The sequence below is a fragment of the Natronorubrum halophilum genome, from assembly GCF_003670115.1.
Taxonomy (GTDB): domain Archaea; phylum Halobacteriota; class Halobacteria; order Halobacteriales; family Natrialbaceae; genus Natronorubrum; species Natronorubrum halophilum.
In genome coordinates, this window is the sequence record NZ_QQTY01000004.1 from 54,538 (window position 1) to 109,463 (window position 54,926).

Consider the following 54,926-nt stretch of genomic DNA (forward strand, 5'->3'; position numbering starts at 1 on the left):
TAGCGACGATCGCGCGGAGGTGATCCATCACCGTATCCCACTCGTCAATGTGGGGGAGTTCCCCACCGTTCACACCAGCGTAAGACGCTTCGAGCTTCGGGTGGTGGAACGGATCGTTTTTGGGCTTTTTGTGCCAGCCGTTCGCCTGGTACAGCTTCAGTTCCGTACTGTAGCGCTGCTCGTCGAACCCGAGCAAATACCATCGATCGGTTTCGACCTTCGCCTCGAGCCAGCCTTCTTGCTGGCGCCGCTGGTGAGCGTCGATCTCCGACTCGCCACCCCAGGCGACGAACTGCTTTGATTGTTCCATCGTCTCGACGACGGCGTTTTTCTTCGCGATCAAGAAGCGAATGTGCGCTTCGGCTCTCGCGAGTTTTCGCGCGTCGTCGACGCGATCGCGAAGGTCGAGCGCGTCGTTTCCGTACACCGCGAGAATCGCGTCATACATTCGGCGTTCGATCTCGTAGGGATCTTCTGCCCAGGTCGTCCACGCGAGCAACCGCGTTCCTTCTCCGTGTGGACACTCGAGCGGATCGCCGGACTTGTAGACCATATCACGGAACTGGGGCATGATCTCGACGTGTAACGCCAGCGGTGGCTTTCGAAGCGACCGCTCGCCGTTATCGTCTTCTGGTCCCCACTCGCGGAGCTTCAGGTGCTGTTCGTAATACGCGCGGTAGTCGTCACCGCGGCCGGTGCCTGCTTTCCAGCGCGACGACGTGAGCACAGCGCGTAGTCGCCTCCAGGTAACCACTCGGCGTCGAAATCTTCGACGGCAATATGCGGCTCGAGGTCGCGATCGCCGACGTTCGGTATCGAAGTCTGATCAGTGGATCCGCTGAGTACGGAATATCAATACGACACCGATTGGTCTTCTGCCGATGTGCCAACGGAATGCCTGGCGCGCTCACATGTATGCGACTGGGCTACCATCGGACAGGTCACTGAACCGATAAGGCGACTGCCACGCGAGAAGCGGCCTGAAACCTGGCTTCACAGCCAATAGGCTGGGTGGGATGAGAGGAAGAAGTCAGACGTGAGGGATTCTCTATAGCTAACGCAATGCTGGATACGCGTGCGTGTTGATCGAAAAGTCGGTACCAATATCTGGTGGATTGGGAGTACCGCCAAGTTGTGCTGAACACACGGCGCGAGTCGGTCGAAAGACGCTGTCAACGCGACAGTCACGGCGACCGTTCCGGTCTATAGTGGATATGACCGTACTATGATTTGACACTGCTAGCTTATGCTGCATCCAGCCCTCTCTACTCACCATGACTCATGGCGCCGTCGATAACGTAACTGAGAGCGTTGCGAAACCGGCCGTCAGCGATTTGACGGGGGCGACTACGCAGCGAGCCACTGACGAGTCCCGACGAGACGACGGACGGATGCGGGCGGTCGTCCACACCCGCTACGGGCCCCCGGACGTGCTCGAACTGCGGGACGTCGAACGTCCGACGCCTGACGCAGATCAAGTGCTTGTCCGCGTGCGGGCGGCGTCGGTCAACGCCGCTGACGGACACCTCATGCGCGGGACGCCGTTCCTCGTGCGCCTCATGGGATACGGGATCCTGGGACCCAAGCGCCCCCAGTTTGGGGCCGACGTGGCTGGCGTGGTCGAAGCAGTCGGGAGCAGGGTGACGTCGTTCCAGCCCGGAGACGGCGTGATCGGCGACCTCTCGGGGTCGGGTAGGGGCAGTTTCGCGGAGTTCGTCTGTGCCGACGAGGCTATGTTGGCATCCCTTCCGGACGGCGTCGACTTCGAGGCGGCCGCGGCCGCACCGATGGCGGCGGTCACCGCGCTCCAGGCTCTACGAGACCACGGGCGGATCCAGGAGGGTGACCGTGTACTGATCAACGGCGCTTCCGGTGGCGTCGGGTCGTTCGCGGTGCAGATAGCGAAGGCGTACGGCGCAACGGTGACCGGCGTCTGTCGCACGGAGAAGGTCGAAGCGGTCAGGTCGATCGGCGCCGAGGACGTCATCGACTACACCGAGGTGAACTACGCCGAGACCGGCGAGCGTTATGACCTGATCCTCGACGCCGGCGCACACCAGTCGGTGTTCGCGTCACGCCGCGCTCTCGCGTCCGGTGGTCGGTACGTCCTGGTCGGCGGAGCCCTGGGGCCGATGATGCAGGCGATGGTACTCGGTCCGCTCCTTTCGCGACTCGGGTCCAAACACACAACCGGCTTTATCGCATCGCCAAATCGAGCGGACTTAGACGTCGTGGCCGAACTCATCGCATCCGGTGACGTCGTCCCCCTCGTCGACCGACAATTCACCCTCGAGGAAGTACCCGAGGCGATCGCCTACCTCGAAGCGGGTCGGGCGACCGGGAAAGTCGTCGTCACCGTCGAGTGACCTTCTCGCCGTCGTCAACAGACCCGGAGAAGCGCTTCCTCGACGGCTACGAGTAAAATCGTTGATTCATATACAGTGCCCGAACTTCGTTCCCACGTGTGAACCTAAACCGCTTTGCTGAATAGAACCTCTGTATTCAGCGCGCGATTCTCGACAGCCAGCAGATAGATCGACGGCTCTGCTGGTAACGCTCTCACCTGTACGTAACGCGGAATCTTCTTGATGTGATTTACTACAGTTAGTTCGAATTCTTCCGCATCCATATCAAGGACAGTAGCAGTGAGAGCACTAGTACCATCACAATGTATTCGAGGCTGTCAACGGGGGTTCGAACAGCAATGATCCACACTGGAAATATTGTCTCAATGACACGGGCGATGACCCAGAACACGAGAAGGCCAGCGTTGAATAGAACTCCCAGTCTGAACGTCCACCGACCAGGGTCGAATAACAGATTGACAGCCAATAGTCCCTGACCAATAGCAAGCGCCGCAAAGAACGCCCCGTGTACTGGCCAGAATAACAGTGCCTCCGCCGCTACCCAGAGATAGAGCAGTTCTACCACGAATGCAAGACCAGCTGTGAGATATTGCGGCCGAGTAACCGACTCACCGACGAGAGAGCCAAACAGTGATCTCTCCGAGTTCGACTGGGGATCCAGACTCACGTCAGACCACCTCAAAGTTTGCCATCATCATCATATCTTCGTGCTCAAGGTTGTGACAATGGAAGACGTATTTCCCACGGTATGGTCCAAATCGAGCGACGACCTCGATAGTGTCACCGTCTAAAAAGACCGTATCTTTCCACCCCGCATCGTACGGACCTGGAGGGCCGCCATTTCGGGAGAGGACTTTGAAGTGAACCAGATGCAGATGAGCAGGATGGGCAGGGTCGCTATCGAGCTCCCAGATTTCTACCGTGTCAAGTTTCGGGTTAGCGTCGATTCGCTCCGGGTCGAACGATTGGAGGTTGATCGTTGACATTCCTCCTTCCATCCCCGCGAGGAAGTTGAACCGCCGAGTTTCAACAGCATCGTCAGGATCAGGGAACTCTAGTGGAGGGGAAAGTGTCGATGTAATCTCACTTTCATCGGATTCTTCGCGGGTCACCTCAAACTGCATGATGTCGGCCGTCTTTCCTGATCCACGCCGGTTCGTGAGGGTCACTTCTGTCCCGATCGAATAGTTCGAGAAATCAATGATGACGTCGAATCGCTCCGCCGGTGAAATACGAAGTCGATCGTGTGAGAGTGGTGTTTCAAGCAGTCCACCATCGCTTCCGATCTGTACGAATGCACTTCCATCAGATGGTACCGGGTCGAGTTCGAGATCGTACACCCGCGCGTTTGACCCGTTAAGCATTCGAAAGCGGTACTTCGTATTCGAGACATCCAATTTGGGCCACGGTGCCCCGTTTACGAGTATCGTATCGCCGTACCAGCCGTCGCTCGCAACCGGCAGGACCCCGTGTTCGCCGAGGAGCGACGGATCGAGTGACGGGTAATACAGTTCGCCGTCCTCTCGGAAGGTCCGATCGCAGATCAAGAGTGGAATCTCTTTCTCGCCTGATGGGAGCAGAAGGTCATCTTCGATCTCATCGCGGATGATGTAGAAACCCGCTAGTCCCTTGTAGACCTGTGGGCCGGTGAAATCCATCCGGTGATCGTGGTACCAGAGCGTCGCCGCCCGCTGTTCGTTCGGGTACGTGTACTCTTTGGTGCCGTGAGAAAACCCATCAACGGTGCCAGCAGTGTGATGACTGGGGATTGCATCGTGATCGAAGTCCGGTGGAAAGAGGAGATCCGTAGGGTATCCATCGCTCTCCGGAGGAGTGACGCCGCCGTGGAGGTGTACGGAGACTGGAACGGGTAACTCGTTTTGCTGTTCGATCACAACGCTCCGTCCGCTTTGCGCTTCAATCGTTGGACCGGGAAAGAGCCCGTCGTACCCCCAGATCGTCGTTTCGTATCCGGGGAGAATTTCTGCCGTTTCCTCCTGCTGTGTGATTTCATAATAGTCGGTCGTTTCATCGGTACGGACCGGTTCCGCCGTCGGTGGCACGGGGAGTGACGTCTCAAACCGTTCAACTTCGGGGCTCGCAACCCGACTCGCATCAAGGAGGCGCGCAACGGGGCGCGAGAGCGCACCGACGGGGAGGGCGACTCCGACCCCGGCCGTCAATCCGAGCTTCGTCAGCTGTCTGCGGGTAAATTCCATGCGATACTCGGATCTGGAGTCAGATTCCGTTCAAGATGCTGGTGAACATGTTGTTCTCGACCAAATAACGGGACCCAGTGGAGATTCGCGGGGTTTGGATCTGGAGTGAGAACCAACTATTGTTCGACGACGGACGGAATTCCGTTCGTTATCGACGGTTCGAGGTAGGTGTAGTAATTGAACATATCTGTGTAAGATGGCCGATCGATTTCGACCAATGTGTCCTCGTAACTCGCGTCTAGCGCGCTTTTCGCGTCGTCAAGCGAGGTTCCCTCCGAGAGGAATCCGCGAACTTCGTCGCCTCGGCGGAACGCGCGCCTGCCGACGAGTAGCGCGTCCGGTGGGACGCCGCCACGAACCCGAAGCACGGGTGGAAGCGTTTCGAGTAGCGCTTCCGGCGCGCTACTTGTGTTGATGCGTCCGTGCTGACCGAAAGCGATACGATCGGCGATCTGCGCATCGAGCGGTGTGTGACTTGTGATGAGGAACGTGGCTCCGGTTTCTCTACGTTCGAGGATCATATCGTGTAGCACCCGAATCATCGATAGATCGAGTTCCGCGACGGGTTCGTCGAGGAGATACAATGGGACATCCATCGACAGCGCGATTGCGACCTCGATCTTCCGTTTCATCCCGCCGGAGTACGTCCGGACGAGGCGATCGGCGTCGTCTTCCATCGTGTATAGAGACTATGTGTACTCTCCAATATCTCCTCACAAAATCGATGATAAGTGTAGGAACCAGAGGGTGGTAAAGTGAACATGTGGCCGTCAAATCTCAACCGTCTCTGCGGCCATCATCTACCTGATGGCAGAGTTAACAAACGTGCAATGGAAACGGATCCTCGCCGGTGGCATCGCTCCCCACGCGCTCTCGATCGGCCTACTAATCGTAGCGATCGTCGCGTATACATTCCTCATCGCGTTCGGAACTGGTGGCGAACCCGACCAGGGATCACTGGACCAATTCAACACGGTAGTCGGGACGCAGCTGTTTCCCATCGTGACGATTCTGCTCACAATCCCGGCCGCAGCATGGGCTGCCAACAAGGCCGATCCGAAGGTGGCTACGATGCACGGGTTCGCTGTCGGATTTCTCGTCGCTGTAATCGGACTCGCCTTCGGTGCACTTGATCTACTGATGGGAGTTCAGTTTGTGATCACCATCATCGCCGGGATTCTCGGTGCGAAACTGGAACCGGCGATTTTCAGCCGGTAGCAGAATCCAGGATTGAAGATCGTAAGACTCTATTTTGCATTTTATGCGCCGTTACGGGTGAGGGACTGTCTCGGAGTCTCGTGGATCTCCGATAGCATCTTTGATGATCTCCCCTTCTGCCCGATGGAGGACACCGCTGATGACCGATTTATTGACGTTGAGTTCGTCGGCAAGATCAGTGAGTGAACACCTGCGCGGGTTATCGTAATACCCTCGCTCGATAGCAACAGTCAATATTTCGCGCTGGCGGGCTGTGAGCGAATCGACGACGTCGTACCCTTCCGTGATAGATAACACGTCATAATTGACGTCTCGCTCATCCAGAGACTGCCACAAGTCACCCATCTTTGATTCTGGCATAACGAACTCGATGAACAGGTAGCCGTCACGAGCGACGACGGGAGATGTTGGATGGTATCCGATGTCTTCAGAAACGAAATACCCCTCGGGTGGTTCCCCTTCTAACATGACGACCACCGTCTCGTCGTCACTGTGCAATATCTCTACAGTCTCCGTGTCCCAGTACTTCATCGTTTCTTTGAACCGTTCTGTTTCATCCGTTCGAACTTCCAGTACGCTACAAACGTCCTCATCTTTCGGATAGTTCGCTAAAAATCGGAGAGAAATATCTGGAAATTCCTCGGCTAATGTCATCATATCCGGCATTGGTCCAACTTTCAGACGGACTCGTGGCATACGCACTCTTGGAGGTCTGACCTATTGGGGGCGCGGGTGAACATGTTGGCGTTCTTGCGGCGGAACGTTTCAAACTTATTTTACTAGTTCAATCGGTTCGTCCCACCCGACTCGATATGAGTAGATCTGCTCGAAGCGTTCGACTCCCCGCTTGAGGAAAAACGGAAGGACGAGATCACGGAATTTTCGAGTTATCACGTTCGATGGTGCCTTCTGATTTCCCGTCTCCCGAGACATCTCGACGATCGCTTCCACTCGTTCTCTCCGAAGTTCTTCGAACACTGCGAAGGCATCAGACACTCCCTCCACGTCTCGGAGACACTTTGCCAGTACAATTGCATCTTCCATCGCCAGTGACGCTCCTTGGCCAACATGTGGAGACGTCGCGTGAGCAGCGTCACCGATCAGACAGACCGTATCTTGGTGCCACACCGGGAGCGACGGCAGGTCGTATACTGGCCACTTGCCGATGTCTCCTTCAGTCGAGCGAATGATGTCGGTAATTGGCTCGGAATCAGGTTCGTGTAGTGTAAGCAGTTTGTCTTTCCACTGGCTCTGAGAGATTTCGTCCAGCTCTCCGCGACTAGGTGCGTGCGACTGCTCGTGGTTTTCGAACCAATAGATCTCCCCGGCCGGGACCTTCTGGTAGCCGAAAAACCCGTTCACGCCGAACGTCATCCGCATGATCCCATCGGACGGAGGGACCGACTCATTTCGCGTGAACGCACCGGAATCAATTATCCCGGTGTACTCCGGTTCAGGTGCGTCTGGGAAGATTGAGTTCCGGGTCTGTGAGTGGATGCCGTCGCAACCAACAAGGAAATTCCCGTGGGCTTCTGTTCCATCGTCAAAGTATGCGATGGCCATGTCTTCGTGCGGGATCTCGACGTCAGTGAGTCGCTTTCCGAACTCGATGGTGATTCCACGTTCGAGCGCTTCTTCTCGGAGCGCCTTCGTAAGGTGCCCGCGCTTGATGAGTACGGTTTCCTGCTGATTTTCACCAAGTCGTTTGTTTACGTGATTCTGAAAAACCAGTTTCTCCGATCGGTGGCCATGTTCGAGAACATGCTCTTCGATTCCAAGCGTTTCGAGTACGTCGGTCCCGTTCGCCGCCAGATTGAGGAAGAAACCCGCATCGTCTCGCGGTTCGGGTTTCCCTTCGAAAATAACCGGTTTGACTCCAATCCGTTGGAGAAACATCGCAAGGACTGGTCCTGCGACCCCACACCCGATGAGTAGTGCTTTTTGATCTGAGACCTCTGATTGATTGCTAGCCGTTTGTTTAGCGCTACGGTTATTTTGTCGGTTCATCAATAGGTGATAGCATTTAATCCAGATTCAAGATTCAGATGAACATGTAGACCAAAACTCTGGACCCGTCATTCCTTCGAATATTGATGGCTCAGAACCCCGCAAATTTTTGATGATTCCCTCGCCCGAAAATGAGTGAAATGCCAAATTTAGCCGCTTCAGTGCCTCAAAGACGATTTTACGGGTGCCATGGGCCCTGACGGGACTGGACCCTCGGGTCGTCGCAGTCGTCTGATTTTCGTGGATCATGATCATAGGTCTGGAAGGTAGTCGCGTCGCTGTTCTGCCTTTTCTCGGGAGTTACGGCGGTCATAGTGGCGATCGAGAATATCGTCACTCGCGTCGAGACGATCGCCAACGACTCGACGCGGGACGTCCTCACGGCGGTAGGCCGTCACCCGGCCACTTCGAACGTCGTGGGGCGACCTCGAGGACGGACACGTGCTCGCCTTCGCGTAGTATGTCGCGTCACACTCGGCAGGGTCACGGTCGTGTGGACACTCAGCGTCGCGCCAACAGGGACGGGTGAGTCCGTACATCGTGTCTCGAAGCGTCGAAATAGATGGCCTACCCGCCCTCGTCGTCAGTAACGGTGATCGGTCGTGGTCGTCAGTCACTTCCTCTCGAGGGCCGTCGACGTAGTCCAGAAGGACGCCAGCGACGTGACCGCTGATACTGTTCCACCGCTCGCCCTTCTCACCCTTCTTGAGCGGCGTTTCCGTCTCCGGTCGGTGGACGAATTGGAATCCGGGCGAGTCGCCCTCGAGGTCACAGTCACGGAGATCAAGCGCTCGAATACCTCCCGCACGCGCGCCTGTATGCCAGAGCAAGAGGAGCGTGACGTGCTTCCGGGATGCGTAGTGATACCGCGCCAGGTAATCGAGAATCTCGACAACGCGGTCCGGCTCGAGTGTGCTATCACTCACGCCTTCGCTCGCTGAAACCGTCGGGAGCGGCACCTTTGCGAACAGGTCCTCCGGCACGGCGTCGATGTCCGCACAGAATCGAAGGAACGCGCGCAGCGTGGCCAACTGACCACGGAGAGTTATCGTCGTTACTTCCTCGCGGCCCTCGCCATTGCCTTCTCGACGCCAGACTCGGTAGGCGTACAAATCGCGTCCCGTGAGTTCGTTCAGGTTCTCGATTTCTTCCTCGGCGCACCACTGGGTGAACGCCTCGAGGCGGTAGACGTGCGATGGAAGCGTCTGGGCGCTCAACTCGTCTCGACGGCCCTCAATGTACATCTCGACAGCCTGTTCAGGAGAAAGCGGATCAAGGCCGCTCATCGATACCCCTCAAATATCTCGGCGTCAGCACTACCTCCGGTACGTTTACTGTGGTTGCGTGTAATTTCGATCATGGTCTCACTGTTGTGGGACCGCGGACTCACCGCGTGCGCCGCTTGTTGGACCAGGAGGCGCGCGCGGCTGCTGTCCGTCGGTGCGTTGTAACGACTGTATGTGACCCTCTTAGTTGTCAGAAGGCGATTTCCGATAGTTCCGAAAATAGTCGGATTCTGTGACTGACACGCTCTCGTTAATGTTGAGCGGCGGTTCTCCATGATTCCGATAGTTTCGATATCGGAACTCGAGGCGGCCGTAGGCTGTGGGCCGCGGTCCGTACTATGCGATCGATCGGGGGCTTTATCCCCCGTTGCATCGGGTGAATACATGCTTCCGTATCTACGGTACGGAGGCCAGCGGGCCGGTGCTACTACACCGGGTCCGCGTTTCTGACGAGGACCCGACCGAGTAGCGGCGGGTCCGTTGGCTTCCGTTGCGCTCACGGAGGAACGGTGGGTACTTGAAACTAGTGCATCAAACAATGCACTACAGAAATGGAAACAGCGCTACAATACCATCAAATCGAGCATTCTAACAGGGTGTTCCGTGTGTTGACGAACGAATGCGACGCCCTCGGGTGGACTGGATGACACGAGCGGACGATGCGATTCTCGAGTTCCTTCTCAACGAGGGTAACAGGCCACTCATCGCGAATCCGTCCACTGTCGAGGCCAACATCGATTACAAGATTTCGCACGTCCGGCGGCGGCTCCGTGCGCTACAGGACGGCGGACTCGTCGAATACTACGACGAAGACCGCGGTCTCTATCAAATCAGCGAGCGAGGGAAGGCGTACCTCCAGGGCGAACTCGAGGCTGTGGATCTAGAGTCGGACGAGTAGTTTCCGATACCGAGTCAGTCCGTCGGTTCGGCCGGCGTGCGATACCGCGGCTGCAGTCCGAGCGAGCGCGCGGCCGCTGCCGAGATCGTCACCATTCGATCGCCGGAGGTCACCGGTTCTTCCGCGACGTCTTCGATGAGCGCGGCCAACTCGTCGCGGTAGGATTTGGAACGTTCCTCTTGAATCTGGACGGTATCCTTCGTCCGCTGGTGAATCGCCCGGTTCGCGAGGTAGGCGAGCACGAACATTTCTCGGACCTCAGGTGGTGCCTCGTCGAGATACCACGGGAGCGAGAAGTCTTCGAGTTGGGCTTTCGGACCGACTGGCGCACCGAGGACGGCGAGCGTTCGTCCGAGAACCGTTCCACCGCTCGTTGGCCGGACCTCCGTCGCCCTGGAGTCGTCACCCTCGTGGAAGAAATCGTACTCGACGCCGGTAGCCTCGAGCGCGTCGATCACGTGGGACCGGTGATCGTGGTGGTTCAACGCGAAGGACGGGACGAACGTCTCGGTCGCGATCGAACCGCCGGAAAAGACGTTCGCCACGAGGGTGTTCAGTGCGGTGAACTTCGGGTCGAGATACGTCGCATCCAGCCAGCCGTGCTCGCGGGCGGTTTCGAGCCCGCGGACGGCATCCGGCTTCCTGTTATCGTCGGTCCACCCCCGAACGCGTCCGCGCGGGATTTCGAGTGCGGTCGCGATCGCGTGCGAACCCTTGTTCGGGTGCTGGCTCGCGTAGCGAAGCACCGCCTGGTAGTCGAGAACCGCGGCCCACGGGTCGCTGTACGCACCACCGTCGTAGGTGCGCGCGAGGTCGCGTTCGTCGATCAACGGCTCATCCAACTCCATAGACGAAGATTCCACCGAGATGGCAAAATGGTACCGTCTACGGTCTCACATTTGATATCGCATGACTGCGTAGCTTCAAGACCCTACTGTAGCTCTTCTATACCCACCTAATTATCAGCATTGAAACCGTATCGCTTATTTTATTTGTCAAGAACCTTCTCACTATCAACTAATTATATATACCTCGAATTCTCTCGGTGAGATTAACCCGAAGACGACGAGAAGGCGACGCCGAGGTGGTGCGGATTCCAATTCCCCTCGAGCGTCACCGGGGCGCTACCACACTCCCCGGATACGCGTTCTCACCGTTGAAGGGTGCGTGGTAAACAGAAATCCAACTATGGATCTAAGCAAATACCGAAACAAGCTGATCGGAAGCGAAGAGGAACGGGCAGTATCACCAGTTATTGGCGTGATCTTGATGGTTGCGATAACCGTCATTCTCGCGGCCGTGATCGCGGCATTCGTGCTGGATATGGGCGATAGTATGGGTGATACACAAGTGAACGCTGTCGTTGAATCTGAAGCGAACTCTGCTGGTGACACAGTGTCCGTGTCTGTCACAGATATGGGTAATGCAGATGGAGTTGTTCTCGTTGATAATAGTGGTCAACCGGTCTCTTCTGACGTGATTACCGCAACAGGCGGGTCGGAAGACTACACTACAACTAGTGGAAATGACTACACTATTCAGGCATTCCAGGGCGATACAAGCTTGTCTACAGGAGACAATATTGACGATCAAGTAGATGCGACGACAGTTGCCGGAGAAATAACTCCTTAAGGCAATATTCTGGCAACTTTAGCAGATTTTATTCATAGATGGTATAAATGCGTTTAGTGCCGAAGACACTGTAATACTTGGAATGGCTAGCTTTGAGGGTTAAATTATTTGATTATAGATAGTGAATTGTTATTGTGAGAATTAATTTGACTGGCATGGTTCCGTGTTATCGATTCCCTCAACAAGTTCGAGTGTCCATTCTCCCTCATTGACGTGCCGAACGTGGAAATGATATTCATCGTCAACGCACCCATTCTCGTCGAGCAGCCCCTCAATTCGGAGATCGTCTTTCGGCAGCGTAATGCCAGCAGAGTTCTGGTCTAACTGTCTGAGTTTGTTCAGCGCCATACTCGGCGGGCAACCCGCCTTGGTATAAAGGTTGGTGAACCTTGGTTTTCCTGACCTTTTCGATGGGGCGGGGAAACGGGGCGTTCGTATGGCACTTAGCCTACCGCAGAAGTACGTTCCTGACTCGATTCGTCAGGAAGACGGTATTGACCTCACAGACAGTATTCTCGCGCCATTGTTCGTGCTCGCGTCGATCTCGGTCGGCGCGGTCGGCACGCTCCAGTTCAGCGCGCCGCTGAATATGTCGCTCGCAGACTCGCTGTACAGCGCCCACGGAACCGAGGTCACGTACGGGTTCATCCTCTCGATGGGAATTCTGCTCATCGGCTGGCTCACCAACGAGGGGACGCCAGAGGACTGGACTGACGTGGAAACGGTCGTCGTGTTGCTGGCGATCATCATGAACATTCTCGCGGCGCTCGTGCCCGCTGTGGCGGTCACGATGGCGAGCATGTGGTACGTCGGCTGGTTCACCGTCTTCCTCAACGCCGCCGCGTTCTACGTGATCGCCTACAAGTAACCCGGAGATTCAGACAATGCATTCCAACGTTTTCAGCGGTCAGACGGAACAGTGGTACAGTTCGGTGATCACCGGCTACGTTGTGACGGCCTCGAGCGTGTCAATCGGCCTGGCGGCGCTGATGGCTGTGGGGGTGGTCTGAATGTCGGCCCAAAGCCCACGGCCCACAGATTCGGACGGGGCCGGCTCGAGGATGACTCGGCGCGAGTTGTTCCGTCGCTCCGCGATTGCGGGCGGGACGATGGTTGTGGCTCCGGCGACCGTGAATCGGATCGCTCCGCGTCACTCGCCGGTCGGTCGTGCACAGGCGGCGGTGCCGCTTGCTCCGGTCCTGATCGCGGGCTATGCGATCACTCACTACGTGTTGAACAACTACAGCGGCGATGATGTCTCGAAAGAGTACAACGCGATCGCGTTCGAGAACCATCTGAATATCTACAATGACGCGATAGAGATCCACGACATATCGGACGAGAATTTACTCGCCTCGCTGGAGACGAACGCGAATAGCCTCCAGAACACTGCACGAGAGGAGGCGATTATGCAGATCTATGAGACGGTCTCGACCGGCGGCACAAGGTCCGAGGCGCAGACAGCGGCCGAGGACGCGATCGCGGAAGTGTTCATTGAGCCTGAGAAGTCCCTTGCGACTCGTGTCTCGTCGCTCGTGAATGGTATCATCACTAAAGCGGCTGATATGGACGTTCTGGCTCTGCGGAATTCTGACGGTGGCTCGAAGAGCAGTAGTCAGGTCAGTAGTGTTGGCGTTGATTTCTACGAGAACGAGAAGGATTTCGTTGATGGGACGTCTCAGTCGATGTCTTACCCCAGTATTAGCGACACATCGTGGACTGGCGGCTTCAATCCGATGTCTCCTGACACCTCGTTTGAATATAAGATTTTGACGATAGACCCGCCAGACCCGTCCAATTATGATGGCGTGTCTGCGGACGATTACGACCTGTCACATGTGGATGGACAACAAGATCTGGTCGATTCGGACGAGTATCGGTCGGTCCGCTCGGCGATCACGTCGTCTTACAATGCAGTCTTGGATGAGGTTGAATCGTTGCTATCGACCCACTACGACGGCATGAGCGCTGGCGACCTGTCGCTATCAGATATGCTCTCGACCGGGGCGATGCTGGATACTGTTGAAGGTGCCACGTCGTGGCAAGAGGCGGCGCTGTACTTCCGAACGGTTGGACTTCCTGAGGCCCTTGAACCCGGCCGAATCTCGTTCGATCCGAACGACCTTGAATCGGTGTCGGATGATGACGGAAACACCACGGACGGGAACACCACGGACGGCGGCGATCTCCCCGACGAACCCGTCAAGTTCGATGGAAAACTCGGCTGGTCGCTCTCGACGGAGGTCGAAGGCAACGAGTTGCCGGTTGGCTCGCGGATCGATCCGTCGAACTACCCCGGACAGATCTACGCCGCGATAGAGTGGGAAGACGACAACGGCGATATGCAAGCTGACGTCTTCCACCTAACCGGTCCATTCACGATCGAATCGGTCAACAGCGGGAGTGGGACGCTAAAATTCGAGGCTCGCGATGTTGTGACCGCGGATACCTCGGCGGAAGAGGCCCGGGATATCTTCCGTCAGAATCGACAATCTGAGGAAACAGCGAAAGACCAGACGATCGAGGTCGTTGTTGACGATGGTGGTGGTGGTGTGACGATTCCCGGTGTTGATGAGCTATTCAGCTCTGGCGGTGGCTCACTCCTTGGACTCGGCATCATCGGTGTCATCGTGCTCGCTGTCGTCGGATACGTGACCGACCTCATTCCGGGACTCGGAGGGAACTGAGGATGCGACGGATTTTTTTCGTGCTCGTCATCGTAGCGGTGGCGCTCGCGATGGGCATGGGCCTTGGGCCAGTCGCCGCACAGGACGGAAACGAAACGGAGAACGCGACGACCGAACCCGCGTTTGAAGCCGAGTTCGGTGACGATCTCCGAATCACTGAGTACGAACTCGAGAACGGCACGGCGAGCATCACCTTCGACGCCGATCGGCCGCGAACGGTAACCGTCTCGGACGCACTCGCGGGCGTCGGCGAAGAAGGAGCAGTCCAGGTGCCGAGCGAAGACTACGACCTCGAGCGTGGCGAGACGACGATCTCGATGGATGTCCGCGAGATGCGCGGCGCATCGACGGTCGGTGTCAGCGTCGGCGGAACCACGGTCCGACTCTCGAGCGAGATGGAAGAACCGAGCGAAGCCGACGAGAACCCGTTCCGGCACTTCGGCGGTGAATCGGGGCTGTTCTCGGGGATTCTCATGACCGTCGGGCTGGCCGGCGTCGGGACGTGGCACGTCCTCCGCTCCGAAGAAAGCGGGGTGATGGAGGCGTGAGCGAACAGACGAGCGGAACGTTCGGCTCCTGGGCGGATCGACTGACGTACATCGCTGCCGAGGGCCAGCTGATCGTGCTCGGTGTCGTGGTGTCGCTCGGGGCGGCACTCGTCTTGATTCGTCCCAGTGTACCCGGAATCCCGCCGATCGCGGTCGGCTGGTTCGCCGCGCTCCTGTTGCTCGGCCCGCCGCTGCTCGCGTTGTTCGTCACCGGCGCTCGAGCACTCCGAAACCGGCGGATGACCGAGGTGTACCACGTTAACGGCGTCGAAGACGTGCGAAAGAAGTTCTACGTTGAACCAGAGGTGTGGTCGAACAAGACCGTCGAAGGCCCGTCACCATACCGCGTAAACGATAACGAATCGTTCGAGGTGCGAGAATTCGACTGGCACCCGGACCAGGGCGAGAACGGGACGCTCATCGTCACCGGCTGCTACTTCAGCCAACTCTCGGATTCGAAACTCGTCACGGTCAAAGCCATGCTCGAGGACGTCCACGGCGAACTCGTCGAGACGGCGATCGCCTACAACAAGCTACGCGGTCGAATCTCGAGAATGGGTATTGAGATCGAACGCGACACGATCAATGCGCACGCCGAAGCGGACGAACGCGGATTGATGACACAGAAAACCAGCGTGAAGGAACGCTTCGAGGCAGCCGAAGACGACGCTGAAGAGTGGTCGAGCGACGAAATTAGCGACCTCGGCGAATACGAACAGGAGTTCGACGCGACCGACCCGATGGAAACGGCACCCGTCACGATCAACACGGGCGGCGAGCAGACGGCAGCAACCGACGGAGGAAGCGATGACTGACGACAACGACCTACATGTTACGGCGGAGGCTCGAGAGCACCAGGAAGGCTACGGACAGCGAGAGAACCGGGAGATCGCCGACCACGGTGGCATCGTTCGCGACGAGCAGATTAGCCGGGCGATGGCCGTTCGATCGATCCACTACGATCCGACGTCGGCCGATCGGCCCGACAAAATGCCCGGCCAATCGAAAGACCTCACGAAACACGAGGAAATTCGGATGGTCGAAGGGACCGAGAACTTCCGCAGAGCGATGGATAACGGCGATATGGCGACTATCAAGCACATGGTTGGGGACACGTCACAGCGAGCGGACGTGAGCGGTCTGAAGGCCATCGGCAAGGTGGACGAACTCATCAACGGCCCGGCACCGGTAATCGTCGTCTTGGGCGAGATGGGCGCGGGAAAGACGGACTTCGCCTGCTTGCTCGCACAGCGGTGGCGTGCGCTCCATCAGGAGAACTCGCTGCTTGGCACGAACATCCAGTCGCTCGAGGAAAAGAACCGCTGGGTAGACGACGACGGCGATGTACAGGACGGCTGGATCGGCGACTACGGCACCCTCATGGAGTGGGTCGAGCAGGACGGCGACCCGCTCGAGCACAGCCAGCGAGACAAACTGTTCATCGGCGACGAGTTCTCGAGCGCCGCCAGTGGGACCGGCAAGCAGGGCCACGAAACCCGGAAGAAAATGGCACCACTGGTGTACAAGATTCGGAAGTACGGCGGCGCTCTCATCTACATCGCACACGGTGAACGATCGATTCATCCGATGCTCTGGCGCGTCGGCACGATCGTCAAGAAGGTAAGCCAGAAAAAGGCGGTCATCGCCGACTCGATTCGGAACGCGCAACTCGCCGATATTGAAGGCGAGATCGAAGGCGTACCCCCGACGGATCTCCGATACAACACGAAAGAGGCGTCAGATTGGAGTTGGTCGCAGTACGGCGACGAGACCGATGAGATGGAGGCGGGCGAAGCAGCCCGTCAGACGGCCATTTGGACGGCTATCAGGTGCAAAGAGGAAGGCATGACAAACCGCGAGACGGCGACGTACGTACCCTACAGCCGCGAATGGGTCGGAACTCGCTGGCGAGAGTACCGCGACGAAGGCGAGCACGTCGATACGCTTGCCAAAGTCGAAGAGGTAATCGCATGACGGCGCGGCGCTGGCAGGCTGGCAACGGCAACCGTGCCCCCTTTACTATGGGCGTGGCCCGACAGGGCCACGTACCGCGGCCCATCGCCTGCATTTCCTGTAGTATGGGGAGAGGAGAAATAAATAAAGACGCGCGACGAGCGCGTACGTGATGAATCGAAAATGACTCGGAGTCGATCGAAGCGAGCGAATCACTTCGGCACAGCCTGCGAGAAACGGATGGCGAAGAAACGACGGTTTGAACTCGAGCGCGCCAGCTGGCACGATGCCAGGTTCGGAAACGGAACACCCGTCGAGATCAAGAGCACCATGCTCGAGCACAGCGACGGCCAACCGGGGAACTTCAAGATCTACAGAGCCTATCACGAAAAGCTTCGGCGAGCGGACGGCTGGTACTGTTTCGTCGTCTACCGGCCACACGGTCGCTCCGGCTGCACGGTCGTCAAAGACAAGATGGGCAAAGCGTCGAATCTCCCGCTGCTTCGGTGGCACGGGGGCGGCGATCACCGTGGAACCGAGCAAGCAAAAATCTCGATCGGCGATATTTTCTAATCCGACTCTGTTGAAACTCTCAGCAAGGAATTCGGTTTTTCATCCTTAGCGGCAAGTACAGTCTGCTAATGTAGCGAGTCTTTTTACAGTTCTCTGTAGGATGCCATCGCATGGTAGCGACAAATCAAATCCTGTCCGTGTTCATCATCTTTGCGCTCGCGCTACTTGTGGTTCGGATCGGAGCGATTGCGCTTCGAATGACTGGTCTCTCACCGGACGTGGCCGCGTTTCAGGCAGCATCGGCATTTTCGGGAGCGGGATACACGACCGAAGAGGCAGAGTTTACGGTCTCGGAACCAAGCAGACGGACCATTGTCATCTGGCTTATCCGACTCGGAAGCATCGGGGTTGTGAGTGCGTTTGCCTCACTCCTTCTGTCGTTCATCAACGCTGAGGGCGAGAACGTTCTCACACTCATCTACGTTATCGGTGGTGTTATCGGGATTGTTCTTCTCGCTCGTAGCCAGCTGTTGAATCGAGCGCTGACGCCAATTCTCGAGCAGGCGCTTGACTATACGACGGATCTTACCATCCAAGATTACACGCAGGTACTCGGTCTTCAGAGTGAATATCGCGTCGCCGAAGTCGAGATCAACGAAGACGAATGGCTGGCAAATGATACGGCCAGAGAGTTGAATCTCTCTGACGAGGGGGTGATCCTGCTCGGGGTTGAGCGAGACGAGGACTATATCGGTGCCCCCGGTCCCGATACAGAGATTCAACCGGGAGATACCGTTACCCTCTACGGGAAAGAAGACCGATTACAGGAACTCGCAGATCGAGACGAAGGGGACGTTGAGGCGCACAACGAGGCGCGTGATGAGCACGAAGACATCCTCTCTGAACAAGAACGAGTTATTAATCAGTAAGCAGCTGTAGTGTGCAGCTCTGTCACCGAGACAACTATCTTAGGACTCAAACAGGGCTGCTACTCCTTTTCGACAACTACGGACTGGCCAACATCGAAGGTCGTGACTCGAGTACTCAGCGTCTCGGCGATCTCCCGGCGTTGCTCGTGCGTGAGGTCGTCGCGCTCGAGGACCTGGCGGGCAGCTGCAACCAGTCGGGGCACGTCGTCACACGCTGAGACGACGGCTTTCGTCTTGTTACAGTTGTAGAAGCGTGCTGCACGGTCAATCGCGTCGTTTCGGTAGGCATAGTCCCCGTCAGTTCGGATTCGCATACTCGTACACACGAGCCCCCGAATCCTAGTTTTTTCGACTCACTCAACGCCGCCCATAGCCCATAATCGGTGTGTTTCTGTCACCCAATCAGAGTTGTTCCGAGGTTCGTCGCGGCGATCGTCACTCGATATGCACACGGCCTTTCCGATCTCGTGTGCATATTCGGGAAACCAGATCTGTCGGCGTGCAACCCCACGGGGCCGACAGGGGACGTCGATAGCAAGAAGGTAGTCCGTTGATTATAGTCTAAGAGAAATCACCGATGTTGTTGCCCATCCGATTGCTAATATAGTTATTAGGAAATGTGATTTTCTCCTAAGCGCGTCTTTCACCCATATCTCCAACTCATGGAGAGATAGAGTGAGCGATGGACTCTCGGGATAATAAATTATCAATTCCCTTTGTGGGAGCAAGCCGCTATCATAGTCAACAAACAAAGCTGCATTCGGCCCTATTGGAGTTTTTGCCCCCCGTGGCATACTATCGTTCCAGTCTAATACCTCAAAGAGTTCAGCTCTCCCATAAATCATGCCTATAGTAGTGACATCTAAATCCTTTAGAGAACGATTTTGTGAGATAGCATCTAATAATATGCCAAATCCAGGATCGCCCTTCTGAACGTAACCCATCTCTATCTCTTGAAGTACGTTTTCTTCATCTAACTCATCACGAAGGTTATTGAGATCTATATCCAACTCTTCTGCTATAATCTTTAAAAGCTCCTCCTCGGTAGTACCTGACTGTTCTGAAATGGCACTAATGTCAATTAGATCGAACGGTTCGTCATTCCTTTGTCTTAGGCGATCAATCGCATTTCTTGCCCGTCTTTGGAAAGGATTTAATTTGTGTTCGGTAAATACTGGAATGACAATAATTGCGATTGTAGTGAGAATTTGGACACCGGCTATGAAACTAGTAGTACTTATCATATTGGCCAAGTGAAGTTTAGTCTGAATATGAATAAGTCCCTCCTATTTCAGACTGCAAGCATATCCATAATTTTCGCGTGTATCTCGAGAGTGCGACTGCTTGGACTGGAACTGCGGAGGCGGGATGGTTGATTTTATGACCTTGATTTTAGCCATTGGATCTCATTCGAGTTGCCGAATTGCTTCACTGACTGAAAGCCCATGTTGATCTGCGATCTCAGCTGCAATGTTCAAGGCTCGGTTTTCTTCCTCCATTCCTTTGTACTCCTGTGCAAGCAGTGCTAACGCATGAACAACCAGTAGATCGTCTTGTGGATGTCGCATGACGCTAATGTCTGGTCACGGCTTCACTGATAAACCCTCGTAGGCAGATCCGACAATCATGGTTAGCGAGGTTCCAATATAGTCTATGAGTCAAGGAACGTCGCTATGACGCCCAATATCGGCCGGTCGAATTTTTCGATAGCGCGGCGCGCAATTATCCTGCTCTCTTAGGGGGCATACTCGGTAAATGCATTCGCTTGACATACGATCACAGGAGGAGGGAGAGAGTGGAACAGATAAAAGAATACAATTTTTTCGCTAAATTTAGTCTGCTACAGGTACTGACTGGGATTCATTGTTTATAGCATCATAAATCCGTCTTTTACCTACTACAAATTCATCCTCGCGCTCAATGATATTTGCCTCCTCTAATTTTCTCAGCTTATCATCTAACACTAATGGGTCGACAGTATCTCCCCATTCATACTTTAGAGTCTCTCTTAGTGCATCTGTATCGAGATATAGATCAGACTTTTGTCTTTGAATAGCAGAATAGTAGTAGGAGTTTGCGTACTTTGGGAAGTGGTTCAGCATTCGTAGTCCAAGCTGATCACGGAGAATATGATATCCCTCACTGATGATATTGCCCACGACAACTTTCTCGTAATCATCTAAGGATACATCTTCGGAATCATCGAACTCTCTCATGTCTGCAGCCTGCATTTTCCTACCAGCTCGAACTGTTCCTTCTTCGATGATAACGAAATCTAAGTCAGCTAGAACTTTAAGATAATTCTGCGTGTTCTGTGTTCTTTGAATGTCATCTATTCTAGAAACTTCCAGTTCAGATTCCTTTTTAAGCCATCGAACAATCTGAATTAGTGAATTGAGTTGATTTCGGACAGGGTCTAATTGATAAACATCATTATAGATCGTCTTAGCCATAGACCAATCTAACTTATTGACGATATCCTGTTTACGTCCGTATGCCTTTTCCTTCAGTTCGGTTCGATCAGGTAACTCAATCGTGAAATAACCTTCACCTGTTGGGACCGCATACAGAGTTTCCACATCGCCAATATTGATATATTTCATCACATTATCTTGCTCTCGGCGATCACTCACATCTTTAGGATAGGATGTGCCCAAACGAATTACTATCTCGTTATTGGAAACTTCAAAAGTTTCTTGGACAAAGACACCTCTCCCGTATCGTCTTTTCAGTCTGTTCTCAACTTCGTTCTCTATCTTGGCAGACTCCTGGAACACCAAGCGATCGTTCCGAATCTGAACATTCTCTGTCATTTTTATCAGGCCTGATTGAGTGTCTGTTGTTCTTGTTGGTCAATCCAGAGAGTCCATCGGGGTGCAGATTCCCCGCTCCACCACTCATAAAATAGTGGTTGGGGAACCTCTTTCGGTGGTGTATCATTTGGTTCCGGAGGTAAATAAAAATCCTCAAATGGATCAAATATCAGGACAGTTTCGTCGTTAAATGCAAATGGAACAATAATATGGGGTTGAGCGTCACCATACATTCCGGTTTGTACGTCGTAGCCATCTACCCAATCAAAATACCGGGTATCAAACTCAACAAGCGGATATGACGAGTTTTCATCACGTATCAACTCATCTAATTCACCCATAGAAAGAGCCTTGTCTTCTTTGACCTCGTAACTAAAGGGATTGAGTTTCTGTCCTAATTGTTCTGGCAAAAAGTCTGTAGTTGAACCGAGTAAAGGATCATAGTCCACCATTTCTAGTATTTCTTCCTTCCCAATTCGTATTTCAGGGACCTCATGGCGGGTAGCTAGATCATCAAGGATATTCACTAAGGCGATAGGAAGACACGTATTCTCCCTCTCTTGACTACGGAACTCAGAAACAGTCGATTGATACGTATCTCTTTGTTGCTCAGATATAGTCACTTATCCCACCTTTCGGATATTCTGTTGACACTCCAATTGCAAATACATTCCGGATAAGAAACCACAATCCAGTGTACCTGATGAACCGTGGTTTCGTGTGCTTCAACTGGAGAACTTCGTGCGGAGGTGGGAGCGGGGCGTTGTAATTTTTTGGCTCTGTCCCCTTGGGGACACCCGCCAAGGGGGTTTTCGCGCGCAGCGCGAAACGACCCCGCCGGCGTTGCGGTGCGATCGCGGCGCTGGCCCCGGCCTCGAGCCACCGACTACAACCAGATTTGTCTAAGCAGCCGTGTTAGTCAAGTGAACTTGTATAAAACAGTCAAAAAGACAGCGTTGCCACTACGCTGGCCGGTTCACCGATCGGCGACAGCGCCGACGAATCCGGTTTCAGTTCCGCCGCCGGGAGTCTTCCAGGTCAACTCCGCTCTGCGAAGAACCGTCGGATCGTTCCCCGACTTCGACCACTTCTCGAGGGCTTCCGCGGCGATCGTGCCGAGGTTCTCGAAGCTGTCGGCCTTCAACTTCGAGAGAATCGTATCGACTCGCATTCGCCGTGGCTCGCCGTTCTCGTCGAACTCGAGGTCGGCACCGTTCTCGGTGAGCCATTGCTGAAACGGCGACAACTCGGCGACGTGATCGGCCAGGCCCATGATATGCTGCATCCGGTCGGCGTAGCTCTCGATCGCGTACTCGGCGGACTCGGCGAGCGCTCGAAGTTCCTCGCGGTACTTCCGGGCGCGGAACGATACATCGCCCTGGTCTAACTCGAATATCTCGCCGAGATCCTGTATCGCTCGGTAGATCGTTGCGGGGTGCTTCCCCAGCTGGTCGGCGAGATCGTCGACCGTGGCTCCGCCGTCAGTCGCGACCGTCTCGGTGACGTCCCGAGCAGTCTCGCCCATATCGCGAAGCGTCGTCATCAACAGGTGGTCTGACTTCGCCTCGAGTCGGGGCGTCGGGTCTTCGTAGAGTTCTACCAGGTCGTCTCGAGCAACGGCGTCGAAATGGTCATCAGCAATATAGACGCCATTGCCGTCGGGACCGAGCGGGATGTCTTCCCAGTGCAGCGCGTTCAGTATCGTTTCCTCGATCTGCTCGGTCACTTCGTGGCGATCGGCCCATGCCCATGCCTCGCCGTCGTTCCTCGCCTTGTTCACCAGAACCTCCACTTTCGGATGGTAGGACGGGTGATTCTTCGACACCGCATCCGGGTCCTTCAGCTGGTAAATTTCGAGCTTTCGGCCGTAGGTGTGGCCCGGCATGAGTTTCCCAGCTGACGCTGGATTCAGGAACAACCGATTCTGGTGGTTGATCGTTTCCTCGTTGTCGATGTGCAGCTCCGCCTTCACGCCTTTCAGATCGGAGAGATAGAGCGCGACTTTTTGCAACACACCGGCCGACGAGAGCTTTTCCGCCCACTCGCGACGGAGTCGAACGTAGCGCTCGTACGCCCACATTCGACTCGTCGCGTGCGGTTCGGTTCGGAAATACTCGGAATGAATCCGCTCGCTGGCGTGATCGAAGATCGCCGCGAAGAACTCCGGTAGCAACTCGAGACCGCGCTCGGCCTCGATGTTGCTGGTGTGGAACTCGACGTCCACGCCATCAACCTCGCCCATCTGATTCTCCCAGGGGAGCTGTATTGGGTCGCCAGTTTCCCAGTGGCGCATATTCGGAAACCGCGGTGAGATATTGAACGACGCCTTCCGTTCACCACGCCCACGGCCCACGATATCCCATTCGTACAGTCGCTCGGCGTTGATTCCGTCCGACAGCCGCGGTGCGAACCCGGATTTGCTGTAACTGACTTTGATGAGCCAGGGCTCGCCATCGACCTCGATGTTCAGTTCGAGATAGCCCTCGAACGGCGGCCCGAGCATCACCGACGACAGCGCATCGTACGGACCGCGGCCCCAGTCGGGCCACTTCCAGCGGCCCTCGATCTCGTGAGGTGTCGTCTCGACTTGCGACACGACTACTCACCGTCCTCTGACTCGAGCAATCCGGTCAGTACAGCCACCGGATTCCACCACGTCGCCCCCTCACACTGGTAGCAGACGTGTTTGAACGACGTGCAGTCCGCCACCTCGAGCGACGTTGGATCGGCCTGCGGGGGCTGGTCCATCTCCTCGAGGGTGGCGCGCTTGACGCGCGTCCGCCCACAGCCCACGCAAATCGCGTCGACAGGAATGCCGGTCCGACCAGCTGCCGAACTCGCCAGTTCGGCCTCGAGATCGCGATCGTTTTGATCGACATCGGCACTCATAGCGGTCCCTCCCGCGCATCGCGAACAGCGCGCGTACAGTCGGAACACAGTCGGCGAAGGGCGTCGACGCGATCGCCGCACCGCTTACACTCGTCAGACTCGACGAGGCGGCTCATCGAGAATCACCGTCCTCGGGCTCGGCCGCTGTACGTAACGAGCGGGCGAGCGACCGGCTGTAGAATCTGACGACATGCTTAATCTCTCTGCACCCGTTATTTAGAGGGATGAGAGAGGGGAATGGGCGCGAGCGGATGATGGCTGTCTGCGTTAACTGTGGGTCAGCGTACGCAGCACGTGAGCAATCAGACGGGGGATTCGTTCCAATCGGTAACCCAGGCGGGTGCGAGTGCGGGGGAACGGAATTTTCGAAAGTGGAAACGGAAACCACCTTGGAATTTGACGAAGACGAGTGAGCGGTACCGCTGGAGATGGTGCCGCCATCGGCTCGAATCTCTCGCTGCTCGAGCGCACGCCGAACCTGCTGGTCACTCGCTTGATGGGCCGGATGGGCTATGGGCGTCCGACTGTCGACGTTGTACAGCCGACTCGCCGGAACGAACAGATCGTCACACATCGGCCTCACCTCCGTGACGGCCGGGCGACGTCTCCGGGTCGGGAATCGAGATATCGACGCCAGCGGCGGACCCGCGGGTCAGCCGTCGGTAGCTGTCACAGTCGCCGCAACGGTGGACCTGATCGTCGTTGTCACCGTAGACGCGGCAGAACTGGCTCGTGACGTACGCACCGCAGTGACGGCACGTCGTTTCGTTGCTGGTCGACGGCCACGGAGCGATCGTCACGCCGACCACCCCGTTTCGGCTACTAATTTCGCAAGAAGGCGGCCACCCGGAACCAGTGGCTGGTTCGGTTCCGGTTTAGAACCCCTCTGTTCCAAAACAGAGAACAGGCGGATCGAGTGGTTGAACGCCCAATTACCGGCCGAACCGAATTCGGCCACACTTCGGGTTTTTTGCGGATGGGCCCTGACGGATTCGAACCATCGACCACTCGGTATCTCACACGACCTCACGTAGTCAGGTCGTGTTATGAGCCGAGCGCTCTAACCAGACTGAGCTAAGGGCCCTTGCACGCGAACGAAACCGTGGAATATAGTTAACCCTTACTCTCCGCCGCGGCCAGGTCCCCTTCTCTGCACCGAATCGGACGATTGAACGGGAGTCGCATCCACGAGTCAGCGCCGCTCGAGTGGTTCCAAGAACACGCAAGGAGCCGATCCGTGATTAGAGCCGTGTTCAGTCCTCGTCCTGATAGGCTGACAGGGACTGATCGGTTCCGTCCTTCCGATGTCGCGTCGCGAGCCCCGCGAGATGAGGCGCTTCGGGGACGATGAGTTTCTCGCAGGCGGTTCGGCAGGCGTTCGTACTTCCGGGGAGACAAAACACCGGGGTATCGACGGCGATTCCGGCCGTCGCCCGCGAGGACATCGCTCGAGTGCCGACTTCGTCCCACGAAAGCGACCGGAACAGTTCGCCGAAGCCGGGGAGGTCGCGCTCGAACAGCGACGCGGTTGCCTCCGGCGAAACGTCGTCGGCGGTGACGCCCGTCCCGCCGGTCGTCAGCACGATATCGATGTCTCGGCGCGCGACCAGTCCGCGAACCGCCGTTCGAATCGACGAGTAGTCGTCACGAACCAGCAGCCGTTCTCGAACCTCGTGGCCCGCAGCCTCGAAACATTCCTGAATGGTGTCCCCGCCCGGGTCGTCGGGGTCTTTCTCGTCGGCCTGTGCGCGCGAACTCGAGACCGTGACGATGCCGACGTACAACGGTTCGATGACGTCGTGGCCGTGATCGTCCGTCCCGCGACGGTCGTCTCGATCGGTCGTCATACGAGGTACTCCACGCTGGAGGGCGATAATCCCTCCCCTCCCGGGAAGATCGCGTTTCGATCGAACCCCACCATCAGTCGTCACCATCGCTCGAGATCGTTACCGAGTCGCCCATTCCCGTCGGCGCGGGATTCTCGAACGACGACCAGTCGTCGTCCATCTCGCTCTCGGTCAGGAGACAGTCGTCGAGGCGGGCCTGCAGATCGTCCATGGCGAGGTGTCGCCCGATGAGTGCGAGCCGGGTTTCGCGGTCGCCCCATTCTTCGTCCCACGAGAGGTCGGGCTGGCTCTTCCGATACCGCTCTTGATGCTCGGGGGAGAAGCTGGCGATCCAGCGGCCGGTGACCTCGAGGGACGTCTCCGCGCCGGCGAAGCTCATCGTGATCGCCTGGCGGTCGCGGCCCGCGATCCAGCACAGGCCCTTCGCGCGCACGAGGTCGCTCGGAAGGTCGGCGAGGAAGGCCGCGAACCGTCCGGGATGGAGCGGTCGGCGGCGGCGGTGGTAGGTATCGACCTCGATACCGTACCGTTCCGGCGGGTGGGCGTGATCGTGGATGTGAGCATCGTCATCGTGCGCTCCAGCCTCGTCGCGGGCGTCGTCGGCTTCGATAGCCCGTTTCCAGCCCGCCGACTCGGCGGCCGCCTCGAGGTCGAATCGCTCGCTGTCGAGCAACGCCTCGGGCTTGAGCGCGCCGTACTCGGTCGTCACGACCTCGGCGCGAGGCTGGAGCGTCTCGAGCAGGGCGACCACGCGGTCGCGTTCGTCGTCGCTCACGAGGTCGCACTTGTTCACGACGAGTAGATCACAGAACTCGACTTGCTCGAGCAGCAGATCCGCGAGCGGGCGGCTCCCCGTCTCGTCGGGTCCCTGTCGAACCGGCGGCTCGTCCGGCTGGTCGGTCTCGCCGCTCGCGAACCGGTCGTAAAACCTGCGTGCGTCGACGACGGTGACGACCGCGTCGAGGTCGTAGGGGCCGCCCGCCGGACCGCGGACGAACTGGCGGGCGATCGGTTCGGGTTCGCCGACGCCGGAGGCTTCGACGACCAGATACTCGAAGTCGTGTTCCTTCCAGAGCTGGATAACCGACCGCGAGAGTTCGCCGCCGAGGCTACAGCAGATACAGCCGCTCTCGAGGGCGAGCACTTCCTCGCCGGTCGTCAGGTCGGTCCGGGCTTCCACGAGGTCGGCGTCGACGTTGACCGCGCCGACGTCGTTGACCAGTACGGCGATCTCTCGGTCCGACGACTCGAGCAGGTTCGACAGCAGCGTCGTTTTGCCGGCCCCGAGTTCGCCACAGAGGATGGTAACGGGAGCGCTCATTTAGTCGTCAGCGAGCGCGAGTTCACGTTGTTCTTCCGATTCGAACGGATCGGGATAGGCGTCCCAGTCGTCGTCCATCTCGCCATCGGTCAGCACGCAGTCGTCGAGACGGGCGATCAGCGTCTCGTCGTCGAACTCGCGACCGATGAACACGAGTCGCGTCATCCGGTCACCCCACGTGTCGTCCCAGTCGTCCTCGAGCCCCGGGCGGGCGGCGAAGTACTGCTCGCGCTGGGCTTTCGGCAGGGTCGCGAGCCACCGGCCCGACGGGCCGGCCCGAACTGACGTTCCGGCCTTGTCGATTCCCATCGCGGCGTCCTCGCGACCCGCGCTCCAGAAAAAGCCCTTCGCGCGAATGAGTTCGTCCGGCAGGTCCGATAGCAGCGCGGCGATGCGCTCGGGATGGAACGGCCGGTCGCGCTGGTAGACGAACGACGTCACGCCGTGTTCCTCCTGTGGTTCGTGGTGATGGTCGTGCTGGAGTTCGTGTTTCCAGCCGGCAGACGCCTGTGCGCGCTCGAAGTCGAACCGGCCGGTGCCGAGAATTGCGTCCGGATCGACATCGCCGAACTCCGTTCGAACGAGATTCGCGCGAGGTTGCAACCGCTCGAGGACGGCCTCGATCTCGTCGAGCGCAGCGTCGGGGACGAGATCGCACTTGTTCAACAGGAGGACGTCACAGAACTCGATCTGGTCGAGCAGGACCTCCTCGGGAACGCGACCCGACTCGCCCTGGAGTTCCCGGCCGGTCAGCGCCGTCCCGGTGTCGAACGACTCCCAGATGCTGTGGGCGTTGACGACGGTGGTCATCGTATCCAGTCTGTAGGTGTCGGTTGGATCAAAGTCGGCGTCCTCGAACCCCATCGCGAACGTCTGGGCGACTGGAACGGGTTCCGAGATGCCCGAGGACTCGACCAGCAGGTAATCGAACTCGCGGCGATCGGCCAATCGGCCGACTTCGTCCAGCATATCGCCGCGCAGGCGACAGCAGATACAACCGTTGGACAGTTCGATGATCTCCTCGTCGCCGCCCAGGTCGGTCTGCTGGGCCACGTGTTCGGCGTCGACGTTGACGTCGCCCATGTCGTTGACGACCACGGCCACCTCGAGGCCGTGATCGGCGGTTAGCACGCGGTTGAGGACGGTCGTCTTGCCCGCACCGAGGGGGCCACTGAGTACGGTCACGGGAATGCGGTCGTCAGTCATGGACTTGTTGTGAATTAGTCCCCCAATCTTGTTAATGTTGGTTATTACGTTCCCGGAAGAGTATGAATAACAAAAGTTAATAACTGATATGGATTGGTTAATATCATTCCCGTCGTCAGTGTATCAATTCCCCCAAACTGGTTGATCGCCTGGATAACCACGCTACGGAACACGACTACACCGACCGAAGCGAGGTCGTTCGTGAGAGCGCCCGAACGCTACTCACCGAGTTCGATGGGACTCGTCTCGAGGATGAAGCCCTTGCCGGCGTCATCAGCGTCTGCTGCGATTTCGGGGTTCGTCGGCACGCTTCGAGCGATCGAAGACATCGAAACCGTCGACTACTCGCTCGTGCCACTGGATGCCGTCGGACAGGTCCGGGACGCCTGATCCAGCGACAGCCTACGAGGGTCGGCACAGATCCTCGAGTCGTTCGTCGAGCAGGTACGTTTCGGCCCGATCGATCCCGACGCGCTATCCGTTTTTCGGCTCTTGGACGTAGAGTTCTATCTTCCCGCTCGCGGCTTCTGAGACGGGGACCAAGTACCGATTGTCGTTGACGTGATCGTAGACCGCGAAGTACTTCGCACGGCCGTCGTACCCGGTCCGGTCGTAGCCATCGCGTCTCTGAGGGGGACGAATAGTTTCGAACGCAACCGTTCTCTCGCTCTTTCGATACGCCGTCTTGCACTGAATCCGATGAAACTGCCCGCCCAACTCGACGACCAGATCGTAGGGCTCGTTGTCGTAGGTCGGCACGAGAACGGGAATGTCGCGTACGACGAACGCCGCCCGAATGATCGCTTCAGTGGCTCGGCCGCGTTTCTGTGGCTCCTCGAGATGGCCGTAACGCGTGGTGCGATCGAGCATGCGCGGATTCGCCGCTCGATGGGATATAAACCTCAGTAACGAATCGAAAAGAGCCGCTGCAGTGGCGTGCGTCGGGTCGTGATGATCCGGTAGCGAATCGCGACTCGAAGCGGCACGGATCGATCAGGGAGGGTGTGCTGGAGAGGGTGTAAATGCCGGAAGCCACGTGAGCAGAACGGTCACGGTTACGGCTACCGCTATGAAGACGACCCAATCATCGGAACGATACTGGAGTCGATTCCGACGCACGCTATCGAAAATACCGCGGAAGAAGCGCCAAAGCCAGGACTCGAACCTGGGACAACCTCGTATCTGCGGCGAACAGGCGATGCCTGAATCACCGTAACAGCGAGGTGCTCTACCAACTGAGCTACTTCGGCTCATCTTCAGATAGCAGGGTGTGTTTGATAGGGCTTTCGTTTTCCCGGCTCCGTGTTCGACACCCTTTCACGCACCGCTCGAGTACACCTCACCAATGAGCGAGGAGGACGCTGAGAGCGACGACTCCGAACCCACCGAGCGGGCCGACCTCGAGTCGGTTATCGCCACGATTCGCGAACGCATCGAACCCGACGACGACGAGCGCGAACGCCTCCGAACGGTCGCCGGCCGACTCATCGACCGCGCCGACGCCGCCGCGACGGAGCGCGCTCCCGGGGCCGACGTCCTGCAGGTCGGCTCGACAGCCAGAAACACGTGGATCAGCGGCGACCGCGATATCGATATCTTCGTCCGCTTCCCGCCGGACACGGAGCGCGAGGCCCTCGAGCGGTACGGCCTCGAGGTCGGTCACGCCACCCTCCCCGACGGCCACGAGGAGTACGCCGAACACCCGTACGTCAAGGGATGCGTCGAAGGATTCGACATCGACATCGTGCCCTGCTTTCGACTCGAGTCGGCGACCGACATCCGCTCGGCCGTCGATCGCACACCGTTTCACACGCAGTACCTCGAGGAACGATTGGACGACGACCTCGCTGCCGACGTCCGACTCGCCAAGCAGTTCCTGAAGGGGATCGGCGCGTACGGCAGCGACCTCCGCACGCGGGGCTTCAGCGGCTATCTCACCGAACTGCTCGTCGTCGAGTACGGCGGCTTCCGACCGTTGCTCGAGGCCGCGGCGAACTGGCATCCGCAGGTCATCCTCGACCCCGAAGATCACGGACGAGGGCGCGAGGCGGCAGCGTCGTCTCGGGATGCGGAGGTCGGCGACGCCGACCTTCCGTTCGACGACCCGCTCGTCGTCATCGATCCGACCGATCCCGAGCGCAACGTCGCCGCGGTCTGCGCGCCGGAGAACGTCGCCCGCCTCCAACACTACGCCCGGGAGTTCCTCGAGGAGCCCCGCGCCGACGTGTTCGAACCCACCGATCTGGAGCCGATCGACGAAGCCGGGCTCCGCGAGCACCTCGAGCGCCGCGGCACCACCCCCGTCGCCATCCGGTTCGACGCACCGGACCTCGTCGAGGACCAGCTCTACCCGCAACTACGGAAGTCCCTCGAGGGCATCACGACCGGGCTCGACGACCGCGGATTCGACGTCTTCCGCGCGACGACGGTCGCCGACGAGACGGCGACGATCCTCGTCGAACTCGCCGTGAGCGAGCGACCCGCCGTCGAACGCCACGACGGTCCCCCGATCCACGTCCGGACCCACGCCGAGGGGTTCTACGACACCTACGCCGACGATCCCGACGCATACGGCCCCTTCGTCGACGGCGACCGCTACGTGACCGAGCGTCCCCGCGAGTTTACGACCGCCGAAGGATTCCTCGAGAGCGATCGACTCTTCGACGTCGGCCTCGGTGCCCACGTCGAGACGGCACTCGAGGACGAGTACGAGGTGCTGGTCGGCGAGGAGATCACGGCGCTGCTCGAGGAGTTCGGACCGGAACTCGCGCGGTACTTCGAGCCGCGACCCTGAGTCGCCGCCGGATCGCTCGAGACGGCGGTCACGTTCGAATCGGTCGACGATAAAGATCCGTCTCCAGTGATTCGCCGTACAATGAGATCGTTCGCCCGTCGAAGCGGTGAAACCCGACCGACTCGTAGAACGCACGGCCCCGCTCGTTCGCCGAGAAGACCTCCGCGAAGGATTCCTCCGTGCCGGGTGGAAACACGTCTCGACCGGCTTCGACCAGCGCCGTACCGATCCCCTCCCGCCAGAACGACGGCGCGAGATAGAGTGAACTGATCTCACAGCCGTCCACCGTGACGAACTCGTGCGTGTTCTCCGATCCCCAGCAGATGTTGACGACGCCGGCGACGTCGCCACCGACGAGCGCGACCAGGAATCGCAGGTCCGAATCGTCGAGTTTCTGTCGGAACCGTTTCGCCGGGTAGAACCCGGCGGGGTCGGTAGTCCGTTCGACGGTCGACTCCTCGAGCAGGCCGCGGTAGCTCTCCCGCCACGAATCGGCGATCACCCGCTGAATCGCGGCGCAATCGTCGACAGTCGCGCGGCGAATCGTCAGATCCATGCGGCGACTATTATGGACGGTCTGACAAGTTAGTTTCGCGTCGAGTGGAAGAGCGGTGACGCGAATCGGACGAACTCCAGCGGACTCACCCGTCCAGGTTCAGGTCCAGTCCGTGCGCGTCGGCGACAGCCGACAGCGCCGACTCGGCTTTCTCACCGCAGTCGGCGTCCGGTTCGATCGGCTCTCGGCCGTCGAACGTCTCGTGGACGATCGCGACGCTGTCGGCGAGCACGTCGAGTCCGTACCCGCCCTCGAGGATGAACGCGAGCGCGGCGTCGGTCTCGTCGGCGAGCGTTCGGAACCGATCGGTCATCAGGGCGTAGGCCTCCGTCGAGAGGCGAATCCTCGAGATCGGATCGTGCCGGTGGGCGTCGAAGCCGGCACTGATGAGCAAGAGGTCGGGATCGTACTCGGTCAGCGCCGCCGTGATCGGCCCCTCGACCGCGGCGAGGTACTCGCGGTCGTCCGTGCCGGCGGGCATCGGGATATTCATCGTCGTCCCGGCTCCGTCCCCCTCGCCGGTCTCGTCGACGGCACCAGTGCCGGGGTAGAGCCCCTGTTCGTGAATCGAGACGAAGAAGACGTCCGCTCGGTCGTAGAAGATGTCCTGCGTGCCGTTGCCGTGGTGGACGTCCCAGTCGACGATCGCGACTCGACCGACGTCGTAGGCGTCCGCGTCCAGCGCGTGCTGGGCGGCGACCGCGGCGTTGTTGACGAAGCAAAACCCCATCGCGTCGTCGTAGACGGCGTGGTGGCCCGGCGGCCGGCCGATCGAAAACGGCGTCTTCCGACCGGTCGCCCCCTCGAGGGCGTCCTCGGCGGCCCAGCAAGCGAGGCCGGTGCTGTGGCAGATCGCATCCCACGTCTCCTCGACGGCGGTCGTATCGGGATCCCAGCTCCCGCCGCCGTCGGCGCAGAACTCCTCGACGGATTCGATGTACTCGCGGTCGTGGACCGCCGCCATCGTATCGATCTCGCAGGGGTCGGCGTCGACATACTCGACGCCGTGTTTCTTCTTCAGTCGCTCCCGGATCGCCCGTAGCCGGTCCGGCGTCTCGGGATGGCGCGAACCGGGATCGTGTGCGAGACAGGTCTCGCTGTAGCCAAAGCGCATCTCACTCGAACAACGAGAAGTACGTCTCGATGTCGTCCTCGGTGATCGTCCGCCGGTCGGCGTGATGGGCGAGAATCGTCGCCGCCCGGGCGACGTTGTCCGCGTAGTCCTCGAGAATATCGGCGAGGGCGACGCGGGCGTCCATCGAAACGCGGTACCGATCGTTGATTTCCAATCTGGCGATACGGTCGACGGGGGCAACTGGCAACTCGAGATCGTCCTTGTCGACGACCCGCTCTACGCCAAAGTCATCGGCCATCAACGTCTTTCGCCCGTCTTCGGTCGCTCGCTCGGCGGCGTCGATCGCCAGCTCGCTCCCGTGTTCTTGGATCCGCGTTGCAAGTTCCTTCGACGCGTCGGCACTCACCCGAAGTTCGCCCGCGTTCCGCCGGATGATCGTGTCCACCGGGGCGAACGGGAGTTCGACGTTCATACCATGATAGGCGAAGCTAACTCCCTTAACGCTTTTCCTAGACGCTCAATGAGGTTGCTCGGGGCCTCAGAAGACGTCATTTGCCTCGAGGCGACCATTGCGGACGACCCCTCTGGCGGTTAGCTCCTCGCCGAGGCCGACATCGGCGTCCGTTTCGACGCTCATCGTCGTCTCGCCATCGTCGAGCACGACGGGGTCGCCAGCCTGAACGACGACGCCCGTGAACTCGATCTCCTCGCCGTCGGCCGGCCCATCCGCCTCAGCGCCGGCGTCGCTCGAGGCGGCCGACTCGTCGGAATCGGTGTCCGAATCCGTCGTGGCAGCATCCGCGCCGTCGCTCTCGTCGGTACCGCCATCGTCTCCGGCGAACGCCGATAGTCCGGCGTTCTCGTCGCTCGAGTCGTCCGTCTGGCTCTCGCCGGACCCACCGACCGAATCGGACTCGAGCACCGTAACCGTCGACTGCCAGCCACCGGAGGCCTCAAGGTCGTCCTGCCAGCCGTCCTGAATCTCGACGTCGCCGAGTGCGACCTCGTCGCCCGGTCCGATATCGAGGTCCGCCTTTTCGCCCCAGAGGGCGACCCGGATGTCGTCGGTCGCGTCCTGGACGCGAATGTTTCGAACCTGTCCCTCGGAGCCGTCGTCGCGGTCGAACGTGCGCTTGGGATCGGCCGAGCGAACGACGCCGGCGATGTCGACCGTCTGGTCGATCTCGACGTCCTCGATCGGCGTGCTCTCGGGGACGTACTCGACCTCCTCGTCGACCTCCTCGACGGCTCCGCGGTTGCCGACGTGAAGCTCGAGATTGCCGTCGCGTTCCTTGACGTAGCCGTCGATCACCTCGGCCGTCGTGCCCGGCTCGAACTCCGTCGCGAGATCTGCCTGTTCGTCCCACAGCGTCACGCGGATTCGGCCGGTCGAATCGCCGAGTACGAGGTTCGACACCTTGCCCTCGGAGCCGTCGTCGCGGTCGAACGTCCGGACGCTGCCGGTGTCGAGAACGAGGCCGACGAGGTTGACGTTCGAGAGCCCGAGCGAGAGCGCCTCGACGGTGTGGGTGTCGGAAACCTGCACGTCGACCTCCGTATCCGGATCGGGTTCGACGTGGTCGACGCTGATCTCGACGCCGCTAAAGCCCTCCTTGGGACGGCCCTTGATCCGCAGCACCTGTCCCTCCTCGAGTTCCTCGATCGCGGCTTCGGCGTGTTCGTCCCAGAAGGCCGCTCGAACCGAGCCGGTTTCGTCGGCGACCTCGACGTTGACGACGCGGCCGTCCTCGTCCTCGCCGTCGCGTTCGAAGGTCCGAACCTCGCCGATGCTGGTGACCTTGGCGACGAACTTCGCGTCCTCCATTCCGGGCTCGATGTCGGCGATGCCACCGACCTCGCTCTCACCGATCTCGTGAGCGATGAGCATCGCCGCCGTCTCCTCGTCCGCGAGCCCACCCATCTGTTCGACTTTTTCCTCGACAGCCTCGCGAAACTCCTCGAGAGAGACGTCGGCCTCGAGGTCTTCATAAACGCCCTCGATGTCGCTCATTCTATGCTCGTGCATGAGTAGCGCGCGCAAAAGCGTTGTCCATTCGGCGTCGTCGACCGCGGTTCTTGCGAAACGAACCCCGCTCGCTGCTCCGTCCCCGTGGCCACCCGACCCCCGAACTCGAGATTATATCACCGTTGGTTTCGTGTCAGTATATAAACTCTCGTCCGCCGGCTCGAGTCTCGAGTGGCAATTGTGGCAGACGAAACCACGCACGAACGGCCGACTCGAGGGGTTTCCCCGGTTCCTTTCGAAAGGGCTTTAATGTGCACACGGTTACGAAGAGATGAGTCCTGGTAGGGTAGTGGACTATCCTCTTGGCTTGCGGAGCCAGGGACCGGAGTTCAAATCTCCGTCAGGACGCTCACTTATCGCGAGTGCTGAACAACGTGAAGCACTCGCTTTTGCGTTCGGTCCTGACGTGCCTTCCGCTCACTACGTTCGCGGAAGACTCCGTCAGGACGCTTTCGTTCACGCCGTCCGTGCTCTCCATCCGTGTACGACTCTCATCACCGATAACAATTCCTCACGGAGCTGTCAACGAGTCGGCCCGGCTTCGAAGCGGAGGGGCGAACTCGCCTCCGAAATCGACGAGAGACCACGGACTCCGCTCGGTCACGCGTTCCCGCTGCGAACCGACTCCTGTCCAGCGTCGGCACTCGAGGTGTCAAAACTGGGTGAGAGGAGTAAGCCCCCTTCTGTTCGTCCCGGCATTCGGCTGAGCGTCCGCGCCGTCCGCGGCTTCGCCGCGGGGTGTTCGGGCTACCACGGCGCGGACTTGCACCGGTGAGGGTTCGCCGTTCCATCGTTCCTCGGCCGTCCGTGTGGTCAGTCACGCCGAGCGCGACTCGTGGGTTCAAACCACGCTTCGTCGACCACGTTATCCGGCGGCTGTCGCCGCGCATAACGTGGCCGCTGCGCGACCACGCTTCCCTCTGCGGGTTAGCTTCCCTTCCTCTCGGTCGGGTTCGCACGCATCATCGGTCGGGCCGAGACGTGTCGTTTCTGTTCCAGAGCCAGCGGTCTCCCGCTCCGGACTTGCGTCCGGTCACCTGCCCGAACAGGTGGGGGGACTTTCCTCGCGAGCGTTGGGCACCTCGGAGAGGTGGCCAACGTTGAGAGCGTGGACCGACTCTCCGAGTCGCTCCACGGTAGTGCGCCGCGCGACTCGTCGAGTCGAGCAGCGGTGTGCGTGGCGCGTCGTTACCGGCGCGCCCGCCGCGGCAGCCAGGCTCTCTCTCCCACTGATCGTAGGAGCGTCGGCCGAATAAGTCCCCCGGTCGGCGCGACGACTCACCGCTCGAGTCGAATGGAAGCGTTTTAGGACGGCAATCCCCATGTACAGTTGTATGTCCCAGCGACAGGGCGTCAACCTTTCCTACGAAGACGGGGCGCGCGCCGTCGAACTCGCGCGAGAATCCGTCGAATCCTACGTACAACACGGGCAACGAGAACAACCGGGCAGCATGCGCGAGGCGTTCTACGAGCGAACCGGCGCGTTCGTCCGCCTCGAGTCGACTCGGGGACGGGGCAGCCTGCGTGGCTGCGCCGGCGGCTACCGATCGGGCGACCAGCTCGGCCACGTCATCGTCGACGCGGCGATCGAAGCCGCGAGCGAGGATTCGTGTGGCTCCGAGGTCAGCCCCTCGGAACTGCCGAACCTCACCGTCTCCGTCTGTACCGTCAAGAGCGTTGTCTTGACCGACGATCCGCTGGCCGATCTCGAGTTAGGAACCCACGGCGTCGCCATCGACGGCGGCGAGGGCGGCTGGCTCTATCCGACGGTGCCGGTCGAGAACGGCTGGAGCGGCCGCGAGTACCTCGATCGAACCTGCCGAAAAGCGAAGCTCGCGCCGACCGCCTGGCAAAACGACGACGTCATCGTCACGCTGTTCGAAGGACAGGTCTTCCGCGAGCGCGAAGCCGACGGCAGCATCGAGGAGCTCTAACCGACGACGTCACGAGCGACGATGGACTCGAGCGACTCGAGTACCGAAGACAGCGGGTCGTAACGCGTCACTTCTCCGGCAACTGCGGACGAGTAGCGGTCGCCACTCCGAGGCGAGAGTCGCAACCGTCGAAGCCTATCGATCGAACGCCTGGCCGAACCGCCTACTGATCAGTCTATCGATGAACCGAACCCGACCGCCTCCGCGTCGGCCAGACACCGCTCGGTCGCGTCCTCGAGGTCGAACTCGCGGACGATTTCGCCGTCTCGGATCAGCGGCTCGAGCAGCGCCTCGCCCGCCGCCGAACCGTCACTGTCGGCGAGCGCGACGTGGTGGCCCCCGTCCGGCGTTCGATACACCTCCTTCACCCCGGAGAGCTTGCCCCGTTTGGATACCGGGTCGCCCTCGAAGGAAACGATATCGAGACTGAAGTCGACCGAGTCGGCCCCGGTGATGTGGCTGCCGACGCCGAAGCCGTCGGCGACGTCGTGGAGGTTCCGGATCGACTCGGGATCGAGACCGCCGCTACAGAAGATATCGACGTCCTCGTGGCCGCGCGCGTCGAGTTCCCAGCGGACTTCGCGAACGATGTGGCGGAAGTCGCCGCGCCTCGAGCCCGTGGTATCGAGGCGAACGCCGTCCAGATCCTCGCCAAGCGTCTCGGCCGCCAGCAGACTCTCGCTCTTTTCGTCCCAGAAGGTGTCGGTGAGTGCGATCCGCGGTACGTCCTCGGGGACGGCCTCGTCGAACGCCGTCCAGGCGTCGGCCTGATTGCCCGCGCCGAAACAGAACATGAGCGCGTGGGGCATCGTTCCGCCCGCCTCGCGGCCGAGGATATCGCCCGCCGCGACGTGGGAGAAGCCGTCGAGTCCGGCGAGCAACGCGGCGCGTTCGACCGTCGCGGCGATCGACGGGTGGACGTGTCGAGCGCCGAACGAGAGCACGAGCGACTCGGGAGCCGCCAGTCGCGCCTCGAGCGCGGCCGTCGCGAACCCGCTTGGCTGCGATAAAAAACCGAGCAGGGAGGTCTCGAGTTCGGCGAATTCGAGGTAGGAGCCTTCGATTCGCATCACCGGGCCGCCGTCGAACAGTTGGCCGTCGGGCAGCGCGTCGATATCCACGTCGCGGCCTTCGAAAAGGGTCGCGACGTCGGCGACGCCGGTACACACCTCGAAGGAACCGGTCGGGAACTGGTCGGCTGTCACCTCGGCGACGACGTGGGGATTCTTTCCGGCGTGTTCGAGGGTCGTCCGCGTGCGCTCGAAGTACGCGTCCGTCGCGCGGCCCTCGAGAATCGCCTCCGCTGAGACGGTTCCGAACGGGGTTGACATAACGACGGTTTTCCGTGGGAGGCAAAAAAGCTACTCGTCTGCAGTCGGAGACGGCGTGGGCTCTACGCTGGGGCCGTGCCGGCGTGCGACGTCGCCGCCCTCATCGCCGGCGCAACCGGCGATTCGAGGGACTCCGACTGCTCGGCACCCGTTCCGCGGATCTCCTCGAGTTCGTCGACCGTGGGAGCACCGACGATTGTAACGGTGTCGCCGGAGACGGTCACCCGGTAGGCACCGGCGAAGGGGTCCTCGTCGGGGATTCGGTAGGTGCCGTCGCCGTCGTCGACCGCGTCGGCACCGCGGTTCTCGAGGAGCGTTCGGTAGGTGTCGGCGAACGCCTCGGCGTCGTCGTCGCTCTCCCAGGCGAGTTTCCAGACGTGGCCGGTCCGGTCGTCATCGTCCTGGTAAACCTGGAAGGTATCGCCGGCCCAGCCGTCGGTCGCGGGATGGGAGTAGTTGTACGGCGAGAGTTCGGTACCGCCGTCGGTGAGCGGCCGTTCGACGACGCCGTTGGCCCAGAGCGACGCGAACAGGGTCGCCTCGCCGACCGTCTCCCGCGCCTCGCCGTCGGGAGCGTACGGTTCCCAGTCGTCGCTCGAGCGATCACGGATACTGACGGTGACCGGCTGGTCGTCGGGGTAGCGCTCGGGGTGGATCAACTGACTGGTGCTCGCCGGTCGGTCGCCGTAGGCGCTGTCGACGGCGGCCCAGCCGCCGCGCTCGCGAAGGCGGTCGACGAAGGAGGGGCCTTCCGAGTACGGCGTGTAAATCGAGAGGAACAGCCCGACATTGAACGGCTGCTCGCGGAGGTCGCTCGTCGCTGGCGGCTGCTCGTACTCGGCGAGGCACTGCCATTCGGCACCACAGCGCCGGTCGTACAGGTGAGGGATGAAGTTCGCCTCCCCCTCGATCAGCCCGAGTTCGGCCCGTTGTGCGTCGATCGTCGTTCCCGCGCTGGAGAGTCCGAACTGCTGGACCTGGAGGGCGTGGACCAGTTCGTGAACCAGCGTCTCGCGATCGATACGGATCTCCTCCGTCTCGTCGGTGACGATCACGATCCGGCCGTTCGTGTAGTAGCCCTGAACGGCACCGCCGTAGAGGTCGTTCATCGCCCGGTTGACGTCCGTCTCGCCATCGACGATGAACGCACCGCGCCACAGTTCGTTCGTCGCCGCCGACGCCGATCCCGGTTCGCCGCGCTGGCTTCGATACTCCCTTCTGGTTATCACCTCGAGCGCGACGTCGCGTTCGAACTTTACTCCCCTGAGAACCTCTATTCGCGCCATCGAGCGATACTTGACGGCCTCGAGTTGGTCCTCGGTAAGCGCCCCGTCGTCGTCGAACTCGAAGCCGTCGTCGTGGGCGTAGTTCCCGACGTAGCCGAGTTCGCGGTCGGTATCGAACCGGTCGGGAGAGTTGGGGAGGGTACAGCCGGAGAGCACGACCAGCGTGACGACCGCGAACAGCGCGAGTCGGCCCCGTTGCATTGGGCTATGCTTTCAACGGTGACGCCATATACTGATCGCTGTCCGACAGCGAAAACTCGGTCGCTAGCTTGGGAGCACCGATCCCATCCTCGAAGAGCCCGTATCGGCGGGCGAGTAGGGAAAAGCCGTTTGCGAGGAACGAGTGCATCGCAGTCCCGTGGGTTGGTCCACACCGTCTGGCGTCCGCTTATTCGAGTTCAGCCGTGACGAAACTGTGCAATTTCTCGACGCGGTCGTCGGGATGATAGCGGACCGTTTCCGTTCGAGCGTCGTACTCGATGAGTCCAGCGGCTTCCAGTTTCGGGAGTTGATTGTGCTGCAGATCGACGAGCAGTCGTTCGGTGCCTCCGTGGGACTCTGGGGGCGGGTTCTCGGGCGCCATGTATTTCACGAGGACGTCCATCCCAATGACGTCACTCTCCCTTTCGATTAACTGCGTGAGAACTGTTCGACAATGCTGATTGGCGACGAGTTGGAGTGCAGTCTCGGTCGAGACAGTGTTGGTGATGTGACTAATTGGTTTGCCCATTCCGTTTGTATGAGGTTCGAGAGACGTATTAACCCCCAACGTCACTCGTATCTTCACACTTCGAACCTCGAGAACGTGCGGTCGACGGGCGGTGCCGATCGGACGAGAGAGTCGATCGCGGCGGAGTCAAAACGGTCGCTCGGATGCGACCGTGATTCCATCCGCATCCATCAGAACCGTCAGTACCGGAGTTACGGGAGAACGGAGCCGCGGGCTCTCGCCGTGAGCAACGCGATCGAGACGGCGATCACCGTGCTCGGAACGGCGAACCCGGGAATGGAATCGTCGTCGTTCTCATCAGTATCATCGCTATCGTTCCCGCCGGTATTCGTCTCGCTATCGTCGACCGTGGCGTTCCCGATCGAGTCCGGGCCGGTGGCTGCGATTCCGCTGTCGATCCCGTCGAGGTCGGCGACCGACGGCGCGCGGACGATCGTGACGGTTTCACCGTCGCGCTCGAGGGCGTAGGCACCGGGGAACCCTTCGTCGACGACGTAGGTATCCTGCCGGTCGTCGACCGACTCGGCGTCGTGGATGTCGAGTAACTCGAGGTAGCCCTCGACGAACTGTCGGCTGTCCTCGCTCGATCGCCACTCGGTCTGCCAGACGTAGCCGGAGTCGGCCGCGTCGGGGTCCGCAGCATCCGCGCTGACGTAGGTAACCAGTTCGTCGCCAGCCCAGCCGTCCGTGTACGGCTGATCGTAGTCGTAGCCCGACAGATCGTCCGTGAGGAGTTCGTCGGATTCGATGACCGACGGCCGGGACCGGTCGTGTACGTCAGCGCCGAACATCGAGACCATCGCCGCCTCGCCGGCCGTCTCGGACGCCACCTCGCCGTTGACCTCGAGTCGGTCCCACGACTCGTTCGAGCGGTCGTCGACCTCGATGTCGATCGGTTCCCGCTCCTCGTTCGGATGGATGACCGCGGAGGAACTCGCCGGCGGGTCGTCGTAGGCCGCGTTTACCGCCGTCCAGCCGTCGTCGGCCTCGAGCAGGGCGTCGACGTAGTTCGGTCCGTCGTTGTAGGGCTGGAAGAGCGTCATGTAGATACCCCAGTTGAGGTCCGACGGCTGCTCCGTTTGGGAGCCGTCGGGGACGACGCAGTCCCACTCGGTTCCACACCGTTCCCCGTACTCGGTCCCGACCCAGGCCGCGTCGCCCTCGATGAGGCCGTTCCTGGCGTTGTCCTGATCGATCGTTTCCCGGTCGTAACTCGAGAGATCGAAGTGCTGGTCCTGGAGCGCGTGCAGCAGTTCGTGACCGAGGACGGTCTCGTCCAGTTCGGGGTTCTCCGGGTTGTCCGAGACGATCACGATCTCGCCGGTTTCCGGATCGTAGTAGCCCTCAACGGTGCCGCCGTACATCGCCTCGACTTCGTCTTCCGCGTCGGTCTCGCGGTCGACCATGAACAGCGCCTCGTAGGTGACCTCCTGTGCGAGGCGTTCGTCCTCGTTCAACTCGCCGAAGACGTCGTCTTCGCCCTGAAACTCCTCGCGCGAGACGACCTCGACCGGGACGTCCTCCTGGAAGGTCAGGTTGCGAATCTCCTCGACGCGCGCCATCGACCGGGAGACGACTGCCTCGAGGTCGTCGTCCTCGACGGCGGCGTCCTCGCTGTCGTCGACGGCGAGGTCGTCGTCGTACCAGTGGCCGTCGACGTAACCGACGGTCCCCTCCGTGGTCGGATCGTCCGGACGGTCCGGCGAATCGGCCGAGAGCAGTCCCGGGGCCGCGCCGCCGGCCGCGACGAGCGCCAGCGCAAGCGTCGACACCGCGAACAGCGCGACGAGCAATCGCGTCCGTGTCAGTGGGTCCGTCATTTGAGCGGGATGACAGGCCGTAGGGAGGGAAGTGTAAAAAGACCGCTGATCACCGAAGGCGCTCGAGTGATCGATACGCGCGAGGGCGGTTCAGGTGTCCGCTCCCGTCGAAACGCCGGCAGCGCCGCGAACGTTTTTACGACCGCCGTCGTACGGTTACGTAGGGATGCACCTCGAGCCAGCACGCACGGCACTCGTCGTCGTCGACATGCAAAACGGGTTCTGTCACCCCGAGGGGTCGCTGTACGCGCCGGGCAGCGAGGCGGTGATCGAACCGATCGCGGCGCTCGTCGAACGAGCCAGTAGGAGCGGCGCACGGATACTCTACACGCGGGACGTCCACCCGCCTGAGCAGTTCGAGGACGCCCACTACTACGACGAGTTCGAGCAGTGGGGCGAACACGTCCTCGAGGGCACCTGGGAGGCCGAAATCGTCGACGAACTCCCCGTCGAGGAAGCGGACCACGTCGTCGAAAAACACACCTACGACGCCTTCTACAACACCGAACTCGAGGGCTGGCTCGACGCCCGCGGGATCGATGACCTCGTAATCTGTGGCACCCTCGCGAACGTCTGCGTGCTCCACACGGGCGGTAGCGCGGGCCTCCGGGACTTTCGGCCGCTCATGGTCGAAGACTGCATCGGTGCGATCGAGGACGACCACAGGGAGTACGCTCTTGACCACGCCGACTGGCTGTTCGGCGAGGTCGTCGAGAGCGACGCCCTCGAGTTCGACGGCGAGTGAAGCGGACCGTGACGCGGCCGACCCGGCCGCGGGACGATCCGAGCCGAAGTGAGAGCGTTTTCTACCCTCCGTCCCAAGGGCGTAGTATGGGACTCTCTTTGCATACTCGAGGTGGATGTCTCGAACGCCTCGAACGGCCGACTGACGCGGGTGGTGGCGTATGAACGAGCGGCGGATGCAAACGATGTACGCCGTCGGGATCGCGCTGAACGCGGTCGCGCTGGTCTACGCGGCGATGGACGGCTCGCCGGTGTTCGCGGTCACGTTCGGCATCGTCATGGTCTATCTCGGGGTCCGGTACTGGATGGTCTCGAGCGCGTAAGAAGCGCGCTACAGTGCAGGTGCAACCGTATCCGCGGCGAGAACGAACCGCAAGCCGATGCTCGAGGTTTCGCTACTCGTCGAGACGATCATCTACGGCTACTTCGTCGTCGTCGCGGCGCTCGGCTGTTACCTCCACGGTCGGCTCTGGATCGCGTATCGGCAGAACCGAACCGCGAAAACGACTGACGGGGGCCAGCAACTGGACGGGTGAGGCGCTCCGCGGTTGATCCGCAACTCCCGCCGTCTCGACACCGCGGTCAGGACGGACTACTCCGGCCGGAAGATCCGGAAGGCACCCTGTCCGGTCGCGACTTCGCGCGTCTCCCCGTCCGGGGCGGTGCTCTCGACGGTAATCTCGCTGACGCCGACGCTGCCGCCGGCACGGATCACGTCCGCCGTCGCCACGAGGTCGCCTCGCGCGGGACGGAGGTAGTTGACGTTCAGATTGATCGTCGCGATCCGCACGTCGAACGGGTCGTCCATCACCGTACGAAGGGAAACTCCGCCGGCTGTATCGATGAGCGTCGCGGCGACGCCACCGTGGAGGTCCGCCCGTTCGTCCTCCCGCGCGTTCGCTCGCTTGTTGCTCAGTTTGTCGTCGTAGGGAATCGAGAGCGTCATCGTCCCCTCGCCGACGTTGTCCACACGCGTCCCGAGCCACGAGAGGAACTCCTGGTTCTCGTCGATGAAGTGCTGGAGCAGGCTCTCGAGGTCGTCGAACTCCGCCATCATCGACCGCATGTCATCGGTCATGCTCTGTGTTCCCACATCGACGTTCTTTACGTCTCCGTTTCCAGAGTTACCCGTTGTCGAGCGTTCATCGCAGATCGCAAGCAGCGTCGTCTCCTCCCTGCCGGCCCACGTACGAGTACGAGCCTGTTTCGCAGGCCGTGTGGTGATACGGTGACAGACGCTGATCCCGAGTACGACGTCGACTTCCGAGAACGGCCGGAGCAGTACGAGATTGGACGCGGCGAAGAGGGGGTATTCAAAGTCGAACCGTACAAGAGCGAACTCCTCCCGCTGTGGTCGTACAAGAACGAGGACGCCGCCCGCGAGTCCGCGTCAGCGATCTACGAGCGGTACGAACGGTACCGCGAGAACGACGATTTTCCGGGAATGGACATGGCCCGAAAGTACCTCCAGATGGGCTACACTCGAGCTATGCGCTACGCGAAATACCCCGGCGGGCGGAAGTACGTGGACAGCGAGGCCTGTCGCGACTCGGATACTGAGGGGACAGCGTCCGCGAACGATGGCGACGAGCGCGAGCCACAGCGCTGGGCGGACCCGGAGAAACGCGCCGCTGCGCTCGTCTTCGAGCGCTACTGGGAGCGGGTCAGGGAGGACGAGCGCTACCAGCAGGCGACGGACGCTCATCGAGAACGGACGTGAGCGAGGTCGATGCAGTAAATTACATCCGCGATCGGCCGACCGAGACGCCGCTGTTCGCCGGTCGCGTCGTCGACGGCGAGGCGCTGCAAGACGACTGACCGAGATCGATCGGTGGCCGCCTCGGTCACACTACTCGTCGCTCGAGCGAATCCCGACCGAGATCCGCTCACCGACCGCAAAATCACGTTCCGGACAGATCAGTTTCGCCCCGAAGTCGGCGTCTCGAGCGCAGAACAGCGACAGGCCGGTGATCGGGTCGCCGTTCGCCGTGACGACCACCTCGTCCCAGGTGATCGTCCGGCCCCGGGCGACGCCGAGACGGTCGCCGTTCAGCGTAACTGGGATCGGATCGCTCGAGCGCGACGGTCTGCCGTGAACCCCGCCGCCGTCGTAGTGTGGCAATCCGCCGTCGAGCACCCCGCCGCCCTCGGAGCGACGCTCCGACGAGTATCGCCCCGCCTCGCTCGACTCGCTACCGTCGGCCCGGACGCCGACGAACGTCTCGCCCGGCTCGGGGTGCATCGGCGCATCGAGGACGGCGTACGTCTCTCCGATCGAAACCACCGTCCCCGCGCCGTCCCACTCGAGCGGCCGAACGTCGACCCCCAACTCGAGCGGGAGCGACCCCGACGCGCGGTGGGGGTTCTGATCGGGCCGCCGGAAGCCGACGTGGAGGTGGTTGTCGACCCACGGGGCGAAAAAGCCCGCGCGGACGAGTTCGCCGAGCGAATCCCCCAGGCCGACTCGGTCGCCGGCCTCCACCGCGGGATCGACGTGGAGGATTCGGGCCGTCAGTCCCTCGAAGTCGGCGGGGCCGTCGCACTCGAGGAGGATCAGGTGGTCGTGCTCAGGCGCGTAGGGCTTTGGCGGTGCGTGGACGGCTCTGGTCTCGATGACGGTCCCCGAGACGGGGCTCGGCGCGGCGCTCGTCCGCCCGTCTCGGAGGGTGCCGGGATACAGATCGATCGCACACCCCTCGTCGTGGGCGGGATAGGGCGAATTGTACAGCGAGAAGCGCTGGTACCGCGCCAACAGCGCTTCGGGAAGCGTCACGGCCATCTGGTGTCAGGTTCGTCTGGGCGGCGAGAGCGTTTAGGTCCACCGAGTCCAACAGCGGACCGATGCGAGTGATCCGCGGCCGCGCGAAGACGATCGACGCCGACCGGGACGTGAGCCGACGGCTCCTCTCGAGCGCCGGCGACGGCGAACCCGCGGTTCGCGTCTGGACGCCCCACCGACAGATCGCCTTCGGTCGGCGGGATCGCCGACTCGAGGGGTACGATCGCGCCCGCGAACTCGCTCGCGAGCGCGGCTTCCCGCCCGTCGAGCGCGGCGTCGGCGGCCGAGCGGTCGCCTACGACGGCGAGACGACGCTCGCGTTCGCCCGCGCCGAACCGGTCGCGGACTTCCGTCGGGGCACGGACGAGCGATACGAACGCGCCACGAACGCCGTCGAGCGGGCGCTTCGATCGCTCGAGGATGGTCTCGACCCCGTCCGCGGCGAACCCGAAGACTCGTTCTGTCCCGGCGCGCACTCGCTATCGCTGGCGACCGAGGATGGTGGGCGTCGAAAGGTCGTCGGCGTCGCCCAGCGAGTCCGTCAGGACGCCGCCGTCGTCGCCGGAATCGTCCTCGTCGATCGGCGCGAGACGCTCGCGGACGCGCTCGAGGGCGTCTACGGCGCACTCGAGGTGCCGTTCGCCCCCGAGTCGGTCGGCACCGTCGCGTCCGAAGGCGGGCCGTCCGATCCGACGGTCGTTCGGTCGGCGCTCGAGGACGCCCTCGTCGGCGACGAGCGGGCGGACGCGACGGTCGAATCCGTCGACGGAGCGAGTCTCGAGTAACGAGGAGACAACGTTTTTCGTCTCGGTGTCGTGGGTCCCGAGTATGCACGCTCGAGTGCAATCGAACGCGGAGGGAGAGCAGTGACGTCCGAGACGGCGGATTCGCGCTGGGCGGAACTCCTCGAGGACGCGTCGACGATCGCCGAGGAGTACCGGGAGAACGGGTGGGATGCGATCGTCTTGGAACCCGAGGCGGTCTCACCGGTCGAGCGAGAGGACCGGACCGGACTCGACGTCGAAGTCTCGGCGGAAGCGTACGAACTCGTCGAGTCCCTGGTCGACAGCGGCGACGTCACCGTTACCGCAGCCGACGTGTACTACCGTCCGCCCGAAGACGACGACGAGCGGCGGATCGCTCTCGTGGTCGAACGCGACGAAGAAACGGAGACCGGCGTGTTCGTTCCGTTGTGCTACGACCTCGACGACTCTCGATCCGTCTTCGAGACGGCGCTCGTCGAGGAAGAGCTGTTACTTCACGTCACGACGGCGGCGACCGAGGGATGGGTCAGCTTCTCGCACGACGACCCGTCGCTGTTCCTCGAGGAGTCGGACGTCCGGGAGTGGGACCGCTAGCGAGATAGCCGCTGCTCGATCGGCGGGGATCCGACGAGCGGACGCGTGTCACGAACCGCTACGCGTTAACACGAATCGAACTCGAACTCGCCGTTGAGCGCCATCGAGTGATCGTCGTAGTACGCGTAGAGGTTCTGTGGTGCGGTGTATCGCCCGCCGTAGTGGCCGACGGGTCCGTTCGTGTCGATGATGTTATCGTCGTAGTCCTCTGTGAATTTGAGGTCCTCACGTTCGAAAATGAGTTCATCATCGAGCCAGTACCGCACGATTCCGTCGGCGTTCGCCTCGCCGTCGGTGAGCGTATTCACGCACACGTAGTACTCGAAATCGTACCACACGCCGGGTTCGATCTCGGGCGATCCCTGCGCGTATTCCTCGCCGTCGATGAGGTACGTGTGATCCCCGGTACCGTCGCCGTTACCCATGTGGTACGTGTTCGAGAGGAGGTGGAACGGACCGTTCGGATCAGCACCTCTGTCGGTCACGTACATGCGATTACTCCAGCCGTTGGTTCCGTCGGGATCACCGCCGCCGGCGCTGCCTTCGCCGAGGGCGATCGCACAGTTCCAGAGCCGACAGTTCGACGGTGCATTGCGGCCGCCCATCGTCCAGTTGGTGTTGAGCGCGAAGTTGACGCGCCCGTTGAGTTCGAACAGTCCGCCCTCGAAGTCGTAGTGCGTGCTCACGCCCCAGTGTTCGTTTTCGTTGACCCGGAGCTGCAGGGCGCTCTCTCCGGACGCCGTCGGGTCGGAAACGATCGTCATGTTGTCGCGGTCGCCGTTCGACACGCGGTAGATCTCCTCCCAGCTGTCGTAGTCGTCGTAGTCGAGGTGGACGACCGAGTCCGGCCGGTCACAGCTCGCAGCCACGGCGTCGGCTCCGACGCCGGCCACGCCGAGCACGCTCCCAGCACCCACGAGCGTTCCCAGCTGTAGCGTCCGACGCCGCGTCATCCCGGCGCCGGTGGTCTTTTCGTTCGATTCACGTTCGGTCGCGTCTTCAGTCGCACGGTTCTCCGCGTCTGTGGTGTTCGTCGTCATCCATTCTGTCCCAGGTGACAATCGCTCATTGTATCGAATTTACTACGAATGTGCGGATCGTTGTCAGGTATTCGCGCGGATAGTTGTCGAACGCGGAACAGTCGTAGTGCCGTGACTACTTCGTCAGTTCAGTCGACGATTCGATACCGGTCAGCGACGGTCGCCTACTCGACGTTCGTTCGGTACGTAAAGAGTGAGCGAGTCGAATAACGGACGTCGAGACGGTCAGCACGCGCCACGAGAACGCACGGCTTACTGCCGCGACGGGACGGTTGCGAACGAACAACAGTAGACAGCCGCTCCCTTATCGGCGACTTCGACGCGCGAGCGAGACCCAGTTACGATTCGTCTCGCTCTCGCAACTCTTCGCTCGCCTCCCGCACCTCTCGCATCACGCTCGAGATCCGGTCTTCGGCCTCGAGTTCCTCCTCGACGGAGAGGTCGACGCCCTCGACCTCGAGCAAGAACTTGGCGACCTCGGTCGACTCGTACATGACGTCGTCGAGTTCCTCGGCGGTGAAGAAGTCGCACATCGCGCCGTAGAGGAAGGTCGCACCGGCCTTGCGCACCTTCTCCTCGAAGGACGCGCGGGCCTGGTTGACCGCCTGAGGCGTGTACGTGTCGGTCATGAAGGGGACGAGTTCGGGCAGGTTCTCGCCGATCTTGGTCATCTCGACGCCGGTCTCGGTCCGGAAGTCCGAACAGAGCCGGGCGATAGCCCACTCGCGGGCGGTGACGTAGGTCCGATCGCGCAGGAACTCGTTGACTCGGTCGTACTGCGCGCCGTCCATCTTCGTGAAACGGGCGTACTTCTGAACGTCTTCGGGAACGTCGTTCTCCTGTGGTTCGGGATCCGGAACGCCCGGCATCGACGCGTCGTCATCGTCCGCGGACGCCGCCTGCTGGTCGCCGTCTACGACGGGGCCGCCGCCATCCGTCGCGGATTCTGCGTCGTCGTCGCTCGAGTCATCGTCCGTTCCGGCCGCCCCATCGGATCGTTCCGGGCGGTCGGCGTCGGAACGATCGACCGTCTCGTTGCCGTCCATGGAGGGCCATTACCAAACGTGGGGCAAAAGGGTTCCCCTCCCCTCGAGCGGTCGAGACCATCCGATTGGAAGACGGTGATCGAATCGGATCCTACAGCTCGAGTCGCGTTTCGACCTTCCAGGTCGTCTCGTCGAGGACGACCGCCTCGTCCTCGCCGAAGACGTAGAGGTAGTCATCGACGTACATCGCTCGCGTTCCGGAGCCACCGACGTCGACGCGGGCGGCGGTGTAGACGGCGTCGGCGTCGGTGTCTACGGTCGGGCGAATCACGTCGGTGCACTCGATGGCCCGATCGCCGTAGGGCTCGATCGGACAGGGATCGCCGCCCGGCCGGTCGACGAGGACGAGGTAGAGGTCACCGTCGTACAGCCGAGCCGTGTCGATCCGGGCCTCGAGGTCCTTTCTCCACTCCCCCTCGGGATCGCCGGGATCGCTCACGTCGTAGCCGGCGGCTTCCTCCTGGCCGAGGACGACCAGCGTGTCACCCGCGAGGAGGAGGTCGCCGGAGAGCGGAATCGAGCCCACGGCCTCGGGGTCGTCGGGATCGCTCACGTCGACGATCGACGTCTCGTCCCACCGCGACGCGTACCGATGGGCGGCGTAGTACACCGACTCACCGTCGGTCTTCAGGACGTCCGGTTCGTCGAGGGCCGCTTCCTGGACGTTCGTCTCGGAGTGTCGCGGCGTTCGGTCGCCATCCGTCGAAGACCACGTCGCGTCCGCATCGACGGTGGCTCCGTCGGAGGCCACCTCCGCGTCGTCCTCCACCTCGAGCGTCATATCGCCCCTCGTCGGGACGACCCGCGACTGGTCGTCGAAGTACTCGACAAACGCGTCCTCGGACGCGAAGGTCGTCAGTTCGGGATCGCTCACGCCGTCGATTCGATCGCCGCCCCGCTCGAGGTCAGCGTCGGCGAAACCCCCGCCGAACACCCCCGTGAATCCGGCTCCGACGAGCGACCCCACGAGCAGTGCGACGAGGGCGACCGTCAGCAGTCTCGTTCGTTCACGCATACTCCAGCGAACAGGTCACTGAACTAAGGTCCCGTCGGTAGGTGAAACGTCATTTTCACCCACCGCGATATCGAACGCCGCTACGATCGGAGTCGTCGACCGGCAACGCCGCCGATCGCACGACGGCTGTTCGATCAGTGTACAAACAATTTCGGGAGTAAGGGGCGGTTTCCGTCTCGGCGATCGGGAGCGATCGGTCCGGTTCGAACGCGTAAACGCTTCTCCCGTCCTCGAGAGTTCTGGGCGTTTTAAGATGATAAAGACCATACGATACTGCATGTCACAGACGCCAGTTATCGCGGCCGCGTATCGCACTCCGCAGGGGAAAGAGGACGGCGTGTACGCCGACGTCCGCAGCGAGGATCTCTCGGTCCCGCTGGTCGACGAGATCCTCGCGGAGACCGGCCTTTCGGGCGACGATATCGACGACCTGATGTGGGGTTGTGCCCAGCAGCGCAGCGAACAGGACAACAACCTCGCCCGCGTCATCGCCCTGCTCTCGGAACTCGGCGAGAGCGTCCCAGCGACCACGATCAACCGCTGGTGTGCTTCCTCGATGCAGTCGGTCATCTCCGCGTCCGACGCCATCGCCGCGGGCAACCGCGACGCCATCATCGCCGGCGGCGTCGAGAGCATGAGTCGCGTCCCGATGGGCGAGGGGATGTCCGATATCCACCCCCGTCTAGCGGAACTGTACAACGTCGGCGAACTCCAGATGGGGATGACCGCCGAGAAGGTCGCCGAGGAGTACGGTATCAGCCGCGAGGAACAGGACGAGTACGCCGCCCGGAGCCAACAAAACGCCGCCGAAGCCACCGAGGAGGGCCGCTTCGACGACGAGATCGTTCCGATCGAGACCGAAGACGGCACCGTCACCGAAGACGAGGGCATCCGCCCCGGAACGACCGCCGAAAAGCTCGCCGGCCTGCCGACCGTCTTCAAGTCCGACGGAACCGTCACGCCCGGCAACGCCTCCCAGATCTCCGACGGCGCGTCCGCGCTGCTCGTCACCAGCGAGGCGTTCGCCGAGGAGCACGACCTCGAGATCATGGCCGAAGTCGGCATGAACAACGTTGCCGGCGTCGACCCGACCGTCATGGGTATCGGGCCGGTCCCGGCGACGAAGGGGCTGCTCGAGCGTAACGGTCGCGACATCGACGAGTACGATCTGGTCGAACTCAACGAGGCCTTCGCGAGCCAGTCGGTCTACTCGCGCGACGAACTCGGCGTCGATCCCGACGTCTTCAACGTCAACGGCGGCGCGATCGCCATCGGCCACCCGCTAGGTGCCTCCGGCGCTCGCCTGCCGGTGACGCTGATTCACGAACTGCAAAAGCGCGGCGGCGGCCTCGGTCTGGCGACGCTCTGCGTCGGCTTCGGTCAGGGTGCGGCGATCGAGTTCGACGTCAACTGAGGCGCGGTTCGGAACGACTATCGGGAGTGAGAACCGCGAAGCGCGAGCGGAGAACGCAGTGATCCGTGAGCAGCGGTTGCTAGGCCTTTTGGTCTCTTCGCGAACGAAGTGAGCGAAGGTCAGCGAGAGTTCTACTCTCGCCAGACAGGTTTTGCGAGGGAAACCGCGAGCGAGGTGACCGAGACAAAAGGTGGTCGTGCCAGGGTGCGGCGATCGAGTTCGACGGGTGACCGTCGCTCGAGAAAGGGTGAACGCTTCTATGGCTGTCCGTCGTACCCGGGCTATGGAGCCAACGCCACTGGATCGCATCGACAAGCGAATCCTCCACGCCCTACAGGACGACGCCCGCAGCGTCACCACGACGGAACTCGCCGACGCACTCGAGGTGTCGCCGAGTACCGTCAGGAACCGGATCGACCACCTCGAGCGCGACGGGATCATCACCGGCTACCGGGCGACCGTCGATTACGGGCGAGCGGGATTCCCGCTGCAGGTAGTGATCGTGGGTACCGCGGACGTCGCAGAACGCGAGGAGGTCGCAGCGAAGGCCTGCGAGGTTCCGAACGTCGTGAACGTCCGAGAGCTGATGTTCGGCGAAAACAACCTCCTCGTGAAAGCCGTCGGGAAAACCAGCGGCGATCTCACGCGCGTCGCCAAGGCGCTCACCGAACTCGACGTGACGGTGCGAAAGAAGATTCTGGTCAAGGATGAGCAGTTCGAACCGCTCACTGCGTTTCGACCCGACACGGAACAGATGGTACACGATCTGTGATGGGTTTGCGAATGCGCGAGCGAGGCGGAGATCGAATACGGATATCACAGCAACTGGCGCTCACCCGTCAAAAACGCCTATGTGATCGAAAGCAGTCCGTCTACCCGTAGTCGCTCGCTCGAGCGGGACGTGAGTATGAACACGAAAAGATATCAGGCGGTAGCGGAAGATAGCTCTCGAACGAACGGACGCGAGTCCCCCGAAGAACACGAGCAGCCGCCGATCGAGTGGCTGCTCGAGGTCCTGGTCGACCCGGCACGTCGCCGACTTCTCGAAACGCTGCGGACGGGAACGGACGGGCAGCTCATCGACGGGCTGCTCGAGCCGGTCCGTGAACGCGACGACCAGACACAAACGGAGCTGCGGGCCGTGCTGTACCACCAGCAACTTCCCAAACTCGAGGACGTCGGACTGGTAGAGATCGACTGGGATCGAAAGCTGATCTACTACCGCCCCGACGCGCGCATCGAGGCGTTGTTAGACGCCATTTCGGCGGTCTCGACTGAGTGGGAGTCGCTCGAACAACCGCGGCCGACGACCGGAAATAGCGATTTCGTTGATCGAGTCCGCCGGGCGCTCGCCTCGCTGCGACGGGGCCGGTGATCGGAAACGGCGGTCGGCCGTCGTCGACACCACCCGCTGTACCGAGATCCGTCGCGTAGCCGGCCGTTTTGTACCTGCGGGACGTACGTCCGGTATGAGCACGATACTGCTGATAGCGGTCGTCGGGATTCCGCTCGCCTGGCACCTCGCGCTCACCGCGTTCACCTACTACGACGCCGGAAACGTCGGGCTCGAGCCGCCGAAGAAGTGGGCGGCGATCACCTTCTGCATCCCGCTGTTTGGCTTTTTCATCTATCTCTTCGAGCGTAGCGAACTCGACTACGATCCGGAAACCGATCCCTACCGCGGGAACAACTACAACATCCACCCCTCGAGAGCCGACGACGCGCCGCTGCCGTCTCGCGGCGACGACCGTCTGGACCCGGACAAGGTCGACTGGGACGGCACGGACGATTCGGGATGGAGCGACCGCGGAGACGGGCGGGGAGCCCGAAACGACGAATCCGACGAGGACGAATCCCGATAGCGACCGAACGCCGGCATTACCCCCCGAACGCCAGCGTCTTCACGACGACGGGAACGCTCTCGCCGCCCGATATCGGTTCGCCGACGTCGAGGAAGTCGCCGTCGCGGACAACGAGTTCGTCGAGGACGAGGAGGGAACGATCCGTTCGGCGGCGGAGCACCTGTCCGAGCACCTTCGCGCAGTTCTGCCGCGTGACGACGACGACCGCGAGCGACGGCGAAAGCGCCGCGAGCGCGGGGGCGAGCGCGTCGGCGACCGCTCGCAGTCGGTCGTACGCGAGCGGCCCGACGTCGTCGATCGAGAGCGCGACCGCGTCGACCTCGTCGGGATCGTGACGCTCGAGTAATCGACCAACGCGCTCCTCGAAGCGTCGCTCGAGCGCCGCATCCGAACACTCGGAGACGCCCGGAACCGCCGAAACGGGCACGTTTCGCAGCGGGAGCATCGATCGCTCGAGCGAGACGGTCCGGCCGCTGAGCGTCGTCGACTCCGTTCCGGCACCGACGACGGTCGCCCGGATGTCCTCCGCGGACTCGCACACCGGCCACGATCGGACCTGCGGGTGATCCGCGAGTGCAGCCGCCAGGGAACCGCCGAGATCGCCCCACGCGAACGGGTCGTCGGGCGGCGATTCGACGAGTCGACCGACGCCGCCGCTGAAAACGACGCCGTCCAGCGCGAGCGACTCGTCGGGGAGGTGGCCGATCGCGAGGGCTCGAGTGAGATCGTCGAACGGCGGCCCCGTACAGAGATCGACGATCCGATCGGCCATCGCAGCGACCAGTTTCTCGAGGGCGGACTCGACGGGAGACGTGCCCGTCTCGATCGGCAGGTCGAGTGCCTCCACGAGCGTTCGAGCGGGCGACGAGAGGGAGACGACGCGTCGCCGGTCGTCGAACGCGACGAGCCGGCCGCCGACGTCGAGACAGCGGGTTTCCCTGACCGTGACACCGTCGCTGTCGGCGCCGGTCCCGTCCCCACCGGAGTCGTTCCCGTCGAAGATCGCAACGTTGGTCGTTCCGCCGCCGACGTCGACGTTGGCGACCAGTCCACCCGTCTCTCCGGCGCGAGCCGCCGCGCCGGAGCCCCGCCCCGCGAGGACCGCCTCGAGCGACGCGCCGGCCGTCGCGGCGACGAACCGGCCGGCGTCTTCGGCCAGTTGGTGGACGAGCGGCTCGGCGTTCGCCCGACGGGCGGTCTCGCCGGTGACGATGACGGCCCCCGTATCGATTTCGTCGGGCGTGACGCCCGCCGCCTCGAGGTCGCGGCCGACGAGCGCGGCGACTCGATCGACGTCGATCGTCTCCGGATCGAGCAGCGGCGTCTCGCGAACCGCGCCCCGATACACGATCTCGCGGTCCGCGATTTCGGGACCGGCGGCTCCACCGGGCGGCGTCTCGACGCGGAGGCGACTGATAACGGCGTGCGTGGTGGTCGTCCCGACGTCAACGCCGATACTGGTGAGCGTTCCACGGGAGTCGGTCATGGGTGCCGTCCCCGTTACTCCGCCGTGAACTCGCGGTCGTCTTCGCGAAGGTCGATGCCGCTGGCCTCCCGCTCGAGCATCTCGGCGAGCAGGTCGACGAGTTCGGCACCGGCCTCGACCGGCGGTACCCCGCCGTCGTGGATGTTCGAGACGACGGACTTCTTCGCCGTCGGGAGTCCGCGCTCCGGACCGTAGACGAGGTACGCGCTCAGGCTTTCGGCGGTTCTGAGGCCGGGACGTTCCCCGATGAGCGTGACGCAGCAGTCGGCCTCGAGTTCCTCGCCGATCGCGTCCATGG

The 54,926-nt window shown here is 60.9% G+C and carries 59 protein-coding genes, 3 tRNA genes, 1 other RNA gene and 1 pseudogene (2 of these 64 only partly in view); 26 read left to right on the top strand and 38 right to left on the bottom strand.

The annotated features are described in order from the left end of the window. Nucleotides 1-727 carry the 5' portion of a winged helix-turn-helix domain-containing protein gene (locus DWB23_RS15740; RefSeq protein WP_238717480.1) on the bottom strand. It extends 650 nt beyond the left edge of the window, so 727 of the gene's 1,377 nt are visible here — the first part of the coding sequence; its start codon is at nt 725-727; its stop codon lies off the left edge, out of view. Between the two features lie 547 nt (nt 728-1,274). On the opposite strand from DWB23_RS15740, the gene DWB23_RS15745 reads away from it, so the two are divergent. Next, nucleotides 1,275-2,366, top strand: a complete 1,092-nt coding sequence (locus tag DWB23_RS15745; protein WP_238717481.1) for an NAD(P)-dependent alcohol dehydrogenase — start codon at nt 1,275-1,277, stop codon at nt 2,364-2,366. 238 nt (nt 2,367-2,604) lie between these two features. On the opposite strand, the gene DWB23_RS15750 is transcribed toward DWB23_RS15745, so the two are convergent. From DWB23_RS15750 to DWB23_RS15760, 3 genes are all read right to left on the bottom strand, one after another. Then, nucleotides 2,605-3,033 carry a hypothetical protein gene (locus DWB23_RS15750; protein WP_162989844.1) on the bottom strand — a complete coding sequence of 143 codons (429 nt, stop codon included), beginning with the start codon at nt 3,031-3,033 and terminating at the stop codon, nt 2,605-2,607. A gap of 1 nt (nt 3,034) precedes the next feature. After that, nucleotides 3,035-4,585 carry a multicopper oxidase family protein gene (locus tag DWB23_RS15755; protein WP_121743759.1) on the bottom strand — a complete coding sequence of 517 codons (1,551 nt, stop codon included), beginning with the start codon at nt 4,583-4,585 and terminating at the stop codon, nt 3,035-3,037. 116 nt (nt 4,586-4,701) lie between these two features. Continuing rightward, entirely contained in the window at nt 4,702-5,262 is a 561-nt protein-coding gene (locus DWB23_RS15760; protein WP_121743760.1) for an ATP-binding cassette domain-containing protein, read from the bottom strand. 130 nt (nt 5,263-5,392) lie between these two features. On the opposite strand from DWB23_RS15760, the gene DWB23_RS15765 reads away from it, so the two are divergent. Then, nucleotides 5,393-5,803, top strand: a complete 411-nt coding sequence (locus DWB23_RS15765) for a hypothetical protein (protein ID WP_121743761.1) — start codon at nt 5,393-5,395, stop codon at nt 5,801-5,803. Nucleotides 5,804-5,854: 51 nt separating this feature from the next. Here the strand turns inward: DWB23_RS15765 and DWB23_RS15770 are convergent, their stop codons facing one another. From DWB23_RS15770 to DWB23_RS15780, 3 genes are all read right to left on the bottom strand, one after another. Beyond that, nucleotides 5,855-6,334: a helix-turn-helix domain-containing protein gene (locus tag DWB23_RS15770; protein WP_162989845.1), complete on the bottom strand. Its 480-nt coding sequence runs from the start codon at nt 6,332-6,334 to the stop codon at nt 5,855-5,857. A gap of 240 nt (nt 6,335-6,574) precedes the next feature. Then, on the bottom strand, nt 6,575-7,810 hold the full coding sequence (locus DWB23_RS15775; RefSeq protein WP_121743763.1) for an FAD-dependent monooxygenase: 1,236 nt from the start codon (nt 7,808-7,810) through the stop codon (nt 6,575-6,577). A 251-nt stretch (nt 7,811-8,061) separates the two neighbouring features. Further along, complete coding sequence (locus DWB23_RS15780) at nt 8,062-9,096, bottom strand: tyrosine-type recombinase/integrase (RefSeq protein WP_238717482.1); 1,035 nt, start codon at nt 9,094-9,096, stop codon at nt 8,062-8,064. A gap of 643 nt (nt 9,097-9,739) precedes the next feature. Between DWB23_RS15780 and DWB23_RS15785 the strand changes: the two genes are divergently transcribed. Beyond that, nucleotides 9,740-9,994: an ArsR family transcriptional regulator gene (locus DWB23_RS15785; RefSeq protein WP_238717483.1), complete on the top strand. Its 255-nt coding sequence runs from the start codon at nt 9,740-9,742 to the stop codon at nt 9,992-9,994. Between the two features lie 14 nt (nt 9,995-10,008). Here the strand turns inward: DWB23_RS15785 and DWB23_RS15790 are convergent, their stop codons facing one another. Continuing rightward, nucleotides 10,009-10,842 (bottom strand): hypothetical protein, encoded by an 834-nt coding sequence (locus tag DWB23_RS15790; protein WP_121743766.1) that lies wholly within the window; start codon nt 10,840-10,842, stop codon nt 10,009-10,011. Between the two features lie 340 nt (nt 10,843-11,182). Here DWB23_RS15790 and DWB23_RS15795 point away from each other — a divergent pair, with 340 nt between their 5' ends. Continuing rightward, on the top strand, nt 11,183-11,626 hold the full coding sequence (locus tag DWB23_RS15795) for a type IV pilin (protein WP_121743767.1): 444 nt from the start codon (nt 11,183-11,185) through the stop codon (nt 11,624-11,626). A gap of 141 nt (nt 11,627-11,767) precedes the next feature. Here the strand turns inward: DWB23_RS15795 and DWB23_RS15800 are convergent, their stop codons facing one another. Further along, complete coding sequence (locus tag DWB23_RS15800) at nt 11,768-11,974, bottom strand: hypothetical protein (RefSeq protein ID WP_121743768.1); 207 nt, start codon at nt 11,972-11,974, stop codon at nt 11,768-11,770. 88 nt (nt 11,975-12,062) lie between these two features. Here DWB23_RS15800 and DWB23_RS15805 point away from each other — a divergent pair, with 88 nt between their 5' ends. The 8 genes from DWB23_RS15805 to DWB23_RS15835 all read left to right on the top strand — a co-directional run bounded on the left by DWB23_RS15805 (nt 12,063) and on the right by DWB23_RS15835 (nt 18,256). Next, a complete protein-coding gene (locus DWB23_RS15805) occupies nt 12,063-12,494 on the top strand; it encodes a hypothetical protein (RefSeq protein WP_121743769.1) in 432 nt (143 codons plus the stop codon). 16 nt (nt 12,495-12,510) lie between these two features. Next, nucleotides 12,511-12,636, top strand: a complete 126-nt coding sequence (locus DWB23_RS23770) for a hypothetical protein (protein WP_275086318.1) — start codon at nt 12,511-12,513, stop codon at nt 12,634-12,636. A gap of 51 nt (nt 12,637-12,687) precedes the next feature. Then, nucleotides 12,688-14,313 carry a hypothetical protein gene (locus tag DWB23_RS15810; RefSeq protein WP_162989846.1) on the top strand — a complete coding sequence of 542 codons (1,626 nt, stop codon included), beginning with the start codon at nt 12,688-12,690 and terminating at the stop codon, nt 14,311-14,313. 2 nt (nt 14,314-14,315) lie between these two features. Then, a complete protein-coding gene (locus tag DWB23_RS15815; RefSeq protein WP_121743771.1) occupies nt 14,316-14,861 on the top strand; it encodes a hypothetical protein in 546 nt (181 codons plus the stop codon). Next, the gene (locus tag DWB23_RS15820) at nt 14,858-15,676 is read left to right on the top strand and encodes a hypothetical protein (RefSeq protein WP_121743772.1); all 819 of its coding nucleotides are present in this window, start codon (nt 14,858-14,860) and stop codon (nt 15,674-15,676) included. Before DWB23_RS15815 ends, DWB23_RS15820 begins: the two co-directional genes overlap by 4 nt. Beyond that, entirely contained in the window at nt 15,669-16,835 is a 1,167-nt protein-coding gene (locus DWB23_RS15825) for a hypothetical protein (protein WP_121743773.1), read from the top strand. The genes DWB23_RS15820 and DWB23_RS15825 overlap by 8 nt, the downstream gene beginning before the upstream one ends. 162 nt (nt 16,836-16,997) lie before the next feature. Continuing rightward, nucleotides 16,998-17,387 carry a hypothetical protein gene (locus tag DWB23_RS15830; RefSeq protein ID WP_121743774.1) on the top strand — a complete coding sequence of 130 codons (390 nt, stop codon included), beginning with the start codon at nt 16,998-17,000 and terminating at the stop codon, nt 17,385-17,387. A gap of 110 nt (nt 17,388-17,497) precedes the next feature. Further along, the gene (locus DWB23_RS15835; protein ID WP_121743775.1) at nt 17,498-18,256 is read left to right on the top strand and encodes a TrkA C-terminal domain-containing protein; all 759 of its coding nucleotides are present in this window, start codon (nt 17,498-17,500) and stop codon (nt 18,254-18,256) included. A gap of 59 nt (nt 18,257-18,315) precedes the next feature. Here DWB23_RS15835 and DWB23_RS15840 read toward each other — a convergent pair whose 3' ends face one another. The 11 genes from DWB23_RS15840 to DWB23_RS15885 all read right to left on the bottom strand — a co-directional run bounded on the left by DWB23_RS15840 (nt 18,316) and on the right by DWB23_RS15885 (nt 28,332). After that, nucleotides 18,316-18,570: a DUF7692 domain-containing protein gene (locus tag DWB23_RS15840; protein WP_121743776.1), complete on the bottom strand. Its 255-nt coding sequence runs from the start codon at nt 18,568-18,570 to the stop codon at nt 18,316-18,318. Between the two features lie 240 nt (nt 18,571-18,810). Then, nucleotides 18,811-19,500, bottom strand: coding sequence for a hypothetical protein (locus tag DWB23_RS23070; RefSeq protein ID WP_162989847.1), 690 nt, complete (start codon nt 19,498-19,500; stop codon nt 18,811-18,813). Nucleotides 19,501-20,088: 588 nt separating this feature from the next. After that, nucleotides 20,089-21,069 (bottom strand): hypothetical protein, encoded by a 981-nt coding sequence (locus tag DWB23_RS15845; protein WP_162989848.1) that lies wholly within the window; start codon nt 21,067-21,069, stop codon nt 20,089-20,091. A 5-nt stretch (nt 21,070-21,074) separates the two neighbouring features. Further along, nucleotides 21,075-21,692, bottom strand: coding sequence for a hypothetical protein (locus tag DWB23_RS23075; RefSeq protein WP_162989849.1), 618 nt, complete (start codon nt 21,690-21,692; stop codon nt 21,075-21,077). A gap of 353 nt (nt 21,693-22,045) precedes the next feature. Next, nucleotides 22,046-23,665 carry a DUF7845 domain-containing protein gene (locus DWB23_RS15850; RefSeq protein WP_121743778.1) on the bottom strand — a complete coding sequence of 540 codons (1,620 nt, stop codon included), beginning with the start codon at nt 23,663-23,665 and terminating at the stop codon, nt 22,046-22,048. 2 nt (nt 23,666-23,667) lie between these two features. After that, on the bottom strand, nt 23,668-23,958 hold the full coding sequence (locus tag DWB23_RS15855; protein WP_121743779.1) for a hypothetical protein: 291 nt from the start codon (nt 23,956-23,958) through the stop codon (nt 23,668-23,670). A gap of 566 nt (nt 23,959-24,524) precedes the next feature. Beyond that, complete coding sequence (locus tag DWB23_RS15865) at nt 24,525-24,767, bottom strand: DUF7563 family protein (RefSeq protein WP_121743781.1); 243 nt, start codon at nt 24,765-24,767, stop codon at nt 24,525-24,527. 168 nt (nt 24,768-24,935) lie between these two features. Further along, nucleotides 24,936-25,042, bottom strand: a tRNA-Ile gene (locus DWB23_RS15870). Between the two features lie 169 nt (nt 25,043-25,211). Beyond that, nucleotides 25,212-25,805, bottom strand: coding sequence for a MogA/MoaB family molybdenum cofactor biosynthesis protein (locus tag DWB23_RS15875; protein WP_121743782.1), 594 nt, complete (start codon nt 25,803-25,805; stop codon nt 25,212-25,214). A 73-nt stretch (nt 25,806-25,878) separates the two neighbouring features. Beyond that, nucleotides 25,879-27,126, bottom strand: coding sequence for a CobW family GTP-binding protein (locus DWB23_RS15880; protein WP_121743783.1), 1,248 nt, complete (start codon nt 27,124-27,126; stop codon nt 25,879-25,881). Next, nucleotides 27,127-28,332, bottom strand: a complete 1,206-nt coding sequence (locus tag DWB23_RS15885) for a GTP-binding protein (RefSeq protein ID WP_121743784.1) — start codon at nt 28,330-28,332, stop codon at nt 27,127-27,129. It abuts the gene before it with no gap. Between the two features lie 201 nt (nt 28,333-28,533). Here DWB23_RS15885 and DWB23_RS15890 point away from each other — a divergent pair, with 201 nt between their 5' ends. After that, entirely contained in the window at nt 28,534-28,722 is a 189-nt protein-coding gene (locus tag DWB23_RS15890) for a hypothetical protein (RefSeq protein WP_394341753.1), read from the top strand. Nucleotides 28,723-28,734: 12 nt separating this feature from the next. On the opposite strand, the pseudogene DWB23_RS15895 reads toward DWB23_RS15890, so the two are convergent. Both DWB23_RS15895 and DWB23_RS15900 read right to left on the bottom strand, forming a co-directional pair. Then, nucleotides 28,735-29,202, bottom strand: a pseudogene (locus DWB23_RS15895) (group I intron-associated PD-(D/E)XK endonuclease). Nucleotides 29,203-29,476: 274 nt separating this feature from the next. Beyond that, a tRNA-Asn gene (locus DWB23_RS15900) sits at nt 29,477-29,582 on the bottom strand. Nucleotides 29,583-29,677: 95 nt separating this feature from the next. Here DWB23_RS15900 and cca point away from each other — a divergent pair. Continuing rightward, a complete protein-coding gene (gene cca / locus DWB23_RS15905) occupies nt 29,678-31,126 on the top strand; it encodes a CCA tRNA nucleotidyltransferase (RefSeq protein WP_121743785.1) in 1,449 nt (482 codons plus the stop codon). A 28-nt stretch (nt 31,127-31,154) separates the two neighbouring features. On the opposite strand, the gene DWB23_RS15910 is transcribed toward cca, so the two are convergent. The 4 genes from DWB23_RS15910 to DWB23_RS15925 all read right to left on the bottom strand — a co-directional run bounded on the left by DWB23_RS15910 (nt 31,155) and on the right by DWB23_RS15925 (nt 34,768). Next, nucleotides 31,155-31,682 carry a GNAT family N-acetyltransferase gene (locus DWB23_RS15910; RefSeq protein ID WP_121743786.1) on the bottom strand — a complete coding sequence of 176 codons (528 nt, stop codon included), beginning with the start codon at nt 31,680-31,682 and terminating at the stop codon, nt 31,155-31,157. A gap of 85 nt (nt 31,683-31,767) precedes the next feature. Beyond that, complete coding sequence (locus tag DWB23_RS15915) at nt 31,768-32,796, bottom strand: histone deacetylase family protein (protein WP_121743787.1); 1,029 nt, start codon at nt 32,794-32,796, stop codon at nt 31,768-31,770. Between the two features lies 1 nt (nt 32,797). After that, nucleotides 32,798-33,229, bottom strand: coding sequence for a histone (locus tag DWB23_RS15920; RefSeq protein WP_121743788.1), 432 nt, complete (start codon nt 33,227-33,229; stop codon nt 32,798-32,800). Nucleotides 33,230-33,295: 66 nt separating this feature from the next. Further along, entirely contained in the window at nt 33,296-34,768 is a 1,473-nt protein-coding gene (locus DWB23_RS15925) for a single-stranded DNA binding protein (protein WP_121743789.1), read from the bottom strand. A gap of 290 nt (nt 34,769-35,058) precedes the next feature. Between DWB23_RS15925 and DWB23_RS15930 the strand changes: the two genes are divergently transcribed. Beyond that, nucleotides 35,059-35,131 (top strand) — tRNA-Arg (locus DWB23_RS15930). 319 nt (nt 35,132-35,450) lie between these two features. On the opposite strand, the gene rnpB is transcribed toward DWB23_RS15930, so the two are convergent. Then, nucleotides 35,451-35,866: RNase P RNA component (gene rnpB, locus DWB23_RS15935), an RNA gene on the bottom strand. Nucleotides 35,867-36,117: 251 nt separating this feature from the next. Between rnpB and DWB23_RS15940 the strand changes: the two genes are divergently transcribed. Beyond that, entirely contained in the window at nt 36,118-36,717 is a 600-nt protein-coding gene (locus DWB23_RS15940) for a TIGR00296 family protein (RefSeq protein WP_121744302.1), read from the top strand. A gap of 170 nt (nt 36,718-36,887) precedes the next feature. Here DWB23_RS15940 and DWB23_RS15945 read toward each other — a convergent pair whose 3' ends face one another. The 4 genes from DWB23_RS15945 to DWB23_RS15960 form a co-directional block, all read right to left on the bottom strand. Continuing rightward, nucleotides 36,888-38,048 carry a nicotinate phosphoribosyltransferase gene (locus DWB23_RS15945; protein WP_121743790.1) on the bottom strand — a complete coding sequence of 387 codons (1,161 nt, stop codon included), beginning with the start codon at nt 38,046-38,048 and terminating at the stop codon, nt 36,888-36,890. A gap of 62 nt (nt 38,049-38,110) precedes the next feature. After that, a complete protein-coding gene (locus tag DWB23_RS15950) occupies nt 38,111-39,535 on the bottom strand; it encodes an Hvo_1808 family surface protein (protein ID WP_121743791.1) in 1,425 nt (474 codons plus the stop codon). Nucleotides 39,536-39,722: 187 nt separating this feature from the next. Beyond that, nucleotides 39,723-40,064 (bottom strand): DUF7344 domain-containing protein, encoded by a 342-nt coding sequence (locus tag DWB23_RS24130; RefSeq protein ID WP_455429442.1) that lies wholly within the window; start codon nt 40,062-40,064, stop codon nt 39,723-39,725. 191 nt (nt 40,065-40,255) lie between these two features. Further along, the gene (locus tag DWB23_RS15960) at nt 40,256-41,884 is read right to left on the bottom strand and encodes an Hvo_1808 family surface protein (RefSeq protein WP_121743793.1); all 1,629 of its coding nucleotides are present in this window, start codon (nt 41,882-41,884) and stop codon (nt 40,256-40,258) included. Between the two features lie 166 nt (nt 41,885-42,050). Here DWB23_RS15960 and DWB23_RS15965 point away from each other — a divergent pair, with 166 nt between their 5' ends. The 3 genes from DWB23_RS15965 to DWB23_RS23085 all read left to right on the top strand — a co-directional run bounded on the left by DWB23_RS15965 (nt 42,051) and on the right by DWB23_RS23085 (nt 43,164). Further along, the gene (locus tag DWB23_RS15965; protein WP_121743794.1) at nt 42,051-42,629 is read left to right on the top strand and encodes a cysteine hydrolase family protein; all 579 of its coding nucleotides are present in this window, start codon (nt 42,051-42,053) and stop codon (nt 42,627-42,629) included. A 160-nt stretch (nt 42,630-42,789) separates the two neighbouring features. Continuing rightward, nucleotides 42,790-42,951, top strand: a complete 162-nt coding sequence (locus tag DWB23_RS23080; RefSeq protein ID WP_162989850.1) for a hypothetical protein — start codon at nt 42,790-42,792, stop codon at nt 42,949-42,951. Nucleotides 42,952-43,008: 57 nt separating this feature from the next. Next, the gene (locus DWB23_RS23085; protein ID WP_162989851.1) at nt 43,009-43,164 is read left to right on the top strand and encodes a hypothetical protein; all 156 of its coding nucleotides are present in this window, start codon (nt 43,009-43,011) and stop codon (nt 43,162-43,164) included. A gap of 56 nt (nt 43,165-43,220) precedes the next feature. Here the strand turns inward: DWB23_RS23085 and DWB23_RS15970 are convergent, their stop codons facing one another. Then, the gene (locus DWB23_RS15970; RefSeq protein WP_121743795.1) at nt 43,221-43,706 is read right to left on the bottom strand and encodes a PaaI family thioesterase; all 486 of its coding nucleotides are present in this window, start codon (nt 43,704-43,706) and stop codon (nt 43,221-43,223) included. 150 nt (nt 43,707-43,856) lie between these two features. Between DWB23_RS15970 and DWB23_RS15975 the strand changes: the two genes are divergently transcribed. Next, nucleotides 43,857-44,348, top strand: coding sequence for a DUF4385 domain-containing protein (locus tag DWB23_RS15975; RefSeq protein WP_121743796.1), 492 nt, complete (start codon nt 43,857-43,859; stop codon nt 44,346-44,348). Nucleotides 44,349-44,477: 129 nt separating this feature from the next. Here DWB23_RS15975 and DWB23_RS15980 read toward each other — a convergent pair whose 3' ends face one another. Next, nucleotides 44,478-45,407 carry a hypothetical protein gene (locus DWB23_RS15980; RefSeq protein ID WP_121743797.1) on the bottom strand — a complete coding sequence of 310 codons (930 nt, stop codon included), beginning with the start codon at nt 45,405-45,407 and terminating at the stop codon, nt 44,478-44,480. 62 nt (nt 45,408-45,469) lie between these two features. On the opposite strand from DWB23_RS15980, the gene DWB23_RS15985 reads away from it, so the two are divergent. After that, on the top strand, nt 45,470-46,192 hold the full coding sequence (locus tag DWB23_RS15985; protein WP_121743798.1) for a lipoyl protein ligase domain-containing protein: 723 nt from the start codon (nt 45,470-45,472) through the stop codon (nt 46,190-46,192). A gap of 81 nt (nt 46,193-46,273) precedes the next feature. Further along, on the top strand, nt 46,274-46,765 hold the full coding sequence (locus tag DWB23_RS15990; protein ID WP_121743799.1) for a DUF7529 family protein: 492 nt from the start codon (nt 46,274-46,276) through the stop codon (nt 46,763-46,765). Between the two features lie 65 nt (nt 46,766-46,830). Here DWB23_RS15990 and DWB23_RS15995 read toward each other — a convergent pair whose 3' ends face one another. From DWB23_RS15995 to DWB23_RS16005, 3 genes are all read right to left on the bottom strand, one after another. Beyond that, nucleotides 46,831-47,805 (bottom strand): hypothetical protein, encoded by a 975-nt coding sequence (locus DWB23_RS15995; RefSeq protein ID WP_121743800.1) that lies wholly within the window; start codon nt 47,803-47,805, stop codon nt 46,831-46,833. Between the two features lie 338 nt (nt 47,806-48,143). Next, on the bottom strand, nt 48,144-48,851 hold the full coding sequence (locus tag DWB23_RS16000) for a DUF5806 family protein (RefSeq protein WP_121743801.1): 708 nt from the start codon (nt 48,849-48,851) through the stop codon (nt 48,144-48,146). A 91-nt stretch (nt 48,852-48,942) separates the two neighbouring features. Beyond that, nucleotides 48,943-49,866, bottom strand: coding sequence for a beta-propeller domain-containing protein (locus DWB23_RS16005; RefSeq protein ID WP_121743802.1), 924 nt, complete (start codon nt 49,864-49,866; stop codon nt 48,943-48,945). Between the two features lie 277 nt (nt 49,867-50,143). Between DWB23_RS16005 and DWB23_RS16010 the strand changes: the two genes are divergently transcribed. The 4 genes from DWB23_RS16010 to DWB23_RS16025 all read left to right on the top strand — a co-directional run bounded on the left by DWB23_RS16010 (nt 50,144) and on the right by DWB23_RS16025 (nt 53,142). Then, on the top strand, nt 50,144-51,280 hold the full coding sequence (locus DWB23_RS16010) for a thiolase family protein (protein WP_121743803.1): 1,137 nt from the start codon (nt 50,144-50,146) through the stop codon (nt 51,278-51,280). Between the two features lie 283 nt (nt 51,281-51,563). Further along, nucleotides 51,564-52,052, top strand: a complete 489-nt coding sequence (locus tag DWB23_RS16015) for an Lrp/AsnC family transcriptional regulator (protein ID WP_121743804.1) — start codon at nt 51,564-51,566, stop codon at nt 52,050-52,052. A 135-nt stretch (nt 52,053-52,187) separates the two neighbouring features. Beyond that, nucleotides 52,188-52,655 carry an ArsR/SmtB family transcription factor gene (locus DWB23_RS16020; protein WP_121743805.1) on the top strand — a complete coding sequence of 156 codons (468 nt, stop codon included), beginning with the start codon at nt 52,188-52,190 and terminating at the stop codon, nt 52,653-52,655. 94 nt (nt 52,656-52,749) lie between these two features. Beyond that, nucleotides 52,750-53,142, top strand: a complete 393-nt coding sequence (locus tag DWB23_RS16025; protein ID WP_121743806.1) for a hypothetical protein — start codon at nt 52,750-52,752, stop codon at nt 53,140-53,142. A 16-nt stretch (nt 53,143-53,158) separates the two neighbouring features. Here the strand turns inward: DWB23_RS16025 and DWB23_RS16030 are convergent, their stop codons facing one another. After that, nucleotides 53,159-54,628: an ethanolamine ammonia-lyase reactivating factor EutA gene (locus DWB23_RS16030; RefSeq protein ID WP_121743807.1), complete on the bottom strand. Its 1,470-nt coding sequence runs from the start codon at nt 54,626-54,628 to the stop codon at nt 53,159-53,161. Nucleotides 54,629-54,642: 14 nt separating this feature from the next. Next, nucleotides 54,643-54,926: the 3' end of an ethanolamine ammonia-lyase subunit EutC gene (eutC, locus tag DWB23_RS16035; RefSeq protein WP_121743808.1), read on the bottom strand. 553 nt of this gene lie beyond the right edge of the window; only the last 284 of its 837 coding nucleotides appear in the window; its start codon lies off the right edge, out of view; its stop codon occupies nt 54,643-54,645.

What these genes read in the sequence shown, in the direction of transcription:
- DWB23_RS15745 (WP_238717481.1), top strand. Translation starts at nt 1,275, where the DNA reads ATGACTCATGGCGCCGTCGATAACGTAACTGAGAGCGTTGCGAAACCG.
- DWB23_RS15755 (WP_121743759.1), bottom strand. Translation starts at nt 4,585, where the DNA reads ATGGAATTTACCCGCAGACAGCTGACGAAGCTCGGATTGACGGCCGGG.
- DWB23_RS15760 (WP_121743760.1), bottom strand. Translation starts at nt 5,262, where the DNA reads ATGGAAGACGACGCCGATCGCCTCGTCCGGACGTACTCCGGCGGGATG.
- DWB23_RS15765 (WP_121743761.1), top strand. Translation starts at nt 5,393, where the DNA reads ATGGCAGAGTTAACAAACGTGCAATGGAAACGGATCCTCGCCGGTGGC.
- DWB23_RS15770 (WP_162989845.1), bottom strand. Translation starts at nt 6,334, where the DNA reads ATGAAGTACTGGGACACGGAGACTGTAGAGATATTGCACAGTGACGAC.
- DWB23_RS15775 (WP_121743763.1), bottom strand. Translation starts at nt 7,810, where the DNA reads ATGAACCGACAAAATAACCGTAGCGCTAAACAAACGGCTAGCAATCAA.
- DWB23_RS15780 (WP_238717482.1), bottom strand. Translation starts at nt 9,096, where the DNA reads ATGAGCGGCCTTGATCCGCTTTCTCCTGAACAGGCTGTCGAGATGTAC.
- DWB23_RS15785 (WP_238717483.1), top strand. Translation starts at nt 9,740, where the DNA reads ATGACACGAGCGGACGATGCGATTCTCGAGTTCCTTCTCAACGAGGGT.
- DWB23_RS15790 (WP_121743766.1), bottom strand. Translation starts at nt 10,842, where the DNA reads ATGGAGTTGGATGAGCCGTTGATCGACGAACGCGACCTCGCGCGCACC.
- DWB23_RS15795 (WP_121743767.1), top strand. Translation starts at nt 11,183, where the DNA reads ATGGATCTAAGCAAATACCGAAACAAGCTGATCGGAAGCGAAGAGGAA.
- DWB23_RS15800 (WP_121743768.1), bottom strand. Translation starts at nt 11,974, where the DNA reads ATGGCGCTGAACAAACTCAGACAGTTAGACCAGAACTCTGCTGGCATT.
- DWB23_RS15805 (WP_121743769.1), top strand. Translation starts at nt 12,063, where the DNA reads ATGGCACTTAGCCTACCGCAGAAGTACGTTCCTGACTCGATTCGTCAG.
- DWB23_RS23770 (WP_275086318.1), top strand. Translation starts at nt 12,511, where the DNA reads ATGCATTCCAACGTTTTCAGCGGTCAGACGGAACAGTGGTACAGTTCG.
- DWB23_RS15810 (WP_162989846.1), top strand. Translation starts at nt 12,688, where the DNA reads ATGACTCGGCGCGAGTTGTTCCGTCGCTCCGCGATTGCGGGCGGGACG.
- DWB23_RS15815 (WP_121743771.1), top strand. Translation starts at nt 14,316, where the DNA reads ATGCGACGGATTTTTTTCGTGCTCGTCATCGTAGCGGTGGCGCTCGCG.
- DWB23_RS15825 (WP_121743773.1), top strand. Translation starts at nt 15,669, where the DNA reads ATGACTGACGACAACGACCTACATGTTACGGCGGAGGCTCGAGAGCAC.
- DWB23_RS15830 (WP_121743774.1), top strand. Translation starts at nt 16,998, where the DNA reads ATGACTCGGAGTCGATCGAAGCGAGCGAATCACTTCGGCACAGCCTGC.
- DWB23_RS15835 (WP_121743775.1), top strand. Translation starts at nt 17,498, where the DNA reads ATGGTAGCGACAAATCAAATCCTGTCCGTGTTCATCATCTTTGCGCTC.
- DWB23_RS15840 (WP_121743776.1), bottom strand. Translation starts at nt 18,570, where the DNA reads ATGCGAATCCGAACTGACGGGGACTATGCCTACCGAAACGACGCGATT.
- DWB23_RS23070 (WP_162989847.1), bottom strand. Translation starts at nt 19,500, where the DNA reads ATGATAAGTACTACTAGTTTCATAGCCGGTGTCCAAATTCTCACTACA.
- DWB23_RS15845 (WP_162989848.1), bottom strand. Translation starts at nt 21,069, where the DNA reads ATGACAGAGAATGTTCAGATTCGGAACGATCGCTTGGTGTTCCAGGAG.
- DWB23_RS15855 (WP_121743779.1), bottom strand. Translation starts at nt 23,958, where the DNA reads ATGAGTGCCGATGTCGATCAAAACGATCGCGATCTCGAGGCCGAACTG.
- DWB23_RS15875 (WP_121743782.1), bottom strand. Translation starts at nt 25,805, where the DNA reads ATGACGACCGATCGAGACGACCGTCGCGGGACGGACGATCACGGCCAC.
- DWB23_RS15880 (WP_121743783.1), bottom strand. Translation starts at nt 27,126, where the DNA reads ATGAGCGCTCCCGTTACCATCCTCTGTGGCGAACTCGGGGCCGGCAAA.
- DWB23_RS15885 (WP_121743784.1), bottom strand. Translation starts at nt 28,332, where the DNA reads ATGACTGACGACCGCATTCCCGTGACCGTACTCAGTGGCCCCCTCGGT.
- cca (WP_121743785.1), top strand. Translation starts at nt 29,678, where the DNA reads ATGAGCGAGGAGGACGCTGAGAGCGACGACTCCGAACCCACCGAGCGG.
- DWB23_RS15910 (WP_121743786.1), bottom strand. Translation starts at nt 31,682, where the DNA reads ATGGATCTGACGATTCGCCGCGCGACTGTCGACGATTGCGCCGCGATT.
- DWB23_RS15915 (WP_121743787.1), bottom strand. Translation starts at nt 32,796, where the DNA reads ATGCGCTTTGGCTACAGCGAGACCTGTCTCGCACACGATCCCGGTTCG.
- DWB23_RS15920 (WP_121743788.1), bottom strand. Translation starts at nt 33,229, where the DNA reads ATGAACGTCGAACTCCCGTTCGCCCCGGTGGACACGATCATCCGGCGG.
- DWB23_RS15925 (WP_121743789.1), bottom strand. Translation starts at nt 34,768, where the DNA reads ATGAGCGACATCGAGGGCGTTTATGAAGACCTCGAGGCCGACGTCTCT.
- DWB23_RS15940 (WP_121744302.1), top strand. Translation starts at nt 36,118, where the DNA reads ATGTCCCAGCGACAGGGCGTCAACCTTTCCTACGAAGACGGGGCGCGC.
- DWB23_RS15945 (WP_121743790.1), bottom strand. Translation starts at nt 38,048, where the DNA reads ATGTCAACCCCGTTCGGAACCGTCTCAGCGGAGGCGATTCTCGAGGGC.
- DWB23_RS15950 (WP_121743791.1), bottom strand. Translation starts at nt 39,535, where the DNA reads ATGCAACGGGGCCGACTCGCGCTGTTCGCGGTCGTCACGCTGGTCGTG.
- DWB23_RS24130 (WP_455429442.1), bottom strand. Translation starts at nt 40,064, where the DNA reads ATGGGCAAACCAATTAGTCACATCACCAACACTGTCTCGACCGAGACT.
- DWB23_RS15960 (WP_121743793.1), bottom strand. Translation starts at nt 41,884, where the DNA reads ATGACGGACCCACTGACACGGACGCGATTGCTCGTCGCGCTGTTCGCG.
- DWB23_RS15965 (WP_121743794.1), top strand. Translation starts at nt 42,051, where the DNA reads ATGCACCTCGAGCCAGCACGCACGGCACTCGTCGTCGTCGACATGCAA.
- DWB23_RS23080 (WP_162989850.1), top strand. Translation starts at nt 42,790, where the DNA reads ATGAACGAGCGGCGGATGCAAACGATGTACGCCGTCGGGATCGCGCTG.
- DWB23_RS23085 (WP_162989851.1), top strand. Translation starts at nt 43,009, where the DNA reads ATGCTCGAGGTTTCGCTACTCGTCGAGACGATCATCTACGGCTACTTC.
- DWB23_RS15970 (WP_121743795.1), bottom strand. Translation starts at nt 43,706, where the DNA reads ATGACCGATGACATGCGGTCGATGATGGCGGAGTTCGACGACCTCGAG.
- DWB23_RS15980 (WP_121743797.1), bottom strand. Translation starts at nt 45,407, where the DNA reads ATGGCCGTGACGCTTCCCGAAGCGCTGTTGGCGCGGTACCAGCGCTTC.
- DWB23_RS15985 (WP_121743798.1), top strand. Translation starts at nt 45,470, where the DNA reads ATGCGAGTGATCCGCGGCCGCGCGAAGACGATCGACGCCGACCGGGAC.
- DWB23_RS15995 (WP_121743800.1), bottom strand. Translation starts at nt 47,805, where the DNA reads ATGACGACGAACACCACAGACGCGGAGAACCGTGCGACTGAAGACGCG.
- DWB23_RS16000 (WP_121743801.1), bottom strand. Translation starts at nt 48,851, where the DNA reads ATGGACGGCAACGAGACGGTCGATCGTTCCGACGCCGACCGCCCGGAA.
- DWB23_RS16005 (WP_121743802.1), bottom strand. Translation starts at nt 49,866, where the DNA reads ATGCGTGAACGAACGAGACTGCTGACGGTCGCCCTCGTCGCACTGCTC.
- DWB23_RS16010 (WP_121743803.1), top strand. Translation starts at nt 50,144, where the DNA reads ATGTCACAGACGCCAGTTATCGCGGCCGCGTATCGCACTCCGCAGGGG.
- DWB23_RS16015 (WP_121743804.1), top strand. Translation starts at nt 51,564, where the DNA reads ATGGAGCCAACGCCACTGGATCGCATCGACAAGCGAATCCTCCACGCC.
- DWB23_RS16020 (WP_121743805.1), top strand. Translation starts at nt 52,188, where the DNA reads ATGAACACGAAAAGATATCAGGCGGTAGCGGAAGATAGCTCTCGAACG.
- DWB23_RS16025 (WP_121743806.1), top strand. Translation starts at nt 52,750, where the DNA reads ATGAGCACGATACTGCTGATAGCGGTCGTCGGGATTCCGCTCGCCTGG.
- DWB23_RS16030 (WP_121743807.1), bottom strand. Translation starts at nt 54,628, where the DNA reads ATGACCGACTCCCGTGGAACGCTCACCAGTATCGGCGTTGACGTCGGG.